Genomic DNA, 57671 nt, shown 5'->3' with positions numbered 1-57671 from the left:
AGGTCGCGCGCGCCGCGTTCGGCGACGAGGTGGTCGAGCACTATCTCAACAACGCCCGAGTCGAGCTGGCCGCGTTCAACTCCGCCGTCACGGACTGGGAAAGGATGCGTGGCTTTGAGCGGCTCTAGTCTCTCGGCGAGCAGTCGTAAACCTGACCAAAATGACGGCGAAATGGGCAGTTTTGCGCCTGTTCCCAGTTGGCGCGGGGGCTCACGCGAGGAAAAAGTTCGGGAGGAAAAACGACGGCCCGTGCTCGGGTTGACCACCTACCTGCAGCAGGCGCAGACCGGCGTGTGGGACGTGCGGGCGAGCTTCCTCCCCGCGATCTACTTCGAGGGCGTGGAACTGGCGGGCGGCATCTCGGTGCTGCTCCCGCCGCAAAAAGTCGACGATGCCATCGCCGACCGCGTCCTCGACGGCCTCGACGGCGTCATCATCACCGGCGGGCGCGACGTCGTGCCCGCGCACTACGGCCGGGAGCCGCATCCGGCCACCGACCAGGGCACCGAGGACAACCGGCGACGCGACCGGTTCGAGTTCGCGTTGGTGCGCGGTGCGATGCGGCGCGGCATGCCGGTTCTGGGCATCTGCCGCGGCGCACAGGTGCTCAACGTCGCGCTCGGCGGCACGCTGCACCAGCACCTGCCCGACGTCATCGGGCACAACCGCCATCAGCAGGGCAACGCGGTGTTCACCACGTCGACGGTGCGTACGGTGCCGGGTACGCGGTTGGCCGGGCTCATCGGCGAGTCCTCGGACGCGCAGTGCTACCACCACCAGGCGATCGACGAACTCGGCGACGGCCTGGTGATCAGCGCGCAGGACGACGACGGCGTCATCGAGGCGGTCGAGCTGCCCGGCGAGCCCTTCGTGCTCGCGGTGCAGTGGCATCCCGAGGAGCGCCTCGACGATCTGCGGCTGTTCGCCGCGGTGGTCGAGGCGGCGAACGCATATGCAAAGGAAAGGGCGAACGCTTGAGCACATCCGACGTGATCAACCCGGCTACCGAAGAGCTGCTGCGCACCGTCGAGCAGACCGACGAGGCCGGCGTCGACGATGCGGTGGCGCGAGCCAAAGCGGCACAACGGGACTGGGCCCGGCGCGCACCCGCCGAACGGGCTGCCGCGCTGCGCGCCTTCGCTGCGACGGTCGATGCACACGTCGACGAGCTGGCCGCGCTGGAAGTGGCCAACTCCGGGCATCCGATCGGCAACGCCGAATGGGAGGCCGGCCATGTCCGCGATGTGCTGCAGTTCTACTCCGCCACGCCGGAACGCCTCTCCGGCAAGCAAATTCCGGTGACCGGCGGCATCGACGTCACGTTCAACGAACCGCTGGGCGTGGTCGGCGTCATCACGCCGTGGAACTTCCCGATGACGATCGCGTCGTGGGGCTTCGCGCCCGCGCTCGCGGCGGGCAACGCGGTGCTGATCAAACCCGCGGAGTGGACACCGCTGACCACGATCCGGCTGGGGGAGTTGGCCGTCGAGGCGGGCATCCCCGCCGATCTCTTCTGTGTGTTGCCCGGCAAGGGGTCGGTGGTCGGCGAGCGCTTCGTCTCGCACCCCGACGTGCGCAAGGTCGTGTTCACCGGTTCGACCGAGGTCGGCACCCGGGTGATGGCCGGCGCCGCCAAACAGGTCAAGCGCGTCACCCTCGAGCTGGGCGGTAAGAGCGCCAACATCGTCTTCGACGACTGCGATCTCGAGCAGGCGGCGGCCACCGCCCCGTACGGCGTGTTCGATAACGCCGGCCAGGACTGCTGTGCGCGAAGCCGAATTCTGGTGCAGCGCAACGTCTACGACCGGTTCATGGAGTTGTTCGAACCGGCCGTCAAGGGCGTTGTGGTCGGCGACCCGGGCGCCAAGGACACCGAGATGGGTCCGCTGGTGTCCAAGGCGCACTGGAACACCGTCGCCTCGTTCGTACCCGACGACGCACCCGTGGCCTTCCGCGGATCTGCGCCGTCGGGACCCGGGTACTGGTTTCCGCCGACGGTGCTGACGCCGCAGCGCACCGATCGTGCTGTGCGCGAGGAGATCTTCGGCCCGGTGGTCACCGTCCTGCCGTTCGAGGACGAGGCCGACGCGATCGCGCTCGCCAACGACACCCCCTACGGGCTGTCCGGGTCGATCTGGACCGAGAACCTGTCGCGCGCCATGCGTGTCTCGCGGGCCGTGGAATCGGGCAACCTGTCGGTCAACTCGCATTCCTCGGTGCGCTACAACACGCCGTTCGGCGGCTTCAAACAGTCCGGCCTCGGCCGCGAGCTCGGACCGGACGCGCCGCTGTCGTTCACCGAAACCAAGAACGTGTTCTTCGCAGTGCAGGAGGCCTAGATGGATCTCACCCAACGGTTGGCGGGAAAGGTCGCCGTCGTCACCGGCGGCGCCAGCGGCATCGGCCTGGCCAGCGCCAAGCGGATGAAGGCCGAGGGCGCGACCGTCGTCATCGGTGACATCGACCCGGCGGCGGGAAAGACCGTCGCCGACGACCTCAACGGCACCTTCGTCCAGGTCGACGTATCCGACCAGGTTGCGGTGGACACGCTGTTCGACACCGCCGCCGACACCTACGGCTCGGTCGACATCGCGTTCAACAACGCCGGCATCAGCCCACCCGAGGACGATCTGATCGAGGACACCGGCATCGACGCGTGGCAGCGGGTGCAGGACGTCAACCTCAAGTCGGTGTTCTTCTGCTGCAAGGCGGCGCTGCGCCACATGGTGCCGCAGCAGAAGGGCTCGATCGTCAACACCGCTTCCTTTGTGGCGGTGATGGGTTCGGCCACCTCGCAGATCTCTTACACCGCGTCCAAGGGTGGTGTGCTGGCGATGTCCCGTGAACTCGGCGTGCAGTACGCGCGGCAGGGCATCCGGGTCAACGCGTTGTGCCCGGGACCGGTCAACACCCCGCTGCTGCAGGAGTTGTTCGCCAAGGATCCCGAGCGGGCCGCGCGGCGGCTGGTGCACATCCCGGTGGGCCGCTTCGCCGAACCCGACGAACTGGCCGCCGCGGTGGCGTTCCTCGCCAGCGACGACGCCTCGTTCATCACTGCTTCGTCTTTCCTCGTCGACGGCGGCATCAGCGGCCACTACGTCACTCCGCTGTAAACCATGTCGGCCGACCCGGACGGACCGGAGGCGCCCGCGGGGCTCACCGCGGAGGCGGCCGGGGCGCTGCTGCGCCCCGTGCGTGGCGGCAACGCCTTCGAGGACACCGTCGGTCGGCTGCTGCAGACCATCCGGCTCGGGGTGCTGCAACCGGGTGAATGCCTGCCGCCCGAACGGGAACTCGCCTCGCGGCTCGGCGTCAGCCGCGACACCGTGCGCGAGGCCATCAAATCGCTGTCCGACGCGGGTTATCTGGTGTCCCGGCGGGGCCGCTACGGCGGGACGTTCCTCGCCGACGAACTGCCCACGCCCATCACCGGAAACGACGATCTGACGCGCGCGGACATCGACGACGCGCTACGCCTGCGCGAGATCCTCGAAGTCGGTGCCGCGCACATGTCCGCCAGCCGAACGCTGACCGCCGCCGAGCGCGAACAACTGTGGCTGCGGATGGGCGACGTTCGCGGCGCCGCCCCGGATGACTACCGGCGGCTCGACTCGCGTCTACATCTGGCGATCGCCGAGGCCGCCGGGTCACCGTCGCTGGTGCCGCTGCTGGCGGAGAACAGGATGCGGCTCAATGCGCTGCTCGACCAGATCCCGTTGCTGCCCCGAAACATCGCCCACTCCGACGAGCAGCACGAGGCGATCGTCATCGCGATTCTCGCCGGCGACGCGGACGGCGCGGCGTCGGCGATGCGCGCACATGTCGAGGGCTCGGCCGCGCTGCTGCACGGCTTCCTCGACTAAGCCCCGCCTTTTTCACGGCGAGCGTGCGTGTTTGCTGACGACACGCCGCCGATTTTCCGACATTTGCGCACGGTCAAGCACCCTCGAGCGTGCACATCAGCGTTACATTGAGTCCCGTGAACGAGCCCGTTGGTCAGGTGGACGTCGAACGCGCGGCGTCAGCGCTGGCCGACGTCGACACCGCCAGCTGGACTCAGCGATTCGACCTGCTGTCAGACCCGCACCGGCTGGAAATCCTGCTCACGCTGCACCGCGTCCCGGGAATCCGCGTCGGAGACCTGGCCACCGCGCTCGGCCGCTCAGAAAACGCCGTCTCGCAGGCGCTTCGCGTATTACGCCAGCAGGGCTGGGTCAGCGCGACCCGCGTGGGACGCGGGGTCAGCTATCGCCTCGACGACGAGATCGTCCACGACCTCCTGCACTGGATCGGCGCCCGGCACGGCTGACGCCGTTTCCGCCCCACACGTGCTGACCTGGTGAAAGCTGTATGTCGTGGCTGTGCAGTTCCGTTTGCTCGGCGACGTCGAGGCCCACGTGGACGGCGTGCGGGTCGAGATCGGCCCGTCCCGCCAACGCTGCGTTCTGGCGACGCTGCTGCTCGACGTCAACCGACCGGTGCCGTCCGACCAGCTGATCGACCGTGTGTGGGCGGACGACCCACCGCACCGCGCCCGAAACGCGTTGGCCGCATACGTTTCGCGCATCCGGCACCTCTTCGCCGGTAGTGTCGAAATCAACCGCAGCCCAGGCGGATACGTTCTCAGCGCGGACCCGTCGACGGTGGATGTGCACCTGTTCCGCGACCTCGTCGCACAGGCGCGGGCGACGACCGATCTAGCCAGCGCCGACGCCCTGTTCGCCGAAGCGCTCAAGCTGTGGCGCGGCGAACCGTTCGCGAGCCTCGAGACGCCGTGGCTGGACGACGTCCGGCGTGGATTGCAGTCCGAACGCTTAGCCGCCGCACTGGATCACAACGACATCCGGCTGCGCATCGGTCGGCATCCAGAGCTGATCCCGCTGCTGACGTCCATGCTCCGCGACCATCCGCTCGACGAGAGGCTGGCGAGCCAACTGATGCTCGCGCAATACCGGTGTGGGCGGCAGGTCGATGCGCTCGACACCTTCCGGACGATGCGAACCCGCCTGGTCGACGAACTGGGTGTGGAGCCGGGACCGGCGCTGCGGCGGGTGCATCAGCAGATACTGGAGGGCGATCAGGTGCAGCCACCGGTCCGCATCGCCTCCGAAAAGCCCAACAGTGTCCCCAGGCGCGCCACCAGCCTCATTGGCCGCGACGACGAGTTGCGCCGGGTCGTCGATGCGCTGAACACCGGACCGCTGATCACGCTGATCGGCGTCGGCGGCGTCGGCAAGACGCGGTTGGCACTCGAAGCGGCGTCTCGATCCGCGGAGGGCTTTCCCGACGGGGCGTGGGTATGTGAGCTCGCACCCGTCGAGGATGCGACGGCCGTCGCGCACGCCGTTGCGGTGGCGCTGCGCGTACAGCAGCAGCAGGGGCTCGACATCGAAACCACCGTGATCGAGTATCTGCGAGCCCGCAAACTGCTTCTGCTGCTGGACAACTGCGAGCACGTGCTCGACATCGCCGCGCGGTTGGCCGACCGGGTCGTGCGCCACTGCCCGGAGGTGGTGGTGCTGGCGACGAGTCGCGAAGCGCTCGGTGTCGAGGGCGAGAGGCTTCTGCCTGTGCCACCGCTTCCCATCGACGACGGCGTTCGCCTGTTCGCCGAACGCGCGCGCTCGGGCAGACCGGACTTCGACCTCGATAGCGAGCCAGCGGGTGCGGTCACCGAGATCTGTCGTCGGCTCGACGGTCTGCCGTTGGCGATCGAACTCGCTGCCGCGAGGATGCGGGCGATGAGCAGTCTCGATGTCGCGCGCAGGCTGGACAGCCTGCGGCTGCTCAGCGGTGGTGCCCGCGACGCGTCTCCTCGGCAACAGAGCCTCACCGCCACGATCGACTGGTCGTATCAGTTGCTCACCGAAGCCGAACAGGATCTGTTCATCCGATTGTCGGTTTTCGCCGGCGGTTTCGATCTGGCTGCGGCGCACGGCGTTTGCGGGACGGGTGATGAGGACGACACCCTCGATGTGCTCGCCGGACTTCTCGACAAGTCGATGGTGACGCGTCGCCCGGGGGCCGGACACACGCGCTACGCGTTGCTGGAGACACTGCGGGCCTATGGCCGAAACCGTATGCAGGAAACGGGTTTCGATGCCGACGTGACAAGGCGGCATGCCCGCTACTACACCGAGTTGGCGCTGCACGCGGCTGTCGGCATGCACGGACCGGACGAGGCCGAATGGGTCGACCGGATGCTGCCCGACTACGACAACATCCGAACCGCATTCGAACGCTCCGTCGCCGCCGGAGATATCGACACCGCGTTGCGGCTGGTCACCTCGTTGTCCGAAATCATGCACCTGCGAATCGGATACGAGTCCGCAGGTTGGGCGGAGCGGATCATCCAGCGGGCCGATCCCCAGCATCCCTTGTACGCGGCCGCCATCGGCTTCGCGGCACGGGGCGCGTGGAACCGGGGCGAATCCGAAAACGCCCGCGCGCTCGCTGAAATGGCCGTCGGGCGCAGACCCGGTCGGGCCAACGGCCGCATCGCCTACCCGGGTGACGTGCTGGCAGACCTCGCGCTCTACGACGGGGACCCAGGTACCGCGCTCGCGCATTACGAGACGGAGATGGGGCGTGCGCGCGCCGAGGATGACCCGATCCGGTTGGTGTGGACGCTGTTCTACGTGGCCATCTGTCATGCCGCGTTGCGACGACCGGAGGACGGAATCGCCGTGGCGCAGGAAGCGGTCTGTGTCGCGGACGGCACCTCGAATCCCACCGCCCGGTCGATGGGGCGCTACGCGCTCGGGCTGGTGCTGAAGAAATCCGAACCGGAGCGCGCGCTGGAACTGTTCGACGAGGCTGCGGCGCTGGCGGCATCGGTCAAGAACTTCTGGTGGCATGGCATCGCCCTGATGGAGGCGGCCTCCACCCGCGCCGTCCACGGAGAACCGCCCACCGCGGCCGCGGCCCTCATCGACGTCCTCGACCATTGGGACCGGGTGGGTGACTGGAGCCAACAGTGGCTCAATCTGCGCTACATCGCCCGCTTTCTGGCGCGGATCGGCGCCGACGATGCGGCGCTGACTGTGCACGACGCCCTGGTCGGTGCCGGAAAGCCCTCGCCGCTGCCGGCCGACCGTCACCCGCAGGGACAGCGCATCGTCAGTGGCGTCGAGGCCGTCCGTCTGGCGCGGGCCACACTGGCGGTGCTCAGTGTCGACCAGACCGTCACGGCAACCGGGGGGACGGCGCCCTCGTAACGCCTCCCCACCTGACCGCTCACAACACCACGTGAGCTGCGGATTTCACGATCGTTCAATGATCTCCGAAGCCTTCTCTCAGAGACTTCATCCGTCAAAACCCAACGGTCAGGCCACCCACGGCCGACCATCAAGAGAGAAGAGAAAACGATGAAGCATCCGCTGTTCAAACGTGTTGCGGCCGTCTCCGCGTTGTCGGCTTCGCTCGCGATGCCCGCAATCGCCGGACTTGTCGCGCCGAGCGCCCACGCAAAGCCGATCAACGAGAACACGATCAAGACCGAGTGCAAGGCGGCAGGTGGCAAGTACGAAACGGCCGTCGCGGTCGACATCAGGAGCTCGGCGTGCACCTACAAGGCCAGTGACGGCGTCACCTACACCGATCACTACGCCAACGGCAATTACGTCGGGACGACCGGCCCCGGCGGGCGGCCGGCCTGAGGCTGAGCGCCGCCGAACCGGCGGCGACGGCGGGACACAACTACGAGGAGGATGACATGACAACCACTGAACAGAACACGACGACGGGCGATGGCGATCGGCAGCTCAAGGCCAAACATCGCGCGTTGTGGGCCTCGGGTGATTACCCCGCCGTCGCCGCCGAACTCATTCCCACACTCGGTCCCGAACTGGTCCGGGCCTGCGGGGTGCGCACGGGCGATCGTGTACTCGACGTCGCCGCCGGCTCGGGCAATGCGGCGATTCCGGCCGCGGAGCTCGGCGCGGCCGTCACCGCGAGCGACCTCACGCCGGAGCTGTTCGACGCGGGGCGCCGCATCGCCGCCGAGCGGGGTGTGACCCTGGAGTGGGCGGAAGCCGACGCGGAGGCGTTGCCGTTCGCCGACAACGGTTTCGACGTGGTGATGTCCTGTGTCGGTGCGATGTTCGCGCCGCACCATCAGGAAACCGCCGACGAACTGATCAGGGTGACCCGTCCCGGCGGAACGATCGGGATGATCAACTGGACGCCCGAAGGCTTCATCGGAAAGCTGTTCGCGACCATGAAGCCCTACGCGCCGCCGCCGCCCCCGGGGGCGACCCCGCCGCCGCTGTGGGGAAGTGAGGAGCACGTCCGCGCGCTCTTCGGCGACCGGGTCACCGACCTCAGGCTGCGCCGCCAGACGGTGCGCATGGATCAATGCGCCACCCCGCTCGAGTTCCGCGAGTACTGGAAACGCAACTACGGACCCACGATCGCGGCGTACAAGTTCAACGCGGACGACGCCGAACGCACCGAAGCCCTGGACCGCGACTTCCTGGCCTTCCTCACCGAAGCGAATCAGGCCGACGTGGCGGGCCGGACCGCGTATGACGCCGAATACCTGGTCATCACTGCGACAAAGCGCACGACATGATCGGCGGTCGGTTGAGGCCGCCAGATGAACATGTGTTCAGCTAGACAGGCAACGGCGCATCGGCCTAGGGTCGCAACATGGCCGTCGTCGAGCAGGTGCAGACATCTCCTCCCACCCGATTCGACCGCACCGACTGGACGACCATCGCCGGCATGGTCGGCTTCGTCTTCGCGCTGCACGTGTTCGGTTGGGGGGTACTCGTCTTCGGCGTAGCGCCCCAGCACATCACCCTGGGTTCGGCCGGTGTGTTCGGCGTGGGTCTCGGGGTGACCGCGTACCTGCTCGGCGTGCGGCACGCGTTCGACGCGGACCACATCGCGGTGATCGACAACACCACCCGCAAGCTGGTGGGCGAGGGGACCCGCTCCCTGTCGACGGGATTCTGGTTCTCGCTCGGCCACTCCACCGTCGTCTTCGGGCTGGCCTTCCTACTGGCGGTCGGCGTGCGGGCAGTGGTCGGGCCGGTCCAGGACGAGAACTCGCCGCTGCTGCAGACGCTCGGTCTGGTCGGCTCGCTGGTGGCGGGGACCTTCCTCATCCTGATCGGTCTCTCGAACCTGTTCGCAGCCGTGGGGATCGCCAAGATCTTTCGGCGGATGCGCAGCGGCGACTTCGACGAAGCGGAGTTGGAGCGTCAGCTCGAACAGCGGGGCTTTCTCGCGCGGATGTTCGCCACGCTGATGCGGCGGGTGAACAAGCCGTGGCACCTCTACCCGGTCGGGCTCCTCATGGGGCTGGGATTCGACACCGCCACCCAGGTGGCGCTTCTGGTGCTGGCCGCGGGGACGGCCGCGTTCACCCTGCCCTGGTACGCGATCCTCGTTCTCCCTGTGCTTTTCGCCGCAGGGATGAGCCTGTTCGACGCGGCCGACGGTGTCCTCATGACCAGGGCATACGGCTGGGCGTTCCTGCAGCCGATCCGCAAGGTTTACTACAACCTGACCGTAACCATGCTGTCGGTGGTCGTCGCTTTGTTCATCGGGGTCATCGTGCTCGCGGGGCTCATCGTCGATCGCCTCGGCATCGAGTCGGGTCCGCTCGCCGCAATCGGGTCACTCAACCTGGAGTCCGTCGGGTTCATGATCGTCGGACTGTTCGTGGCCGCATGGTTGATCGCCGTCGCCGTCTGGCGCTTCGGTCGAGTCGGAACGCGTTTGGCGCAAGCGTCTTGATGCCTTTGCGCGTTTTAATGTCTTCGCGACGGCGGCCACGGTGGCTCGCCGCACAGCGCCAGCAGCGCGTTCTCGATGACCTCCGGCAGCGCGGGGTGAATCCAGTACTGACCGCGCGCCATCTCCTGTGCGGGTAGGTCGAACGCCATCGCCTGGATGACGGGCTGGATCAGCGACGACGCCTGATGGCCCATGATGTGTGCGCCGAGCAGCAGGCCGGTCTCGTCGTCGACGATGAGTTTGGCGATGCCGGAGGTGTCCTCCATGGCCCACCCGTATGCGACGTCGGCGTAATCCTGAATCTTGACCTTGATTCTGAATCCCTGTGCGCGCGCTTCGTTTTCGGTCAACCCGACGCTGGCGATCTGCGGGTCGGTGAAGACCGCCGACGGCACGTAACGGTGGTTGGCGGGCATGAGCGCCTCGGTGTCATCCCAGTCCTGCAGCAGGTTGTGCTTGACCACACGCGCTTCGTGGTTGGCCACATGCTTGAGCTGGAAGTCCGAGGACACGTCGCCGAGCGCGAAAATGCCGCGGGCGGTGGTGCGTTGGTATTCGTCGACGACGACCTGCCCGCTCGCGGTCACCTTCACACCGGCGTGCTCGGCATCGAGCATGTCGCCGTTGGGGACGCGACCAGTTGCCACCAACAAGGCGTCGCCGCGCAGCGTCGAGCCGTCCTGACACGTGATCTCGACGCCTCCGTCGACCTCGCGCGCATCGACGAGTTCGTGATGGTTGCGCACCTCCCATTTCTTTGACGCGATGTCGGTGAAGCGCATCGCGATGTCGTCGTCGTGACCGCGCAGCAGCGTGCTGCCCCGGATCAGCAGCGTGATCTGGCTGCCGAGCGACGAGAAGATATGGGCGAATTCGCAAGCGACATAACCGCCACCGACGATGATGAGATGTTCGGGAAGCTCGGTGATGCGCATGATCGTGTCGCTCGTGTGGTAGGGCGCACCACAGTCCGTGACCGCGTCGGGCACCACCACCCGGGAACCGGCCGCGATCACCACCTGGTCGGCGGTGAACTCGTCGCCGTCGTCGGTGCGCAGCGCATAACGGCCGTCGGGAAGGGTCGGCCGAAACCTGGTGTGACTGCGGAAAACCTGCACGTTCGGTGACGACCGTCGGTAGTTCTCTCCGGCGAGGGCCAGCGGATCGATCCGTCCGAAGATTCGCGAGACGATATCGGGCCATCGCACTGCGTCGATGTGCGCGTCGACCCCGTATCGCGCCGCCTCCCTGACGTTGTCGGCGATACCGGCCGCGTAGACGAACATCTTCGTCGGGATGCAGCCGACGTTCAGACAGGTCCCGCCGAACACGCTTTTCTCGCAGATCGCGACCTTCTTGTCGATATAGCGCTCGTCGAGGATCGAGTTACCCGAACCGGTACCGATGATCGCGATGTCGAAGTGCGTCACGGTGACCCGCTTCCTGTAGAACGGCTGACGGCCTCGGAGCCGTGGACTACCCGGTGGGCTAGATACCAGTCCAGCCACTTGTCGAGTTCGTCGTAGGCGGCCTGCCGCGCGTCGGGCACCGACAGGAACACGTCGTGCTTGGCGTCGACGATCGGCACGATCGTGGTGCGGTTCCCGATGCATCCCGCCCATCGGGCGATCTGCCCGACGTCGAGCACCGCGTCGCCGCGTTGGATCGCCTCAGGATCCGTCACCTCACGCACGCTGCGGTCCGAGCGCAGGATCAGGTTGGGCACACCGACGTCGAGACCGCGGTGCAGTCTCGCGTGGCCCCGACGGATCGCCGCGATCCAGCCCGTCGTGACGGGGAAGCCGCCGACCGGTTTCCACTTGAGGTCGTAATCGAAGTCGCCGTGATAGTCGCGGTGCAACGACGTGCCGTATCCGCCCTCACTCGGCGGCCGCAACACCAGCCGCTTGTTCACCCGCGACACCGCGCCCAGCGCGGCCCGGGTCGGCGCGGCCCGCAGAATCGACGGTCCCTGCAGATCCAGCCACGGACTGTTGAGCACGAGACCGCCGACCCGCTTGCGGTAGGTCAGCCCGCCGCTCCGCAGCCGGTCCAGCCACAACGAGACGATGAGCCCGCCCGCCGAGTGCCCGTAGACCAGCACGTCGGCGGGGGACACCGAGGCGATGATGTCGAGCGCGCGCTCGAGCTCGGCGTCGTAGCGGGCCAGGTCGGTGGTGAAGTGCGGTGTCTGGCCCTCGCGCCATGAACGGCCGCATTTGTGCAGGTCGATCGCGTAGAACGCGAATCCGCGGGCGGCGAAGTGATCGGCGAGCTCGGTGTTGAAGAAGTAGTCGGTGAACCCGTGCACCAACAGCACCGCACGCGTGGCCGAGGGATCGGATTCACCGCGGCGCACCAGGGTGGCGACGAGGTCGCCCTCGCCGTCCGGGTCTGCGCCGAGGGCCATGGTGTGTTGCCAGTAGCCCGGCAGCACATCTGCCTTCCAGTCGGCCACGACAGCAACGATAGTCGGCGCGGGCGGTGCCGCCGGGGTATGCGCTGAACGGCGCTGCGCGCGGGGATTGAGAACGCCCTCTGCGGGCTAACCTGATGACCGACCATGCCGCGGCCACCAGGGACAGTCGGGGGGAGTTGAGAGTGTCTGACGAACCGAGGAAGACAGACGTCGTGCTCATCGGGGCCGGCATCATGAGCGCAACCCTGGGCACGCTGCTGCGGCTCTTGGAGCCGGATTGGTCGATCACGCTCATCGAGCGCCTCGACGCGGCGGCCGCGGAGAGCAGCGACGCATGGAACAACGCGGGCACCGGCCATTCGGCGCTGTGCGAGCTCAACTACACCCCGCAGAAGCCCGACGGGTCGATCGACATCTCGAAGGCAGTGCGCATCAACGAGCAGTTCCAGGTGACGCGCCAGTTCTGGGCGTATGCGGTGGAGAACGGGGTGATCACCGACCCGCGCAGCTTCCTCAACCCGATTCCGCATGTGAGCTTCGTGCGCGGCGCCGAAGGGGTGAAGTACCTGCGGCGCCGCTATGACGCGCTCGTGACCAACCCGCTGTTCGCGCGCATGGAGTACATCGACGACGAGCACGAGTTCGCCCGGCGACTGCCGCTGATGGCGCAGAACCGTGATTTCTCCGATCCGGTGGCGCTGAACTGGACGCAGCAGGGCACCGACGTCGATTTCGGCGCCTTGTCGCGCCAGCTGCTCGGCTACGTCGCCCAGCGCGGTATGACCACGCAGTTCGGACACGAGGTGCGCGATCTGCGCAAGGACTCCGACGGCTCGTGGACCCTGAAGGTGGTGAACCTGCGCACCGGGCGCACCAGCAAGCTCAAGAGTCGGTTCGTGTTCGTCGGCGCGGGCGGCGGAGCGCTGAACCTGCTGCAGAAGGCGGGCATGAAGGAGGCCAAGGACTTCGGCGGCTTCCCGGTCAGCGGCAAGTTCCTGCGCACCGACGTCTCCAGCCTGACCGCCGCGCATCGGGCCAAGGTGTACGGCCAGCCACCGGTGGGTGCGCCGCCGATGTCGGTCCCGCACCTTGACGCGCGCGTCATCAACGGCCGGTCCTGGCTGCTGTTCGGACCGTTCGCGGGATGGTCGCCGAAATTCCTCAAGCAGGGCGATGTCTTCGACCTCCCCGAGTCCATCACGCTCAACAACGTCGCGTCGATGGTCAACGTGGCGCTCACCCAGTTCGGCCTGCTGAAGTACTTGGTCGGCCAGTTGATGCTGTCGGACGCCGAGCGGATCGATGCGCTACGCGAATTCGCGCCCAGTGCAAGGGAATCCGACTGGGAACTCAATGTCGCGGGGCAGCGCGTCCAGGTCATCTGCGGTAAAAGCGGCAAGGGCGTGCTGGACTTCGGCACCACCGTGCTGACATCCGGGGACGGCACCATCGCGGGTCTGCTGGGCGCATCGCCGGGAGCGTCGACCGCCGTGCCCGCCATGCTCGACGTGCTGCAACGCTGCTTCGCCGAGCGTTATTCGTCGTGGGAGGCCAAAATCAAGGACATGGTGCCGTCCCTGGGGCACGAATTGTCATCCGAGCCAGCGCTGTTCGACGAGGTGTGGTCGCACGGCAACCGGATCCTGCGACTCGACGAGTCCTCGGCGGTGGCCACGGGATGACGGTTGCGCTGCGCCGCAGTTGGTCTCGCGACCTGGACGCCGCGACGCTGTACGAACTGCTGAAGCTGCGAGTCGAGGTGTTCGTGGTGGAGCAGGCCATTCCGTACCCGGAACTCGACGGCCGCGACCTCCTCGGTGAGACACGGCACTTCTGGCTGGAAACCTCCACCGGTGAGGTCATTTCGACGCTGCGCCTGATGGAGGAGCATCCCGGTGGCCACAAGGGCTTCCGGATCGGGCGGGTGTGCACCAAGCGCGAGGCGCGCGGGCACGGGCACAGCACCCGGCTTCTGCAGGCAGCGCTGGCCGAGGTCGGCGACTTTCCGTGTCGCATCGACGCGCAGACGTACCTGGCAGATATGTATGCCCGTCTCGGCTTCGTCCGCGACGGTGAGGAGTTCATGCAGGACGGCATTCCGCACGTCCCTATGCTGAAGCCGTGACCTATCCCTTCAGCGCGATCGTCGGGCATGACCGCCTACGGTTGGCGCTGCTGTTGTGCGCGATCCGTCCCGACATCGGCGGGGTCCTGATCCGCGGCGAGAAGGGCACCGCGAAGTCGACCGCGGTGCGGGGATTGGCCAAGGTGCTCGAGGCGGCGGCGGACGGTGCTCCGGGGCCATCGGGACAGCTGGTCGAACTGCCGATTGGCGCCACCGAGGACCGGGTGGTCGGCTCGCTGGACCTGCAGAAGGTGCTGCGCGACGGCGAGCACGCGTTCTCGCCCGGGCTGCTGGCCCGCGCGCACGGCGGCGTGCTCTACGTCGACGAGGTGAACCTGCTGCACGACCATCTGGTCGACGTGTTGCTCGACGCCGCGGCGATGGGGCGGGTGCACGTCGAGCGTGACGGGGTGTCGCACAGTCACGACGCCCGGTTCGTGCTGATCGGCACGATGAATCCCGAAGAGGGCGAACTGCGTCCGCAGCTGCTCGACCGGTTCGGGCTGACCGTCGACGTGCGGGCCTCGCGCGACGTCGAGGTCCGCGTCGAGGTGATCCGGCAGCGCATGGCGTACGAGGCAGACCCCGACGCGTTCGCGCAGCGCTACGCCGAGGCCGACGCTGATTTGGCGCGACGGGTCGCCACGGCGCGTGCTCTGGTCGGCTCGGTTTCGCTGCCGGACAGCGAATTACGACGCATCGCGGCGCTGTGCGCGGCGTTCGACGTAGACGGTATGCGCGCCGACCTCGTCGTCGCCAGGACCGCCGTCGCGCACGCCGCGTGGCGCGGGGCCGACACGGTGGCCGAGGAGGACGTCCGGGTGGCCGCCGAACTCGCGTTGCCGCACCGCCGTCGACGCGACCCGTTCGACGACCCGGGGCTCGATCCGGGACAACTCGACGACGCGATGGCGCAGGCCGACGATGCCGCCGACGAAAACCTCGATCCCGAGCCCGATCCGCCGGGTGGTGGCGTGTCGACACCCGACACCGATGGCGGCAATGGTCAACAGTCACAACGGAACTCGGGCGGCGCATCGCGACCGAACGCCACCCCGTCCGCCGTGTTCCGTACCCGGTCGCTGGTGGTGCCCGGTGTGGGGGAGGGTGCGCCAGGCCGCCGGTCGCGGGCGCGTAACCGCACCGGCAAGACGATCGCAGCGACCCCCGACGGTCGGATCGGTCACGGTGTGCACGTGTTCGGCACGCTGTTGGCCGCGGTGGAGCGGCAGCGCGGTGCGGGCGCGCCCCGGCCGCGGCCGGACGATGTGCGGCGGTCGATCCGGGAAGGCCGCGAGGGCAACCTGGTGATCTTCGTCGTCGACGCATCGGGTTCGATGGCCGCGCGCGACCGGATGTCCGCGGTCGGCGGCGCGACGCTGTCGCTGCTGCGCGATGCGTATCAGCGGCGCGACAAGGTTGCCGTCATCACGTTCCGCCAGCGCGACGCGCAGGTGCTGCTTCCGCCGACGTCGTCGGTGCACATCGCGAGCCGTCGCCTGGCCCGCTTTGACACCGGAGGCAAGACGCCTCTGGCGGAGGGCTTGCTTGCGGCGCGCGACCTGGTGGTGAGGGAGAAGGCCCGCGACCGTGCCCGGCGCAGCCTGGTGGTGGTGCTGACCGACGGGCGAGCCACCGGCGGCGTCGACCCGTTGGGCCGCGCGCGGACGGCCGCCGCCCGGTTGGTCGCCGAAGGCGCCGCCGCGGTCGTCGTGGACTGCGAAACGTCGTATGTGCGGCTGGGCTTGGCCGAAGAACTCGCCGAACAACTGGGCGGCCCGGCGGTGCGGCTCGCCCAGCTCCGGGCGGACAGCCTGACCGACGTGGTCCGCACCGCCGCCTGAAAGGGAGGTTCGTATGCCTCAGGGGCAGCCGCTGGCGGTTCCCGACGACGGGTTGACCACCCGGGCGCGACGCAACGCGCCGCTGTTCGCGGTACACACCGGGCCGGGCAAAGGTAAGTCGACTGCGGCGTTCGGGATGGCGTTGCGGGCGTGGAACCAAGGGTTCGACATCGCGGTGTTCCAATTCGTCAAGAGCGCCAAGTGGAAGGTCGGCGAGGAGGCGGCGTTCCGCGAGCTCGGGAAGCTGCACGACGAGCACGGCGTCGGGGGACCGGTGCAGTGGCACAAGATGGGCTCGGGCTGGTCGTGGTCGCGTAAGCGGGGCGACGAGGTCGACCACGCGGCCGCGGCGGCCGACGGCTGGGCCGAGATCACGCGGCGGCTCGCCGACGAGCGCCACGACTTCTATGTGCTCGACGAGTTCACCTACCCGCTGAAGTGGGGCTGGATCGACGTCGACGAGGTTGTCGAGACTCTGCGTTCGCGGCCCGGCACCCAGCACGTCGTCATCACCGGCCGCGACGCTCCGCAGCGACTGCTGGACGCTGCGGACCTTGTCACCGAGATGACCAAGGTGAAGCATCCGATGGACGTCGGCCGCAAGGGCCAGAAGGGCATCGAGTGGTGACCCCACTTCTTGCTGACGGTTGCGCGAGCGTGCGTGTTTGCACACGACACGCCGCGCAGACGCAGCTGTTTGTGCACGCTCGTGTCGGCGCGACCGTGCGCGAAGTGTCGAGATTTCCCTGCGTGTCGTGTGCAAACACGCACGTTCGCGAGGACAAAGAGACGAGGTGGCGGGCGTGAGCAGGTCGACGCCTGCCGTCGTGATCGCCGCACCATCGTCGGGTAGCGGAAAGACAACCGTCGCAACGGGTTTGATGGGAGCGCTGCGGCGGGCGGGACGAGCGGTGGCGCCGTTCAAGGTCGGCCCCGACTACATCGACCCCGGCTACCACGCGCTGGCCACGCTGCGGCCCGGCCGCAACCTCGACCCCGTCCTGATGGGTGAACACCTGATCGGCCCGCTGTACCGACACGGCAGCACCCGCGCCGACATCGCGGTCATCGAAGGCGTCATGGGCCTGTTCGACGGGCGTATCACCGAAGAAGCACGCAGCAGCGCGTTCGGTTCCACCGCCCACGTCGCGGGCCTGCTCGGCGCGCCGATCGTCCTCGTCGTCGACGCCCGAGGACAGAGCCACAGCATCGCCGCACTGCTCCACGGCTTTTCGACGTTCGACTCGTCGGTGCGCGTCGCCGGGGTGATCCTCAACCGGGTCGGCTCGCTGCGTCACGAGGAGGTGTTGCGACAGGCGTGCGAGCACGCCGGCGTGCCGGTGTTCGGGGCGATTCCGCGCAGCGACGAATTGACCGTTCCCTCAAGGCATCTGGGTCTGGTCACCGCGGTCGAACACGGCGACAGGGCTCGATTGGCGGTCGAGGCGATGACCGCGCTGGTCGGGCGTTATGTGGACCTGGTGGGTATCGGCGCGCTGGCCGAGAGCCGGGTCATCGACGACCCCTGGGACGCCGAGGAGGTGACGCCGGTCGGCGGTGATGCGACGGTCGCGCTCGCGTCGGGTAAGGCCTTCAGTTTCGGCTACGCCGAGCATCGCGAAGTGCTCGCCGCTGCGGGTGCCGAGGTCGTCGAGTTCGACCCGCTGACCGACCCTTTGCCGCAGGGCACGGACGCGCTCGTGTTGCCCGGCGGCTTTCCGGAGGAGTTCGTCGCCGAACTGTCGGCCAACGAGGTCGCGCGGACGCAGATCCGGCGACTGGCGACGTCGGGGGCGCCCGTGCACGCCGAGTGCGCGGGGTTGACCTATCTCGTCGACGACCTCGACGGCCATCCGATGTGTGGCGTGATCGCCGGTTCGGCGACGTTCACCGACCGGCTCACACTCGGCTATCGCGAGGCGGTCGTGGTGGCGGATTCGCCCTTGCACTCGATAGGTGACCGCACCATGGGGCACGAATTCCACCGCACCGCAGTCACTTTCAAGGACGATTACGCGCCCGCATGGATCTTCGCCGGTCACGACATCGCGCGCAGGCGCGACGGCGTCGTGGACGGCGCCGTGCACGCCGGTTATCTGCACACTCACCCCGCCGCGCACTCGCGGGCGATCAGCCGGTTCGTCGCCGTCGCTGCAACCTCTAAGCTCGCGCCGATGAGCCGCTCGCGAGAAGAGGATCCAAGCCAGTGACCGAGAACGCCTACCTCGTCGGTCTACGCCTGACCGGCAGGAAGGTTGTCGTCGTCGGCGGCGGCAGTGTGGCGCAGCGCCGACTACCGCTTCTGGTGGCCAACGGCGCCGACGTCGTCGTCATCGCCCGCGAGGCCACCCCCGTGGTCGAGGCCATGACCGGAATCACACTGCAGCTACGTGAGTTTCGTCCCGGCGACCTCGAGGGTGCGTGGTACGTGATCGCGGCGACCGACGACCCGGCAGTCAACGCGGCCGTCGTCGCCGAGGCCGAGGATCGCCACATCTTCTGCGTCCGCGCCGACGTGGCCATCGAAGGCACCGCGGTCACCCCCGCATCCTTCGGGTACGAGGGCTTGTCGGTCGGGGTGCTCGCCGGGGGTGAGCACCGGCGGTCGGCGGCCATCCGGTCGGCGATCCACGAAGCCATGCAGCAGGGGCTGATCGCACCGGACGAGTCGGCGACCACCGACGTCGTGCGTGGCGGCGTGGCGCTCGTCGGCGGGGGACCGGGCGATCCCGAGCTGATCACCGTCCGGGGACGTCGGCTGCTGGCGCACGCCGACGTCGTCGTCGCCGACCGGCTCGCGCCGCAGGAGCTTCTCGCCGAGATGCCCCCGCACGTCGAGGTCATCGACGCGTCGAAGATCCCCTACGGCCGGGCCATGGCCCAGGACGCGATCAACGGCCTGCTGATCGACCGCGCGAAAGAGGGCAAGTTCGTCGTGCGTCTCAAGGGCGGTGACCCGTTCGTGTTCGCGCGCGGCTACGAAGAGGTGATCGCGTGCGCCGAAGCGGGGATCCCGGTGACCGTCGTACCGGGTGTGACCAGCGCCATAGGCGTTCCCGCACTGGCGGGCGTGCCCGTCACGCACCGCCATGTGACGCATGAGTTCGTGGTGGTCAGCGGGCATGTTGCGCCGGGGCACCCCGAATCGTTAGTGAATTGGAATGCCCTGGCCGCCCTCTCGGGCACGATCGTGTTGCTGATGGCTGTCGAGCGCATCGAACTTTTCGCCAAGGCTCTGCTGGAGGGCGGGCGACCTGCGGATACGCCGGTGCTGGTGGTCCAGCACGGTACGACGGCCGCACAGCGGACTTTGCGCGCGACGCTCGCCGATGCCGCGGAACGCATCCGCGAAGACGGAATTCGGCCCCCCGCGATCATCGTGATCGGGCCCGTGGCCGCCTTCGGCGGTTAAAGGATTCTTAAGATTACTGTAAGGTAACCCGCATGACGGCTCTCAATGACGCAGAGCGTGCTGCCATGCGCCGTGACGCCGAGGGTGGGGCAAACCGAGCCTTTTCGACGCGTTCCCAGAAGAGCGCTGTTCAGTCCGCGCGGGAGCAAATCGGCAGGTCCTCGACGTGGCTGCCGTCGCGGAGGTTCATCGCGGCGGTCATCGCGATCGGTGGCATGCAGTTGCTCGCGACCATGGACAGCACGGTTGCGATCGTCGCGCTTCCTAAGATTCAGGACGAGCTGAGCCTCTCCGACGCCGGCCGTAGCTGGGTCATCACCGCCTATGTGCTGACCTTCGGCGGACTGATGCTGCTCGGCGGTCGGCTCGGCGACACGATCGGGCGTAAGCGCACCTTCATCGTCGGCGTCGCGCTGTTCACCATCGCTTCGGTGCTGTGCGGCCTCGCGTGGAACGAGGCGACGCTGGTCACCGCCCGGCTGCTCCAGGGCGTCGGCGCGGCCATCGCGTCACCCACCGCCTTGGCGCTGATCGCGACCACGTTCCCGAAGGGCCCGGCCCGCAACGCGGCCACCGCGATCTTCGCCGCGATGACCGGTATCGGCTCGGTCATGGGTCTGATCGTCGGTGGCGCGCTCACCGAGGTGTCGTGGCGATGGGCGTTCCTGATCAACGTGCCGATCGGCCTGTTGATGATCCACCTGGCCCGCAAGACGCTGCGCGAGACGAGCCGCGAGCGGCTCAAGCTGGACGCCGCGGGCGCGATCCTGGCGACGCTCGGCTGCACCGCAGCGGTGTTCGGCTTCTCGATGGGTCCCGAGCAGGGCTGGCTGTCGCCGGTCGCGCTGGGCTCCGGCCTGGCCGCGGGTGTCGCGCTGCTCGCGTTCCTCTACGTCGAGCGCACCGCCGCCAACCCCGTCATGCCGTTCGACCTGTTCAAAGACCGCAACCGGGTGGCGACGTTCGCCGCGGTGTTCCTCGCCGGCGGCGTGATGTTCACGCTGACCGTTCTGATCGGCCTGTATGTGCAGGACATCATGGGTTACAGCCCGCTGCGGGCAGGTATCGGGTTCATTCCGTTCGTGATCGCGCTCGGGATCGGGCTGGGGCTGTCGTCGCAGCTGGTGCAGATGTTCCCGCCGCGGTTGCTGGTGATCGCCGGCGGCGTGCTGGTGCTGGGCGCGATGATCTACGGCTCCACGCTCGACGCGAACATCCCGTACTTCCCGAACCTGGTCCTGCCGATCACGATCGGCGGCCTGGGCATCGGAATGATCGTGGTGCCACTGATGCTGTCGGCCATCGCCGGCGTCGGCTTCGACCAGATCGGCCCGGTGTCGGCCATCGCGCTGATGCTGCAGAACCTCGGCGGGCCCGTTGTGTTGGCGGTGATCCAGGCCGTGATCACGTCGCGCACGCTGTATCTGGGCGGCACCACCGGACCGGTCAACGACATGAACGCCGCGCAGCTGCACGCGCTGGACCAGGGCTACACCTACGGGCTGCTGTGGGTCGCGGCCGTCGCGGTGATCGTGGGCGCTGCGGCGTTGTTCATCGGCTACACCGCGTCGCAGGTTGCGCATGCGCAGGAAGTCAAGGACGCGATCGATTCCGGAGAGCTTTAGCTCGACATCGAAGTGGGGAGAGCTTTAGCTCTGAACCGCACTCGGTAGGGTGGCTGTCCATGTCTGCCGTCGGTGGTTCCTCCGAGTCGACGGACCGCCCCGTTCCGCCCGCGGCGCTGCCGCTCGCGAAGTCGGTTCTGGGCCCGGCGATCATCGCGATCACCGGCATGCAGCTCATGTCGACGCTCGACGGCACGATCGTGATCGTCGCGCTGCCTCGCATGCAGGCCGACCTCGGCCTCGCCGACGCCACCAAGAGCTGGGTCATCACCGCCTACGTCCTCGCGTTCGGCGGGCTGCTGCTGCTCGGTGGACGCGTCGGCGACGCGATCGGCCACAAGCGCGCCTTCTTGTCCGGCGTCGGGGTCTTCACCATCGCCTCGCTCGTGTGCGGCCTGGCCACCGACCCGGCCACGCTGATCGTGGCGAGGGCGGTGCAGGGCACCGGGGCAGCCGTCGCGGCACCGACCGGGCTGGCGCTGATCGCGACGACGTACGCGGTTGGCCAAGCGCGGAACCGCGCGCTGGCCATCTCTGCGGCCATGCAGGGCATCGGTTCGGTGCTCGGCCTGGTGCTCGGCGGCGCGCTGACCGTGATCTCATGGCGGTTGGCGTTCCTGATCAACGTGCCGATCGGCATCGCCATCATCGCGATCGCGGTGTTCAAGCTCGCCGAAACCCACCACGAGCGGCTGAAACTCGACATCACCGGCGCGCTGCTGGCGACGCTGGGCTGTACCTCGGCGGTGCTGGTGTTCACGCAGGGCCCGCCGCGGGGCTGGGTCGACCCGTTGGTCATCGGTGCCGCAGTCGCGTCGGCGATCTTCTTCATCGGCTTCCTGCTCGTCGAACGCACCGCACAGCACCCGATCGTGCCGTTCTCGGTGTTCGACAACCGCAACCGCGTGATGACGTTCGTCGCGCTGTTCCTCGCCGGCGGGGTGCTGTTGACGCTGACCGTGATGATCGGGCTGCTGGTGCAGGACGTCCTGGGCTACTCGGCGCTGCGGGCCGGAATCTGCTTCATCCCGTTCGCGCTGGCCTTCGGGGTGGGCACGGCGGTCGCGGCCCGGCTCGCCCCGCACGTCGCGCCGCGCTGGCTGATCCTCGGCGGCGGTCTTTTCGTCCTGGGGGCGATGCTCTACGGCTCGACGCTGGACCGCAGCATCCCGTACTTCCCCGACCTGTTCGCGCCGATCGTCGTGGGCGGCTTCGGTATCGGGGCCATCGCGGTAATCCTGCCGCTGTGTGCGATCGCGGGCGTCGGGCCCGGTGAGATCGGACCGGTCTCGTCGATCACGCTGATGGTGCAGAACCTCGGCGGCCCTTTGGTTCTGGTCGTGATCCAGGCCGTGCAGACGTCGCGCACGCTGTATCTCGGCGGCACCACGGGTCCAGTGAAGGACATGACGCCCGCCCAGCTCGACGCCCTCGGATACGGCTACACCTACTCGCTGCTGTGGGTGGCCGGTGTCGCGGTGATGGTCGGGATCGCCGCGTTCTTCATCGGATTCTCGTCCCGCGAGATCGCCGCCGCGCAGCACACGAAGGAGGCGGTGGAGGCCGGCGAGCTGTAGCCCGCGCGGTCAGTAAGGTTGTCGGCTGTGATCACCCGCATGTCGGAGCTGTTTCTGCGCACCCTGCGCGACGACCCCGCCGACGCCGAAGTGCCCAGCCACAAACTGCTGATCCGCGCCGGTTACATCCGGCCCGTCGGACCCGGGCTCTACAGCTGGCTGCCGCTGGGGCTGCGGGTGCTGCGCAAGATCGAGGGCGTCGTCCGGTCCGAGATGACCGCGATCGGCGGCCAGGAGATCCTGTTCCCGGCGCTGCTGCCCAAGGCGCCCTACGAGACGACCAACCGCTGGACCGAGTACGGCGACGGCGTCTTCCGGCTGCAGGACCGTCGCCGCAACGACTACATGCTGGGCCCCACCCACGAAGAGTTCTTCACGCTGACGGTGAAGGGGGAGTACAGCAGCTACAAGGACTTCCCGCTGCTGCTGTTCCAGATCCAGAGCAAGTACCGCGACGAGGCGCGACCGCGGGCCGGAATCCTGCGCGGCCGGGAATTCGTCATGAAGGACTCGTACTCGTTCGACGTCGACGACGAGGGCCTGCGCGCGCAGTACCTGGCGCACCGCGAGGCCTACCAGCGGATCTTCGATCGTCTGGGCGTGCGCTACGTGATCGTTTCGGCGGTGTCCGGGGCGATGGGCGGCAGCGCATCGGAGGAGTTCCTGGCCGAAAGCGAAATCGGCGAGGACACGTTCGTGCGCTGTCTGGAGTCCGGCTACGCCGCCAACGTCGAAGCGGTGACCACCGCGGTTCCGGAAGCCCTGCCGGTCGACGGCCAGCCCGAGGCCAAGGTCTACGACACCCCCGGCACCCCGACGATCGCCACGCTCGTCGAGTGGGCCAACGCCGCGCTGGACCGCACCGTCACCGCGGCCGACACCCTCAAGAACGTGATGCTCAAGGTCCGCCTGCCCGGCGGAGAGTGGGAGCTGCTGGGCGTCGGTGTGCCCGGTGACCGCGAGGTCGACGACAAACGGCTGGGCGCCGCGCTCGAACCGGCCGAGTACGCGTTGCTCGACGACGCCGACTTCGCCAGGTATCCGTTCCTGGCCAAGGGGTACATCGGCCCGAAAGCGTTGCTTGCCAACGGTGTTCGGTATCTAGTGGATCCGCGGGTGTCCGACGGCACGTCGTGGATCACCGGCGCGGACGAACCCGGCAAGCACGTCGTGGGCCTGGTCGCCGGGCGTGATTTCGTCGCCGACGGCACGATCGAGGCCGCCGAGGTGCGCGACGGCGATCCGTCGCCGGACGGGGCCGGGCCGCTGGTGAGCGCGCGCGGCATCGAGATCGGCCACATCTTCCAGCTTGGCCGCAAGTACACCGAAGCGTTCGAGGTCGACGTGCTCGGCGAGAACGGCAAACCGGTCCGGTTGACCATGGGGTCCTACGGCATCGGGGTGTCGCGGCTGGTCGCCGTCATCGCCGAACAACACCACGACGACATCGGCCTGTGCTGGCCATCGGAGGTCTCCCCGTTCGACGTCCACCTCGTCATCGCGAACAAGGACGCCGCCGCGCGCACCGGGGCCGAGGAGGTGGCCGCCGAGCTCGATCGGATCGGTGTCGACGTGCTGCTCGACGACCGCACCGCCTCACCCGGGGTGAAGTTCAAGGACGCCGAACTACTCGGGGTGCCGTGGATCGTGGTGGTCGGTCGCGGCTGGGGCAACGGCGTCGTCGAGTTGCGCAACCGCTTCAGCGGCGAGAAGCGCGAGGTCGCCGCCGACGGCGCGGCCGACGCGATCGTCGCCGCCCTGCAGTCCTAGCGCGAACGCGGGTCACCCGCACGCCTGAGGCGGCCGAAGGGTGACATGAGCCCACACTCGGCGGAAAGGGGCTACGGCGCGGGGGCCTACTCGCTGCCGCCGGGAAACGGCACCGTGACCGGCGTCGTGCCGAGCACCTGGCTCCACCGCGCCGCCGCCACCGCAGCCTGCGTCAGCGCCGTCACGCCGAAGGCGCGCTCGTGTTCGGAGGTGGCCTGCTCGACGACGGCGCGCCACGCGACGGCCGCGTCCTCCTCCATGCGGACCGCGAGTTTGGCGGCGTCGGAGGGGGTCTCCACCTTCATCGGCAGCTGGTATCCCGCTGCGGGCAGCGGACCGGCGATCGACCGGTCGCTCAGCATCTTCAGCCCGGCCTCGCGGCGTTCGCGGTGCTCGGCCATGGAGTCCGACACCAGCTTGTTGTCCTCGGGTGTGGAATGTGCCGAGACGATGCCGTACCCGTAGATGGTCGCGTGCTCGGTGGCGATCGCGTCGTACAGCGCGCCGTCCGCGGGGCCCGACGGCCGGGTGGGGGTCGGTTCGGCCGACGTCATCGCGTCTGCTCCGGTTCGGCGAGCGCGACGGTGTACGCGGCGGTGCAGGCCGCGGCGATCGACGCGAGCAGCCCGGCGCGATAGCCGCTGAGTTTGGCCGCGAGTTCGGTGGCGCTCGACGCCGACGCGCGCAGCGCATTGCGGGCGTCCTTGACCGTCGGCGGCTTTGCGGGTTCGGCGGTGGTGCTGGTCGGCGTCGAGGTGGGCGCCTCCTCCCCACGCAGGCGGACCAGTTCGTCGGACAACGCCTGGGCGTGGGCTGTGCGTTCGGCCGCCACCGCCGTCAGTGCCTGGGCGACATTGCCCCGCTCGCTGGCGGCGGCATCGGTGGCCAGCTGGCTGTCGGCGCGCGCCCGGTCGAGCTGCGCGGCGAGTTCGTCGACTTCCGGCGGCGGGGGCTGGGAGCCGCAGGCCGCCGCGGTCGCGCCCACCAGCGCCAATGCCGCGGCCGAGGCCAAAAGACGTCTCCTGCTGATGGTCGGCGGGGGGCTCGGCACGAGCAACATCTTGCCATTGCGCCGTATCCGCATCGGCGTTCGTTTGGCGTTTACCGCGACGGTGCTGGCGTATCGTGGAGTGTCGGTTCCAAGGTGTGCCGCTGGGGATCGTGTCCGGACAACTCAAGACGAGGAGCTCGCCGTGACGGAGCATTCTGCGGGATTGCCGTCGCAGAAAGAGGTGATCGAGCTACTCGACGGCGAGTTCGCGCGCGCCGGTTACGAAATCGAGGACGTGATCGTCGAACCGGCCGCGCGTCCGCCGCGCATCACGGTGGTGGCCGACGGGGACGACGGCCTCGACCTCGAATCGATCGCCCAGCTGTCCCGAACCGCCTCCACGCTGCTCGACGAACTCGACGCCCGGTCGGCGCCCTACGTACTCGAGGTCACCTCGCCCGGCGTGGACCGGCCGCTGACCACCGAGAAGCACTTCCGGCGAGCGCACGGCCGCAAGGTCGAACTGACGCTGTCCGACGGCACTCAACTGATGGGCCGAATCGGCGAAACCCGGGACGGCGTCGTGCGTTTGGTGGTGCGGGCCGGCCGGCAGGCCAACTTCTCCGTACGTGAGCTGCCGCTGGAAGGCATCTCGAAAGCTGTTGTGCAAGTTGAATTCTCGCCTCCCAATCCGCGAGAGCTGGAGCTGGTCGGCCAATCTGGGAAGGAGGCTTCGGCGTGAACATCGACATGGCCGCGCTGCATGCCATCGAGGTCGACCGCGGAATTCCGGTGGGCGAACTCGTCGAGACCATCAAATCCGCACTGCTGACCGCCTATCGCCACACCGAGGGGCACGCCGCCGAGGCACGCATCGAGATCGACCGCAAGACCGGTGAGGTCAAGGTCATCGCATCCGAGCTCGACGAAGACGGCAACACGATCAGCGAATGGGACGACACCCCAGAGGGTTTCGGCCGCGTCGCCGCGACGACGGCGCGCCAGGTGATGCTGCAGAGGTTCCGCGACGCCGAGAACGAGAAAACCTACGGCGAGTTCTCCGCTCGCGAGGGTGACATCGTCGGCGGGGTGATCCAGCGCGACGCGCGGGCCAACGCCCGCGGTCTGGTCGTCGTCCGGATGGGCAGCGAGACCAAGGGTTCCGAAGGCGTCATCCCGGCGGCCGAGCAGGTGCCCGGCGAACGCTACGAACACGGCGACCGGCTGCGCTGCTACGTCGTCGGCGTCAGCCGCGGTGCGCGCGAACCGCTGATCACGCTGTCTCGCACGCACCCGAACCTGGTGCGCAAGCTGTTCTCGCTGGAGGTTCCCGAGATCGCCGAGGGCTCCGTCGAGATCGTGGCGGTCGCCAGGGAGGCCGGTCACCGCTCGAAGATCGCGGTCACCTCGCGGGTGCCGGGCCTCAACGCCAAGGGTGCGTGCATCGGGCCGATGGGTCAGCGGGTGCGCAACGTGATGAGTGAGCTGTCGGGCGAGAAGATCGACATCATCGACTACGACCCCGACCCGGCGAAGTTCGTCGCCAATGCGCTCTCACCGGCCAAGGTGGTTTCGGTGACGGTCATCGACGAGGCGGCGCGCGCGGCCCGCGTCGTCGTACCCGACTTCCAGCTGTCGCTGGCCATCGGCAAGGAGGGGCAGAACGCCCGGCTGGCGGCCCGGCTCACCGGCTGGCGCATCGACATCCGCAGCGACGCGCCGCCCGCGGGTGCCGCCGAGCCCGATCAGGACGCGGCCCGCGGCGCCGTGGGGGACCGGTAAGCGCCGACGGCGCAACGCGTCCACGCCGACCAGCGCAGCCATTTCAAATACCAGCGGCAGTGACGGTAGACTCACCTGTGATCCAGCGCGAGACTTCGGCTTCGGCGCAACGACGCAGCCCCGACGATCCTGTCGGACCGGTGCGGACCTGCGTAGGGTGCCGGAAACGAGAGCTGGCCGTCGAACTGCTTCGAGTGGTCGCTGTCGGCAACGTCGATGGGGCTGGGAATTCTCTCAGCACCCTGACCGTTGACCCGGCGAGAAAGCTGTCGGGGCGGGGTGCGTGGCTGCATCCCACTCCACAGTGCCTCGACGCAGCAATTCGGCGGCGAGCGTTCGGTCGAGCGCTGCGCATCACCGGTTCACCGGACGTATCCGCGGTGATCGAGTATGTCGGCACTGTGAGCAGTGCGGACCCGCCCGACCTCCCGGCAACAGAACAGGTAGCGAAGAACATGAGCACACCGTGAAGTCCCGATGACCATGCGTCATAGCTAACCCGAGGCGCGGCGCCTACCACCGCTGACGCCTCTAGAGATGGAGATGTAGTGGCAGGTAAGGCCCGTGTACACGAGTTGGCCAAGGAACTCGGTGTCACCAGCAAGGAAGTACTCGCTCGTCTGAGCGAACAAGGCGAATTCGTCAAATCCGCGTCCTCCACGGTGGAGGCCCCGGTCGCGCGCCGGCTGCGCGAATCCTTCGGCGGCGGGAAACCGGCCGCTGAGAAGGTCAAAGCCGACGGAAACGGGTCGGCGGCGAAACCCGGTACGACGGCGGCCACACCGGCCGCGCCCGCCAAGGCCCCCATCCCCCAGGAGCCCGCGAAGGCTCCCGCACCCAAGCCTGCGGCGCCCGCCGCCGAGGCTCCGCCCGTCGCGCCTCCCGCGGCGGCCGCGCCTCCGGCCGCGCCCGCTGCGCCTGCGGCACGTCCCGGCCCCCGGCCTGGCCCGTCGCCGAGCGCACCCAAGCCCGCTCCGCGCGTCCCGCGCGTCGGCAACAACCCGTTCTCGACCCAGCAGCCGGTGGATCGTCCGATCCCACGGCCGCAAGGTCCTCGGCCTGGCCCCGGTGGACCGCGGCCCGGCACCCCGCGTCCGGGGATGTCCCCGAGCAACATGCCGCAGCGTCCCGCCGGCCCACGGCCCCCGCGTCCCGGTGGCGGTCCGCGCCCCGGCCCCGGCGGCGGTCCCCGTCCCGGTGCGGGTCAGGGCGGCCGTCCCGGTGGCGGCGGTGGCGGCGGCGGCAACTACCGCGGCGGTGGCGGCGGTGGTCCCGCCGGCGGTGGCTTCCGTGGTCGTGGCGGCGGTCGGCCCGGCCAGCGCGGCGGTGCGGCCGGTGCGTTCGGTCGTCCCGGTGGTGCGCCCAAGCGCGGTCGCAAGTCGAAGAGGGCGAAACGCGCCGAGTACGAGAACATGCAGGCGCCCGTCGTCGGTGGTGTTCGCCTGCCGCACGGCAACGGCGAGACCATCCGGCTCGCCCGCGGCGCCTCGCTGAGCGACTTCGCCGAGAAGATCGACGCCAACCCGGCCGCGCTGGTGCAGGCGTTGTTCAACCTCGGTGAGATGGTCACCGCGACGCAGTCCGTCGGCGACGACACCCTCGAACTGCTCGGCAGCGAGATGAACTACAAGGTCCAGGTCGTCTCGCCGGAGGACGAGGACCGCGAGCTGCTGGAGTCGTTCGACCTCACCTACGGCGAGGACGAAGGCGGCGAAGAAGACCTCGAGCAGCGGCCGCCGGTCGTCACAGTCATGGGCCACGTCGACCACGGCAAGACGCGACTGCTGGACACGATCCGTCAGGCCAACGTCCGCGAGGCCGAGGCCGGCGGCATCACCCAGCACATCGGCGCGTACCAGGTCGAGGTCGACCTCGAGGGCACCGTCCGGCCGATCACCTTCATCGACACCCCGGGTCACGAGGCGTTCACCGCCATGCGTGCCCGCGGCGCGAAGGCCACCGACATCGCGATCCTGGTGGTCGCCGCCGATGACGGCGTGATGCCGCAGACGGTCGAGGCGCTCAACCACGCGCAGGCGGCCGAGGTGCCGATCGTCGTGGCGGTCAACAAGATCGACAAGGAAGGCGCGGACCCGGCCAAGATCCGCGGTCAGCTCACCGAGTACGGGCTGATCCCCGAGGAGTACGGCGGCGACACGATGTTCGTCGACATCTCAGCCAAGGCCGGTACCAACATCGATGCGCTTCTCGAAGCGGTGGTTCTGACTGCCGATGCGTCGCTGGATCTGCGGGCCAACCCCGACATGGAGGCCCAGGGTGTGGCGATCGAGGCGCACCTGGACCGCGGTCGCGGCCCGGTGGCCACCGTGCTGGTTCAGCGCGGCACGTTGCGGGTCGGCGACTCGGTGGTGGCCGGCGACGCGTACGGACGTGTCCGGCGCATGGTCGACGAGCACGGCGACGACGTCGCCGAGGCGCTGCCGTCGCGGCCCGTCCAGGTCATCGGCTTCACGTCGGTGCCCGGCGCTGGTGACAACTTCCTCGTCGTCGACGAAGACCGCATCGCACGGCAGATCGCGGACCGGCGCAGCGCCCGCAAGCGCAACGCCTTGGCCGCCCGCAGCCGCAAGCGGATCAGCCTCGAGGACCTGGATTCGGCGCTGAAGGAAACCAGCCAGCTGAACCTGATCCTCAAGGGCGACAACGCCGGTACCGTCGAGGCGCTCGAAGAGGCCCTGCTGGGCATCCAGGTCGACGACGAGGTCGAGCTGCGGGTCATCGACCGCGGCGTCGGTGGCGTCACCGAGACCAACGTCAACCTGGCGTCGGCCTCGGACGCGATCATCATCGGCTTCAACGTCCGCGCCGAGGGCAAGGCCACCGAGCTGGCCAACCGCGAAGGTGTGGAGATCCGCTACTACTCGGTGATCTACCAGGCCATCGATGAGATCGAGAGTGCGCTCAAGGGCATGCTCAAGCCGATCTACGAGGAGAAGGAGCTCGGCCGCGCCGAGATCCGTGCGATCTTCCGGTCGTCGAAGGTCGGCAACATCGCCGGCTGCCTCGTCCAGTCGGGGATCATGCGGCGCAACGCGAAGGCCCGGCTGCTACGCGACAACGTCGTGGTGGCCGAGAACCTCACCGTGTCGTCGCTGCGCCGGGAGAAGGACGACGTCACCGAGGTCCGCGAGGGCTACGAATGCGGTCTGACACTGACGTACTCCGACATCAAGGAAGGCGACGTCATCGAGACGTACGAGCTCGTCGAGAAGGAGCGCACCTAGCGTGGCGGACCCCGCACGGGCGAAGCGACTGGCCAAACGCATTTCCACCATCGTCGCCTCGGCGATCGAATACGAGATCAAGGATCCTCGGCTGGCCGGGGTGACGATCACCGACGCCAAGGTCACCAACGACCTGCACGACGCGACGCTGTTCTACACGGTGCTCGGCGCGTCGCTCTCCGAGGAGCCGGACTTCGGTGGGGCGGCCGCCGCCCTGGAGAGCGCGAAGGGCGTGCTGCGCTCGAAGGTGGGCGCGAGCCTGGGCGTGCGCTTCACGCCCACCCTTGCGTTCGAGCGCGACACCGTGCCCGACGCGGCGGTGAAGATGGAGGAGTTGCTGGCCCGCGCCCGCGCCGCGGATGAGGAATTGGCGAGAGTTCGGGAAGGTGCCAAGCACGCAGGCGATGCGGACCCGTACCGTGTCACTGAGATGGAGGGCGACGCAGCAGCCGGGGGGCCTGACGACTCTGAGGACATCGGTGACCGCGATCGACAAGACGACTGACGCTCCGGAAGTGGGAGATCGGGTCAACGCCCGGCGCGCAGCTGAACTTCTCTCGGCGGCCGGTTCGATCGGGGTCGTCTGCCACGTCTATCCCGACGCCGACACCATCGGCGCCGGTCTGGCGTTGGCTCTGGTGCTCGACCAGGTCGGCAAGAACGTTCAGGTGAGCTTCGCGGCGCCGGACAAACTGCCCGAATCGCTGCAGTCGCTGCCCGGCGGTCACCTGCTCGTCGGTCCGGACGAGATGCGGCGCGACCCCGACCTGGTGGTCACCGTCGACATCCCCAGCGTCAACCGGCTCGGTGTGCTGCGCGGTCTCGTCGACCACGGCCGCGAGGTGCTGGTGATCGACCACCACGCCTCCAACCGGCTGTTCGGCACCGCGAACTACGTCGACGCGTCGGCCGACTCCACCACAATGCTGGTGGCTGACCTGCTCGACGCGTGGGACCAGCCGATCGACATCGGCGTTGCGCACTGCCTGTACGCGGGGCTGGCCACCGACACTGGTTCGTTTCGATGGGCCACCCCGCGCGCGCATCGGTTGGCGGCGCGCCTCGTCGAACTCGGCGTGGACAACGCCGGCGTCAGCCGGACCCTGCTCGACACCCACCCGTTCGCGTGGCTGCCGATGCTGTCGCGGGTGTTGTCCTCGGCGCAGCTGCTGCCGGAAGCTGCCGACGGCAGGGGTCTGGTGTACGCGGTCGTCGACCATCAGGAGTGGGTCAACGCCCGGCCCGAGGAGGTCGAGAGCATCGTCGACATCGTGCGCACCACTCAGGAGGCCGAGGTCGCCGCGGTGTTCAAGGAGATCGAGCCGGGCCACTGGTCGGTGTCAATGCGGGCCAAGTCCTATGACCTGTCGCCGGTCGCGAGTGGATTCGGCGGTGGCGGTCACCGCTTGGCAGCCGGATATTCGGTCTCGGGGCCGATCGATGACGTCGTCGCGACGTTGCTGAGCGCAGTCGGCTAGCAAACTTAGAGCCTCTGAGCGCAATCTCGACAGTTGTGTCCCGTCGCAGGGCAAGTATGCCCATAACTGGGAGTCTCCTGTGAGTTTTCGGAAAACCCTGAATCGGCGCCGACTGTGCGTTGACAATCGCGGCAGCAGCGGGCCACGCCCCCTCATGAGTCGAGATGCGCCATGGCGAACAGAACTGCCGCTCACTCCCGCGGGAGGCACGGCCTAGAGCGCACGACCGTCAACGGCGAGCGGCCCCCTTCCACGATCGCGACTGACCCGCTCGCCAAGAGCAGACGGCGTCTACGGGCAGGCCGACCTGCCACACCGCTAACTCAACGGCGTCAGCCCTCCCCGACAGCGGTGCTTTTGGTGGCGGCGTTTGGCGCCTTCCTCGCATTCCTCGATTCCACGATCGTCAATATCGCCTTCCCGGCCATCCAACGTTATTTCCAGGGCAGCGACATCAGCAGCCTGTCGTGGGTGCTCAACGCCTACAACATAGCCTTCGCCGCCTTCCTGGTGGCCGGAGGCAGGCTTGCCGACCTCCTCGGCCGCAAGCGGATGTTCATCTACGGCGTCGTGCTGTTCACCGTCGCCTCCGCACTGTGCGCAGCCGCCGACACCGTTGCAGAACTCGTTGCATCCCGGGCGGTGCAGGGCATAGGCGCGGCGGTTCTGGTGCCGGCATCGCTTGCCCTCGTTGTCGAGAGTTTCGATGCCGGACATCGGGCTCACGGCGTAGGCCTGTGGGGCGCCGCCGCGGCAATCGCGTCGGGCCTCGGTCCGCCCATTGGTGGTGCTCTTGTGGACGCGTCGAGTTGGCGCTGGGTGTTCTTGGTGAACCTGCCGCTGGGCGCTGTGGCCGTGTTCGTGGCGCGGCGGATGCTGGTCGAAAGTCGCGCCTCGGGACGGAGGCGCGTTCCAGACTTGAGGGGAGTGGCGTTGCTGGCCATTTCCCTCGGGTGCTTGACACTCGGGTTGGTCAAGGGCGAGGACTGGGGTTGGGCCAGCCTAGAAATCATCGGGTCGTTCTTCGCCGGCGCGATCGCGATGCTCGGGTTTGTACTGAGTTCGCAGAATCATCCGACACCGCTGATCGAGCCCGCGTTTTTGCGCCTCCGGTCTTTCACGACCGGCAACATGCTGACGCTCGTGGCAAGTGCCGGCTTCTACGCCTACCTGTTGACCCACGTGCTGTTCCTGAACTACGTGTGGGGTTACGACTTGTTGCGCGCAGGCTTGGCGGTCGCACCTGCTGCGTTCGTCGCGGCGGTTGTGGCCGCGGCACTCGGCCGCTTCGCCGATCGGCGTGGTTACCGCCTTATCATCGTCGTGGGTGCACTGATCTGGGCTGCAAGCCTGATGTGGTATATCGAACGTGTCGGTGCCACACCCGATTTCGTCGGGGACTGGCTGCCCGGCCAAATACTGCAGGGCATCGGGGTCGGAGCGACACTGCCGATGCTGGGCAGCGCGGCACTGGCCGGGTTGGCTGCGGGTGGCAGCTACGCCACCGCTTCGGCGGTGGTCAGCAGCACCCGCCAGCTGGGCGCCGTGATCGGCATTGCGGTGCTGGTGATTCTCATTGGAACGCCCGCTCCGGGAGCCGCGGAAGAGGCACTGCGGAAAGGTTGGGTCCTTGCCGCAGTCTGCTTTGTGATGGTCGCGATCGGCGCGGTGTTGCTGGGACGCACCAGCAACTGCGCCTCAGAAGCAGACCAGGTCGACGCTCCGCTGCGAATCGATCCAAACCGACGGCGATCGGCACTTGGGCTTGCCTCCCGGCACGCCGAGATTCGGCCAGCCGCGGACGGCGAGGTCGACCCGCTCGGAGCTCTGCCGCTGTTCGCTGGGTTGGACCAGGAGACGCTGAGAGCGCTGAGAGGCCACGCCGAACAGATTGAACTGGAGGCGGGAAAGTACCTCTTCCGGGAAGGCGAGGCGTCCGATTCGCTCTACGTGGTTCGGAACGGCCGCTTGCAGGTGCTCCAAAACGATGTCGTCGTAACGGAATTGGGCCGCGGCGAAGTCGTCGGCGAGCTTGGGTTGCTGATCGCCGCGCCCCGTTCCGCGTCGGTCCGCGCCGTGCGCGACTCCACGCTGGTGCGACTCACCACGGCCCAATTCGATGGCATTGCGAACGCGGGCGTGCTTCGGACGCTGGTCGGAGTCTTGGCGACGAGGCTGCATGAGGCTCCGCCGGCTGCGTTCCCGCGCACACCGACGCCACAGGTGGTCGTCGCGGTTGTCGGCATCCACGCCGGAGCGCCGGTGCAGATGGTGGCCACCGAACTGGTCAGCGCACTATCGGACCGCCTGCAAGTCGCGAACCCGGGTCGCGTGGACCGTGACGGATTGGAACGCGCCGAACGGGTGGCGGACAAGGTGGTGCTGCACGCCGACGTCGACGAGTCCGGGTTCCGTGACTTCTGCCTGCGGTCGGCCGATCGCGTTGTGCTGGTGACGGCTGACCCGGAACCGCCGTCGACCCCGCTGCCGACACGAGCGGTGGGTGCTGACCTCGTTCTGACGGGACCGCCCGCCAACCGCGAACAGCGGCGCGCATGGGAGGAATTGCTAACGCCGCGCTCGGCGCATACCGTTCGTGCCGCGCACGCCACAGCGGACCTACGCCCGCTCGCTGCGCGCGTCGCGGGCCGCTCGATCGGGCTCGTCCTCAGCGGCGGGGCCGCGCGGGCATTCGCTCACCTCGGGGTGCTGGAGGAATTGGAGGCGGCCGGGGTCACGGTTGACCGTTTCGCTGGAACCAGTATGGGAGCGATTATCGCGGCGGCCGCAGCCACCGGAATGGACGCCGCTGCTGTCGACGCGCACGTCTACGAGTACTTCATTCGCAACAACCCGACGAGCGACTACACCTTGCCGAGCAAGGGGCTCATCCGCGGGCGGCGCACGTTGGGTGCCCTCGAAAGCGTTTTCGGAGGGACGCTTATCGAGGAACTTCCGAATGAATTCCGTTGCGTCAGTGTCGATCTGCTCGCCCGACGGCCCATCGTGCACCGTCGAGGACCGCTCGCTGAGGCAGTCGGCTGTTCCCTGCGGGTGCCGGGTTTGTACGCACCGATCATCCACGACGGCACCCTGCACGTCGACGGCGGCGTGCTCGACAATCTGCCCGTCACCGCGCTGTCCGGCCAGGAGGGCCCGTTGATTGCGTCGAGCATCGGCACCGGCCACGCCTCCGCGGCGACGTCCGAGCGCGTCCCGCGGGTGCCGAGCGTTGTCGACACGCTGATGCGCACCATGACGATCGGCAGCGCGATGGCAACATCCGCGGTCTTGGCGCACGCCGATGTGGCGATCCACGTCGATACGAGCACCATCGGATTCCTGGAATGGCACCAGATCGACCGCGCCCGCGAAGCGGGTCGAATCGCGACTCGTGAAGCCTTGCCGCAGATCATCGACGTGATAGACGGTGTGCACACACATGCCTGACGTCGCAGTGGTCACCGACAGCACCTCCGCGTTGCCGACCACACTCTGCGAGAGTCTCGGCATCACGGTGGTGTCGATGTATTACGACATCGATGGCAGCGCGTCGCCCGAAGGCGGCCACGAGGTGCCCGGTCGTGGGATGCGCGAGGCGGAGTTCGACGGTGATTTCGGACGGTTCTTTGCCGAACTCGACGCGTCGAAGAGCGTCGCGACGACGTCGCCTCCCACCCTCGAGGACCTCATCACCGTTTTCGAACGGTTGCTGCAAGACCACAGCGCCGTGTTCTCCGTCATTCTCGGCTCGAACTTCTCCCCGGCCTGCTCGCTCGCCCGGGAAGCGGCCGCACAGATCGAATCGGAGCGCGGCGGCGGCTCGCGGCTGGGGGTGATGGACTCGGCTGGCACGGCAGGTTTCCTGGGGGTTCAGGCAATTGCCGCGGCCCGCGCCGCGGCGGCGGGAGCCGACCTCGAGGGCGTGATAGAGCAGGCGCGCCAGGCCCGCCAAGAGGTTCGGATGTGGTTCATTCTCGACACGCTTGAGTACATCCGGCGCGGCGGCCGGATCGGCACCGCGGCAGCATGGATCGGCTCGGCGCTTGACCTCAAACCGATAATGGCCGTCGAATCTGAGATGAAGGCTGTCGAGCGTGTGCGCACGCGCAGGCGGGCTGTCGAGCGGCTATTCGAACTGATGCGCCAGCGTCGGGCGGTCGGCGCCGATCGCTGGTTCATCAACCATGCGTCCGCTTACGAGGACGCAATGCAGCTGGCCGACCATCTTCGTGAACTGTTCGGCTCAGAGCCGGAATTCGTCTGCGAGGTCGGCCCGGTACTCGCAACGCACGCCGGTCCTGGGATGTTGGGGGTCGGAAGTCTTCCCGGCACGGCGATGGGGTACGCACTTGGCTGACGTCGCTGTGGTTACCGACAGCACCAGCTGCCTGCCGGGTGCGCTCGTAGAGCGCCTCGGCATCACGGTGGTGTCGCTGTATTACAACGTCGGTGGTGGTTGGTTGCGCGAGTCGGATTTCGACGGTGATTTCGCACAATTCTATGAGGCACTCGACGCATCGAGAAGTGTCGCGGCGACGTCGCCGCCCACCGCCGATGATTTTGTCGCGGTATTTGACTCGCTGCTGCGGCAGCACAGCGCTGTCGTCGCGGTGCTGATCTCCTCAGGGCTTTCCGAGACCTGCTCGCTGGCTCGCCACGCCGCCGCCACGTTCGGCGACGACGGCGAGCGCGTGGAAGTCATCGACTCGGCAGGAACCGCCGGTCACCTGGGTGTTCAGGCGATGGCGGCGGCACACGCGGCCGCCGAAGGGCAAGACAAATCGGGAGTGACCGTGGCGACACGCCGCGCGCGCCACGAGGTCAGGCAGTGGTTCGTTGTCGACACGCTCGAGTATCTGAGGCGCGGTGGTCGAATCGGGGGCGCGGCGGCATGGCTCGGCTCGGCGCTCGATCTCAAGCCGATCTTAATGGTCGGATCAGAGTTCAGGGCGATCGAGCGCGTGCGTACGCGCAGGCGCGCTGTCGAGCGATTGGTGGAGCTGATGCACCAGCGCCGGGCGGTGGGTGCGGAACGGTATTTCATCAATCACGCGGACGCTTACGAGGACGCGATGCGGCTGGCCCAGCGCCTGCGTGAGCTGTTTGGCTCAGAGCCCGAATTCATCTCCGAGCTCGGACCCGTAGTCGCAACAAACGGCGGCCCAGGAGTGCTGGCCGTCGGCAGTGTTCCCGGCGCGGCGATGGGATACGCGCTTGGCTGACATTGCCGTTGTTACCGACACCACCAGCTACCTACCGGAGCCGCTTGTCGAGCGGCTCGGTATCACAGTTGTGTCGCATTACTACGACCTCGGCGCTGGTTGGCTGCACGAGTCCGAATTCGACGGTGACTTCGGACGGTTCTATGCCAGATTGGACGCGTCGAAAAGCGTTGCGACGACGTCATCGCCCACCGTTGATGATTTCGTCACGGTTTTTGCCAGGCTCTTGAAGCTGCACAGCGCCGTCGTGGCGGTGTTGGTTTCCTCAGCCCTCTCTGAGACCTGCTCGGTGGCTCGGCAGGCGGCCGCGCGGCTGGAGGCTGACGGCCGTGGTGGCGAACGGGTGGAAGTGATCGACTCGGCGGGCGCCGGGGGCCAGGAAGGTGTACAGGCGATGGTGGCGGCTCGGGTGGCCGCCGCAGGGGAAGACGCCCCGGGGGTTGCGGCGGCGACGCGCCGAGTGCGGCAGGAGGTCAAACAGTGGTTTCTCGTCGACACGCTTGAGTATCTAAGACGCGGGGGACGAATCGGCGGCGCGGCCGCATGGCTGGGCTCGGCACTCGATCTCAAACCGATATTGACCTTCGAGTCGGAGCTCCGGGCCGTCGAACGCGTGCGCACGCGCGAACGCGCTGTCGAGAGGTTGGTGGAGCTGATGCGCCAACGCCATGCGCTCGGCGCCGATCGGTGGTTTGTCCAGCACACCGACGTGCACGAGGATGCGCGGCAGCTCGCAGGGCGCCTGAGCGAGCTCTTCCGCACGGAGCCGGAGTTCATCTGCGAGATGGGACCGGTATGCGCAACTCTGCTCGGCCCCGGTGTGCTGGTGGCCGGCGGTTTTCCGGGGAGTACGTATGGCTGACGTCGCTGTGGTTACCGACAGCACCGGCTACCTGCCAGGCGAGCTCGTCGACAGTTTCGGCATCACGGTGGTGCCGCAGTACTACGACTTGGGAAAGGGCGCGCTGCGCGAATCGGAGTTCGACGGTGATTTCGATCGGTTCTATGCGGCGCTCGACTCGTCGAAGACTGTTGCCAGGACGTCGCCGCCGACCGTCGAGGATTTCGGCGTGGTTTTCGATCGGCTGCTGGAGCAGCACAGTGCCGTGGTTGCGGTCTTGATCTCCTCAGGCATTTCCGAGACGTGCTCGATGGCTCGGCGCGCAGCCGAACAGTTCGGCACTCAGGACCACCCCGAGCGGTTGGTGGTGATCGATTCAGCCGGCGCCGGCGGCCATCTTGGGCTCCAGGTGCTGGCGGCGGCGCGTGCCGCGGCGGAGTCAGCCGAGCTGGGTCGGGTGATCGAGCGGATCCATCAAGCCCGCAGAGATGTTAGGGGCTGGGCACTGGTGGAAACCCTCGAGTACCTCCGGCGGAGCGACCGGATAAGCAGTGTGGCCGCGTGGATTGGCTCTGCGCTCGATCTCAAACCGATCCTGGCGTTCGAATCCGAGCTCAGAGCCGTTGATCGGGTACGCACGCGCAGACGCGGGGTCGAGCGATTAGTCGAGCTGATGCGTCAGCGCCGCGCGGTGGGTGCCGACCGTTGGTTCGTCCAGCATGTGCACGCTGCCGAGGATGCGCAGCTGCTCGCGAAGCGTTTGCACGCCATGTTTGGTACGGAACCAGAATTCATCTCTGAGGTCGGCCCGGTGGTCGCAACGCACGTCGGTCCGGGAACGCTTTTCGTCGGCGGGCTACCCACCGCGGCGTTGAGGTGACAGGCCGATGAGCACCGCAGCAAGCGCCGAATGCAGTAAGTGCGGGTCCCTGAACCGGCCCGAGGCCAGATTCTGCGGTAGTTGTGGCGCCGCGATCGTGGCCGACGTCGAATGCGCGGGCTGCGGAGCGCGCAAGCCACGTTCGCAGCGCTTCTGTGACGAGTGTGGCACCGCACTGGGCACCCACCACGAACCGGTGCAGCGCGCCGAAGCGCCGGTGCCCAAGACACTTTCGGACGGGCGTTACACGCTTGGGCAGCTGCTCGGCGAAGGTGCCGGCAAGCGGGTTTATCTGGCCATCGACACGCGTCTGCAGCGGGAGGTGGCGGCCGCGGTGTTGAAGGCCAGTGGGTCGGATGAGACCGCAATGCGCCGTGCACGTCGGGAAGCCGCAGCGATGGCCAAGCTCGGCGAGCATCCCAATGTCGTGAACGTGTATGACTTCGGCGAAGAGGCGGGCCAGCTCTACTTGATCAGCCAATATATGTCGGGCGGTGACCTTTACCGCCTGCTGTCGGAGGCGCCAGATCACCGGCTCGCCATCACGGAGGTGGTGCGGCTCGGGAGCGAAATCGCCAGTGGCCTCGCACACGCTCATGCCCACGGTGTTGTGCACCGTGATGTCAAGCCTCAGAACGTGTGGCTTTCGCCCGACGGCACTGCGAAGATCGGCGATTTCGGTCTCGCGGTCGCGGAAGGCGGCACGCGCATGACGGCCGAGGGAACCATGATCGGAACAGTCGCATACATGGCACCCGAGCAGGGCCTCGGTCGCGGTTCCGACGCGCGTTCGGACATCTACTCCCTGGGTGCGCTGCTGTACGAATTACTATGCGGGATACCTCCCTTCGTGGGCGAGTCAGCGGCTGCGGTTGTTTCCCAACATGTTTCGGCTACACCTGTCGCACCAAGCGGGCATCGCAACGGTGTTCCGGCGGCGCTCGACCAGTTACTGCTGAGAATGTTGGCGAAGTCGCCCGACGGCCGACCCCAACACGCAGCCGAGGTCTGCGATGCGCTGGGAGTGATCGCCGCTGTGGTTTCCGGTGGTGATACCGGGAGCCAGGACGTCGCGGCCCTCGATCGGATCACGGACAGCGGCTTTGTGGGACGCCAGCGGGAGAGTCAAGCAGTGCGGGCGGCGATCGACGACGTAATTGGCCGTCGCGGGCGCACAGTGCTGGTCACCGGCGAGCCGGGAATCGGAAAGACCCGGCTCGCGTCGGAGGCGGCGGCATATGCCGCCATGCGGGGCATGCAGGTTCTCTGGGGCCGCTGCTATGCGTCAGTGGGTGCGCCTCCCTATTGGCCCTGGGTGCAAGTGATCCGGGACTACACGCGTGACCACGACGCCGAGACAGTAGCTTCTGATCTGGGATCTGGTGCATTCGAGATCGCACAGATCGTCTCCGAGGTGCGCGACCGGGTGCCGGAGATCACGGAATCGCCGCCGCTCGACGCGGAGCAGGCACGATTTAGGCTGTTCGATTCGATATCGAGATTTCTGCTCGGCGCTTCCGAACGCGAGCCGATCGCGATCTTCCTCGAAGATCTGCACCAGGCCGACCGTCCGTCGCTGATGTTGCTTTCGTTCGTCGCGCGCGAGCTGGCTCGCTCTCGTGTGTTTCTGCTGGGCACCTACCGCGATGACGAGCTGCCCGCCGACCATTACCTGAACGACGCTGTCACCGCACTCAGCAAAGAGCGCGGCTCCACACACATCAGGCTGCGTGGGCTATCCGATCACCACGTCAAGGCGATGCTCGAAGCGGTCCTGCAACAACCGCTCGAGCAACGAAGCGAACTCGCGCTTGCAGACGCGGTTTGCCGAGAATCGGAGGGTAACCCGTACTTCGTCGAAGAGATCATCCGTCATCTGATCGACTCGGAAGTCCTCGACTGGCGCGACGGTCGCTGGGTCACCAACATCCGTGACGGCGAAGAGTTCGGGATTCCTCGGGGTGTCCACGAGGCGGTCTCCCGCCGGTTGGGGAAACTGCCTGCCGAGGCGCTCGAGTTGTTGTCAACGGCGGCGGTGATCGGCCGCGAGTTTGATTTGCAGATCCTGACGCATGTGAGTGGGCTGGAGGCAGACGCCGTGCTGATGTGCATGCAGCCGGCACTCGACGGGGCCATTGTTCGCCAGGCCACAGGCGAACCGGGAAGGTACGTCTTCGCGCACGGCGCAACTCGCGACGCGCTGTACGACGACCTCTCTCCGCTGCGCCGCTCCCAGCTTCACATCGCCACCGGCGAGGCGCTCGAGGAGATTCATGAGGATCGGATCGAGTCTCATTTGTCTGCGATCGCATACCACTTCGCGAAGGCGGCTCCACAAGGCGATGTCGCGAAGGCAGCCGACTATGCGTGGTGGGCGGGCGAACGCGCGGCAGCAACGTATGCCTATGAAGACGCCGTCAACCTCTATGCGACGGCGCTTCGGCTTTTTGACACGCTGCCCGAGGAGCCGCAGCGCCGGTGCGATCTGCTGCTGGCGCTCGGGGATGCGCGCTGGCGGGCCGGCGAAGCCAAAGGTGCGCGAGAAACGTTCGGTGAGGCGGCGTCGATCGCACGTGAGCTCGCGTTGAATAACCATTTCGCCCGAGCCGCGCTCGGCTACGGCGGTGGGCCGGGAGGCTTCTCGATTACCGATCGTGCCGATGAACAGCTGGTGGCGCTGTTGGATGAGGCCCTCGAGATGCTGCCCGCCCGGGACAGCGCGCTGCGGGTAACAGTCCTTGCCCGGCTGGCCCTCGAGCTCCGCTGCAAGGGAGCCCTCGAGGACGCCGACCGGGCAAGCGCACAGGCAATAGAGATGGCTGAGCGTGTCGGCGACACAAAGATCCTGCTACTGGCCATGCACAGTCGCCAGTGGTCGACGCTGGGGCCCGACCGGATCGACCAAGCGATTGCATCGGGTGAAGAGATGGTGCGGCTTGCCCGGATCGTCGGCGACCGCGACATGGAATTCGAGGGTCACCAACTACGGCTGATCGCGCTTGCACAGCTGGGCGACTTCCGCGCTGTCGACGAGGCGATCGCGGCGTGTGACCGACTGGCCGGGGAACTACGCCAGCCGCGCTACCAGTGGCAGACGGCGGTGTTCCGCACGATGCGAGCGCTGATGCAGGGTCGATATAAGGAGTCGGAACGTCTCGCGAAGACGGCGCTGTCGATCGGCCAGCGTGCCGAACCAGAGATCGCGACCGTTGTGTTCGGCGCGCACTCGTTCCTGACCCGGCTCGCGGATGGCACCCTCGAACTGCTGCGCGACGCCGCTCGCGAGGCCGCCGCACGCTACGGTCAGGCGTGGCCGGCGTCGTACGTGTGGCTGCTGACCGAGATCGGCCAGCTCGATGAGGCGTGCGCCGGATTCGCTGAGCTTGCGGCGGACGGCTTCCAAGCGCTCCGGCGCACCACGGACTGGTTGACATCGGTCTGCGTGCTTTCAATGGCGTCGATCCCGATCGGTGATCGCAAAGCCGCAAACGCGCTCTACGAACTGCTCGAACCCTATGCAGACCGCTGCACGTTATTCCTCGCCGGAGCCGGGTGCCTCGGGTCCAACCACACCTTCCTCGGATTCGCCGCCTCGGCCGCGGACCGGCATCGGGACGCGGCAGAACACTTCGAACTCGCTCTCGCACGTAATGCCGAGATCGGCAGCGAATACGTGACACCCAGGGTCTGCTACGAGTACGCCCGCACGTTACTGCGCAGATCTGTGCCGGGCGATCGGGAAAAAGCAATGAGTCTGATCGACCGGGGGCATGCCATGGCACGGCGCAACGGCATGCCCGTCGAGGTGGAACGACTCGCCCGTCTGCGGGAGGAGCACCGAGAGACGACGCCGACGCTGGGATGGTCGGCACTCGAGAGCGTTGCGCAGTCCGTCGAGTTGACACGGCCCGATCTCCGGGGCGTAGCCGCGCCCGACGGGACGGTCACGATCATGTTCTCGGATATCGAAGGTTCCACCGCCCTCACCGAGGAGCTCGGTGACGAGCGGTGGCTCAAGCTCCTGCACCGCCATAACGCGCTGATCCGTCGCCATCTCGCAGGGAACCGCGGTTTCGAGGTCAAATCACAGGGGGATGGATTCATGGTCGCGTTCGACAGCGCCGGCAATGCGCTGCGTTGTGCGATCGCGATCCAGCGAGATTTGGCGGCGCGTCGCGATGAGTCCGGCAATCAGCTACTGCGCGTCCGGATCGGACTGCACACCGGAGAGGTGATCAAGGAGCGGGAGGACTTCTTCGGACACACCGTGATCCTCGCGGCACGGATTGGAGCGAAGGCGAAGGGCGGCGAGATCCTCGTGTCTGCGGTACTGCGCGGACTGGTCGCCGGCAGCCACGAATTCCAGTTCGGCGCAAACCGGGACGAGCAACTCAAGGGACTGCGCGATCCCGAGCGGGTCTATGAGGTGTGCTGGGAATAGCCGATACGGATGTGCGGCCGGGACCCGACCGTGCTGCCATAGGTATCGTGACGCCACCCGGTCACTCGACAGCGAGCACTCGGCAGATCGCCGCACTCGCGATACCCGCGCTCGGAGTGCTGGCCGCAGAACCGATCTACCTGCTGTTTGATCTCGCGGTGGTCGGCCGCCTGGGCGCGCTGGCGTTGGCCGGGTTGGCGATCGGCGCGCTGATCCTTTCCACGCTGAGCTCGCAGATGACGTTCCTGGCCTACGGCACCACCGCGCGCTCGGCCCGGTTCTTCGGCGCCGGCGACCGCGCGGCCGCGGTGGGGGAGGGCGTGCAGGCGACCTGGCTCGCGCTGGGGTTGGGTGCGGTGATCGTCGCCGCCGTACAGGTGTTCGCGGTGCCGCTGGTGTCGGTGTTGGCGGGGGCGTCCGACGGGGGAGAGATCGCCGAAGAGGCGTTGTCGTGGGTGCGCATCGCGATCGTCGGCGTGCCCGCGATTTTGGTGTCGGCGGCGGGCAACGGGTGGATGCGCGGAGTCCAGGACACGGCGCGGCCGTTGCGGTTCGTCGTGTTCGGGTTCGCGGTGTCGGCGGTGCTGTGTCCGCTGCTGGTGTACGGCTGGCTCGGCATGCCGCGGCTCGGGTTGCCGGGTTCGGCCGTCGCGAACCTGGTGGGACAGTGGCTGGCCGCGATGCTGTTCTGTCGCGCGCTGCTGATCGAACGGGTCCCGCTGCGGCTGCATCCCGAGGTGTTGCGCGCGCAGGTGGTCATGGGTCGCGATCTGGTGTTGCGGACGCTGGCGTTCCAGGCCTGCTTCGTCTCCGCGGGCGCCGTCGCCGCCCGGTTCGGGGCGGCCGCCGTCGCCGCGCACCAGGTCGTGCTGCAGTTGTGGAATTTCTTAGCGCTGGTGCTGGATTCGTTGGCGATCGCGGCTCAGTCGCTGGTCGGCGCGGCGCTGGGTGCGGGGCAGTTGGCGCACGCGAAGTCGGTGGCGTGGCGGGTCACGATCTTCTCCGCGTTGGCCTCGGCGGTGCTCTCCATCGTGTTCGCGGTCGGTGCGTCGGTGTTCCCGAACGTGTTCACCGACGACCGCTCGGTGCTCGATGCCATCGGGGTGCCGTGGTGGTTCATGGTGGCCCAATTGCCGGTCGCCGGAATCGTTTTCGCGCTCGACGGCGTACTCTTGGGCGCCGGCGACGCGAAGTTCATGCGCAACGCGACGCTGACCAGCGCGCTGGTCGGCTTCCTGCCGTTGATCTGGCTGTCGCTGGCGTTCGGCTGGGGACTGCTGGGGATCTGGGCCGGGCTGTCGACGTTCATGGTGCTGCGGCTGGCGTTCGTCGGCTGGCGCGCGTTCTCGGGCCGTTGGCTGGTGCCCGGCACGGCGTGATCCCCGCGAGCATTGCGTATCTGCAGAGGACAGGCCGCCCCGCGATATCTGAGCACTTTGCGCACGCTCGCCGCGGTGTAAGCGTGCGCTACGCGCGGGCCCGCGCGATCGCGGCCCAGCCGAACTCTGTCGTCTTTACCCGCACATCGCCGAACCCGGCCGCTGCCAACCGATCCGGCAGCGTATCGGGGTCGACGGGGTTGTAGGTGTCGCCCTCATGCGCGACGGCCAACTCGTCGCTGCCGAGGCTGTCGCTGGCGACCAGCGCCGCCCCGGGCCGCAGCACACGGGCGACCTCGGCGAACAGCTTGTCCTGGAGTTCGGCGGTCGGGACGTGGTGCAGCATCGTGAAACACGCTGCGCCGGTGAAGCGGTCGTCGTCGTAGGACAGCGCCGTCGCGTCACCGCGCACGATCTCGACGGTCGGGACATCGGCGAAGCGGTCGGTCAGCATCGCTGCGAGTTCGTCGTCGATCTCCACCGACGTCAGCCGGCCCACCGATTCGCTCAGCACGTCGGTGGTGGCGCCGTAGCCGGGGCCCACCTCGATGACGTCGTCGCCGAGGTCGACCTCGCCCAACGCCCACGGCAGAATCACCTCGCGAATCAGCTGCCGCCATTCGTCGCTGCCGCAGTACTCATGCGCTTCGTTCACGCTCGCAGCTTATGAGGGTGCGCAAACTGCTGTAAATGGGCGGCGTGTCGTGTGCAGACACGCACTTTCGCGCCACAGGGGAGAGCCTCAGCGGACTTGGGAGCGGCCTCGCTGCAGGACCGCGTCGCGGTTGGCGGCGATGTCGTCGCCGCTGGCCGTGCGCATCCACTCGCGCGCCGACGCCGCCTCGATCCACAACCCCTCGTTGGTCTGCGCCTCGTCGATGCGGTGGTACGACGCGAGCAGCGCACGCACGGCCCGCTGATTGTTGCCCACGATCGAGGCCGCGATCTGTCGGGCCGTCGGCATCAGCTCGTCGTGCGACACCACCTGGGTGACCAGCCCGGTCCGCAGCGCCTCCTCGGCCGACAGGTAATCCCCGGTCAGGCTCATACGACGCGCCATCCCGATGCCGACCTTCTGGGGCAGCCGCACCGACAGGCCCCACGTCGGCAACAGCCCCACCCGCGCGTGGGTATCGGCGAACCGCGCCTGCTCGGAGGCGATCAGCACGTCGCAGTACAGGGCGATCTCGAGGCCACCCGTGACCGCCGCGCCGTTGATCGCGCCGATCACCGGCTTGGACATCGGCGGCCACTTCGGCGAGATGTCGGGCAGCTCGGTGGTGTCGCCGAGCTCTTTGAGGTCCAGGCCTGCGCAGAACACCGGGTCGGCGCCGGTGACGATCACGACGTCGACATCGTCGTCGGCCTGCGCCTCGCCCAGAGCCCGGTAGAACCGCCTGCGCAGTTCGGCCGACAGCGCGTTGCGCGACTGCGGGCGGTTGAGGGTCAGCGTGCGCACGCGATCTTGGGTCTCGATGAGCAGGATGTCGTCAGTCACCCGACGAACCTATCGTGGAGCCATGTGCCGAAACATCACCGAGCTGCGCGGGCTCGAACCAGCGGCGACCGACGAAGAGATCGAGGCCGCCGCGCGGCAGTACATCCGCAAGGTCAGCGGCATCACGCGGCCGACCGCGGCCAACGCCGACGCTTTCGAGGCCGCCGTCGCCGAGGTCACCGCCACCACTGACCGGCTGCTGTCGTCGCTGCCGCCCCGGCGCCAGCCACCCAAGACGGTTCCGCCGCTGCGTCGGCCCGAGGTGCGGGCGCGCATCGAGGCGGCGGCCAAGACGTAGCCCGATGACGACAACGTTGACGCAGCCCACGCTCAAGGAGTGGAGCGCCGCGGTGCACGCGCTGCTGAACGGCAGGCAGACCGTGCTGCTGCGCAAGGGCGGCATTCACGAGAAGCGGTTCGCGGTCACCGCCTCACGATTCCTGCTGTTCCCGACCGTCGCGCACAGCCACGCCGAACGCGTGCGCACCGAGCACCGCGACCTGCTCGACGCGGCGGCCGCCGACAGCACCGACGACGCTGTCGTGATCCGTGCCGGCGCCCGCGTCGTCGCCGCGATCGAGGTCAACCGTCCGGAGGCACTCGAACAGATTGCGCCACTGCATATCTGGACCGACGAGTCGGTGCGCGCCGACCGCCTCGACTTCCGGCCGAAGCACCGACTCACCGCGCTCGTCGTGCAGGCCAGCCCGCTGGTGCGACCGCTGCGACTCGAACGCACCCCCGAGTACGCGGGCTGTTCCAGCTGGGTGCAGCTGCCGGTCGACCCGGAATGGGCAACGCCGGTGCACGACGACAACACGCTGCGCGAGATCGCCTCGCGCGTCAGTGCTTCGGTAGGGTGACCGCTCAGCCGGCTGGCGGCTGCGGTCCGGCCGGCAGGATCAGCCGCGACGCGCCGCCACCGAGGTGCACCGTATGGGTGGCCGATGCGAGCTTGGTACCCGTCCCGAGTGATTCGCCGGTACCGAGGTTGCGGGCGAAGCGGGGATGCGACCCGCCCGCCACGAGCACCCGGATCCGCGAACCGGCGCGGAACCGGTGGGCGATCGGATCGAGTTCGATGCGCACCTGGCCGAAATCCGGTGCCGCACAAACGTAACCGTCGCTCACATTCCGTGAGCGTCCCTTCGCGTCGACCTCGCTTATGCGTACAAACAGGTCGTTGTACGGGTTGTCGCACGTGTGCGACAGTTCCACGACCGGAACGCCGACCACGTACTTGTCCGCGGGCAGGCGGTCGCCGGTGAAGCTCAACACGTCGGCCCGCTGGGCAAGGCTGGTGTCCTTGCGGTACCCGCCCTCCGGTGACAGCAGGCGACCGCCGACGGTCGGTGTCGGATTCGCCGGGTTGTAGGTGAAGGTCGACGGCGCGGCGGTCTCCGGCGGAACGGCGTCGCCGAGGCGGCCGCCCGGTTGCAGGTATCGCACCACCTCGGGCATCGCGGGTGGCCAGTCGGGCAGGTCGATCCAGCCCCGCCCGTTGATGAAGATGCGGACCGCCTGAGGCCGGGCGCTCTCAGCTCCCGTTAGGTGGGTGCTCAGCCAATCCAGTGTTTCGCGGATACATGTGGGGGCTGCCTTCCTCATCATGTCGACGTGCATCCACGGGCCGATAGTCAACCCCACGTCCACCCCGCGTTCGTGAAGCCGGTGATATTGGGCGATCGTCTGTTCGACGAACGTGTCCTGCCAGCCCCCGATCAGCAGAACGGCGATGTCGGTGAGATCCAACGCGTGCCCAATGTTCAGCGCTGTCCAGTGTGGGTCGTCGGCGTCGGGGTGCTCGAGCCACGATTCCCACCACGGTGCGCCGTCACCGAGTAAAGCCCGACCAGCCTCACCCGTGGGCAGACGGCTCGTAGCGCGGCCGAGGAGGCGCCGCGCCCGCGCTGCACGAACCGCCGCCCGCAACATCCTTGTGTCTTCCTGGTTCGCGACCCCGTGGCTCCAGCCGAGGAAGTCGCTCAGCGCGAAGGAGCCAGTGCCCCAGCGCGGACCGCTGAGGTCGTGAGGTCCAACCGTGACGACGGCGGCCTTCATCTCCGGGGGAGGGTCAGTGAGCAACGCCCATTGGGCGAAGCCCAGGTAGGACAGGCCGATCGTGGCGAAAGATCCGGTGAACCAGTCTTGGTTGCGAAGCCACTCGACGGTGTCGGCACCATCAGCGATCTCGTTCACCATCGGGTCGAACTCGCCGTCCGAGCCGAACGTGCCGCGCACGCTCTGGAGGACGACGTGATACCCGCGAGACGCGTAGGCGCGGGCATAGAGCGCATTGAATGGGAAGGCCCGGCCGTAGGGGCAACGAACCAGCAGGGTTCCCGCGGGACTGGACGTCACCGGCGCGTAATGGTCGGCCCTCAACTCGGCACCGTCGCGCATCGGTACACGGAAGTGATCGACCCTGAAGTCAGTGGTTCGCGGTGGCAGCCGCAGCAGGCGGGAAACGGTGCGTCCGGTGAGCTGCTTGACCTTCGAACGGGATGCCGGCCGGGCGGCGACGGAGGATGCGTTCACGACACGAGGCTACGCAGAACCGATGCTGCGATGGCCGACCGCCCGCGTGACCTCGGCCATCAGCCAGTCGATCGCGGCGGTGGCGGCCTCGACGGCTGAGCCGAGCCCCTAGAACACGTAGTACGGGATCAGGTCGTGGGCGCGCTGCAGGTTGGTCTGCATGCAGTCGGGGGCCGGGTTCGAGTAGATCGGGGAATAGAACAACGACTGCTGCAGCACTCCGTAGCTGGTGTCGTAGGCGATCATGCAGGTGATCCACCACCGGTTGTTCCAGTCGGTCGGCTTCATCACCCAGTACTGCGCGGCGCGGTGGCCGTCGATGTCGAGCTGGACCGCGTCGGCGGGCAGCGTCTGCTCATAGGTGCGCCAGACGATCGCCTCGACGGCCAACTGGTAGTTGCCCGCGTCGTATCGGCAGCGCAGCTGGTCCTCCGGCGTCGGCGGAGTGAACGCCAGGCCCATACCCTGAATCGCGTCGAGCGGAATCTGCTTGCACGGATTGAACGGTGCGGGGTCGGTCGTCTCGATGACGGGCCACTTGATCGACGTCGTGACATTCGTCATCGGAATGTCGTCGGCATCCACCCGCGGGGCGCCCGCCGGATTGGCCTGCCACACCACCATCACCGCAGCGATCAGTGCGCACAGTGCCGAGACCAAGCGCAGCTTGGCGAGCATCTCACCCCTTTGTTCGTCGGTCCGACCCTGCGGGGAGTGTAGCGGGCCGCTCGCGGCGGCCGAAGAGGAAACGAGAACCTGTTCTAGTTGGCCGGGCGAGCCGCGGGCATGCGGTTAAGTACCCTGGTCAGTTGTGACACGCGACGGCCGACGACCCACCCTTTGGGCGATCAGCGACCTGCACACGGGTCACACCGGCAACAAACCCGTGACCGAGTCGCTGCATCCGGCCTCTCCGGACGACTGGCTCATCGTCGCCGGCGACGTCGCCGAGCGCACCGACGAGATCCGGTGGGCGCTGGATCTGCTGCGCAAGCGGTTCGCCAAGGTGATCTGGATCCCGGGCAACCACGAGCTGTGGACCACGAACCGAGACCCGATGCAGATCTTCGGCAAGGCCCGCTACGACTACTTGGTCAACATGTGCGACGAGATGGGCATCATCACGCCCGAGCACCCGTTTCCGGTGTGGACCGAGGAGGGCGGCCCGGCCACGATCGTGCCGATGTTCCTGCTGTACGACTACACCTTCCTGCCCGAGGGCGCGGCCACCAAGGCAGAGGGGCTGGCCATCGCGCGGGAACGCAACGTCGTCGGCACCGACGAATTCCTGCTGTCGGCCGAGCCGTACGCCACCCGCGACGCATGGTGCCGCGACCGGGTGGCCTACACCCGCAAGCGGCTCGAGGACCTGGACTGGATGACGCCGACGGTGCTCGTCAACCACTTCCCGATGGTGCGCGAACCCTGCGACGCGATGTTCTATCCGGAGTTCTCGCTGTGGTGCGGTACCACCGCCACCGCCGACTGGCACACCCGCTACAACGCGGTGTGCTCGGTGTACGGGCACCTGCACATTCCGCGCACCACGTGGTACGACGGCGTGCGGTTCGAGGAGGTGTCGGTCGGATATCCGCGAGAGTGGCGGCGCCGCAAGCCGTATCGCTGGATGCGGCAGATTCTGCCCGACCCGCAGTATCCGCCCGGGTACCTCAACGAGTTCGGTGGACACTTCCAGATCACCCAGGAGATGCGGGAGAACGCGCAGAAGATGCAGCAGCGGATCCGCGACAGGCAGTTCTCGCGATGACGGTGGCCGCTTCGCTGCTGTCGGGTGTGCTTCCGGCGACGACGTCCGGGTTGGCCGCCGCCGAGGTGTACCGCGATCCGCCCGGCCTCGCGCCGCTGCCCGAAGAGGAGCCGTTGATCGCCAAGTCGGTGGCGAAACGCCGCAACGAGTTCATCACCGTGCGGTATTGCGCGCGGCAGGCGCTCTCCGAGATCGGCGTCGGACCGGTGCCGATCCTGAAGGGGGAGAAGGGCGAGCCGTGCTGGCCCGACGGCATCGTCGGTTCCCTGACGCACTGTGAGGGGTACCGGGGCGCGGTCGTCGGCCGACAGGCCGAAGTCCGATCGGTCGGCATCGACGCCGAACCGCACGGTGTGCTGCCCGACGGTGTGCTCGACGCGATCAGCCTGCCCGTCGAACGGACCGAGCTCGAACAGCTGCCCGCGGTCCTGCACTGGGACCGAATCCTGTTCTGCGCCAAGGAGGCGACGTACAAAGCGTGGTTTCCGCTGACCCACCGCTGGCTGGGTTTCGAGGACGCGCACATCGCCTTCGACGTCGACGACAGCGGCACCTCAGGCCGGTTCGTCTCGCGCATCCTGATCGATCCGGCCGCGATGCACGGACCTCCACTGGAAACCCTGACCGGCCGGTGGTCGGTCCGCGACGGGTTGGCGCTGACCGCGATCGTGCTATGACCGAGGCGGGTCTGGTCATCGTCGACAAACCCGCGGGCATGACGAGCCACGACGTCGTCGGCCGTTGTCGCCGTTTCTTCGGCACCCGCAAGGTCGGGCACGCAGGGACCCTCGACCCGATGGCGACCGGCGTGCTGGTCGTCGGTATCGAACGCGCCACCAAGATCCTCGGACTGTTGACGGCGACGGACAAGGCGTACGCCGCGACCATCCGGCTCGGTCAGACCACATCCACCGAGGACGTCGAAGGCGAAGTCCTGCAGGAGGTTTCGGCTGACGCCGTCACCGACGCACAGATCGAGGCAGCGGTGGCCGCGTTGCGCGGCGAGATCGATCAGGTGCCGTCGGCGGTCAGCGCGATCAAGGTCGGCGGGCAGCGTGCCTACAAGCTCGCGCGCGAGGGGCAGGCAGTCGAGTTGGCGGCCCGCCGCGTCCGCATCGACCGCTTCACCGTGCTCGACGTCCGTCGCCATCCCGGCGTGGTCGACGTTGACGTCGAGGTGGAGTGCTCCAGCGGCACCTACATCCGCGCGCTGGCCCGCGATGTCGGCGCCGCACTCGGCGTCGGTGGGCACCTCACGGCGTTGCGCCGCACCAGGGTCGGCGGGTTCGGGTTGACCGAGGCTCGTACGCTCGACGAGCTTGCCGAAACGCCGCGCCTGTCCTACAGCCTCGACGCCGCATGTCTTTTGGCGTTCCCGCGCCGCGACCTGACCCTCGCCGAAGCGGAGGACGTGCGCCACGGGCGGCCGTTGAAACCGATTGGCATCGACGGCATCTACGCCGCGACCGCTCCCGACGGTCAGGTCATCGCGTTGCTCGAAGACCGGTCGGCGCGCACGAAGTCGGTCGTCGTGCTGCGTCCCGCGACGCTGTAAGCGATCGGGTCAGCTCGCGACCACCCAGATCGCCTCGGCTGCGGGGCTTCCCAGATCGACGGTCGTGTCGTCGCCGTCGGAGGATTCGATGGCCACCGAGATCATCCCCGCGAAGTCGCGACGCGCCACGACCCGCAGCCGCGAGTCGAGGTTGATGCCGACGCTGTCGAAGTACCGCAACATCTCCGGATCGGCGTCGGAGATCCGCGCGATCGTGCCCCGGTCACCGTCGTGGCAGGCCGACAACTGGCGAGCGTCGGGGGTGGGGACGCGGCCGTCGGCGGCCGGAATCGGATCGCCGTGCGGATCGCGGGTCGGGTGTCCGAGCTTGGCGTCGATGCGGTCGAGCATCCGGTCGGACACCGCGTGTTCGAGCACCTCGGCCTCGTCGTGCACCTCGTCCCAGCTGTAGCCCAGCTCGCGCACGAGGAACGTCTCCATCAGCCGGTGCCTGCGCACCATGGCCAGCGCGGCGGCGCTGCCGGCTTCGGTCAGCGTCACCGCGCCGTACTTCTCGTGGTTGACCAGGCCCTGGTCGGCCAGCTTGCGGATCGACTCCGAGGCCGTGCTGGCCGACACGCCGAGGCGTTCGGCGAGCAGCTTCGTGCTCACCTTCTCCTGCGACCACTCCTGGACGGTCCAGATGACTTTCAGGTAGTCCTGGGCAACCGTCGTCAGGTCACGTGCATCGCCGGCAGGATTCACAGTTAGAAAGTTTAGGCAATGGTCACCTCATCCGGGGGATCCAGCGAGGCGCGCGACCCCGGCCGCGCCGTAGGCTTGCCCTCGTGCAGCGCTGGCGGGGACAAGAAGAGATCCCGACGGACTGGGGCCGATGCGTGCTCACGATCGGGGTGTTCGACGGTGTCCATCGCGGACACCAGGAGCTGATCAACCACGCGGTCAAGGCGGGACGGTCGCGTGGTGTGCCGACCGTGCTGATGACGTTCGACCCCCATCCGATGGAGGTCGTGTTCCCGGGCAGCCATCCCGCCCAGCTGACCACGCTGACCCGGCGCGCCGAGTTGGTTGAGGAACTGGGCATCGATGTCTTTCTCGTCATGCCGTTCACGGCCGACTTCATGAAGCTCACCCCCGAGCGCTACGTCCACGAATTGCTGGTCGAACGCCTGCACGTGGTCGAGGTCGTGGTGGGGGAGAACTTCACGTTCGGGAAGAAGGCCGCCGGCAACGTCGACCTGTTGCGCCAGGCCGGTGAGCGGTTCGGCTTCGCCGTCGAGGCGATGTCGCTGGTGGCCGAGCACCACCGGGATGAGACCGTCACGTTCTCCTCGACCTACATCCGGTCCTGCGTCGACGCGGGCGACGTCGTCGCCGCCGCCGAGGCGCTGGGGCGACCGCACCGCGTCGAGGGTGTTGTGGTGCGCGGCGACGGACGCGGCAAGGTGCTCGGCTTTCCCACCGCGAACGTGGCCCCGCCGATGTACTCGGCGATTCCCGCCGACGGGGTCTACGCGGCGTGGTTCACCGTGCTCGGCCACGGCCCGATCGCGGGCAGCGTCGTCCCGGGCGAGCGCTACCAGGCCGCGGTGTCGGTCGGCACCAACCCGACGTTCTCCGGGCGCACCCGCACGGTGGAGGCGTTCGTGCTGGACACCGACGCCGACCTGTACGGCCAGCACGTTGCCGTCGACTTCGTGGCCAGGCTGCGGGGCCAGGAGAAGTTCGCCAACGTCGACGACCTGGTGGAGCAGATGGGCCGCGACACCGACCACGCGCGCACGATCCTGGCCCGCTGACGCCGCGCGTTCAATCGCGGACAAAACCCTCAGGGTGGCGTCCCGACAGGCGTACGTCGGTGCGCGCTCGGCGAATTTCGTACTGCACCACCGCCGCTGTTAGACTCCCTGCCGACCGGGCGTGCGCTGCAGTTCGCGGCGGCCGCGCCTCACCGGGGCCACGCGCCCTTTCCCGCGGACTGAGATAGATGGAGTTGTTTTCGTGGCGCTTACCGCCGAACAGAAAAAGTCGATCCTGAGCGAGTACGGCCTGCATGACACCGATACCGGCTCGCCCGAGGCGCAGGTCGCACTGCTGACCAGGCGGATCGTCGACCTGACCGAGCACCTCAAGGTGCACAAGCACGATCACCACTCGCGGCGCGGCCTGCTGCTGCTCGTCGGCCGTCGGCGCCGGCTGCTCAAGTACGTGGCCCAGGTCGACGTCCAGCGCTACCGCACGCTGATCGAACGGCTCGGCCTTCGCCGCTGACGCCAGACCGGCGCGCAGATTGCGCGCCGGGATTTCGGCCGCGTACTCGCCGCAGAGTACGATGAGTCCGTTCGACTGCCGTTTCGGCCCGAACGACTTGGGTGCGATTTTCGCAGCTCCGCGAGCATCGTTCCCGCGCGTCATAACCAGGACCTGCTCGATCGCGCGGTCTTCGGTAGTGGCTGCCGGAAGAATCTCCGGCAGCTTCGATCGATGGCCGTAGCCGCATCGAGGCCCGTGGTTCATACGCTGTGACGACGCAAAAACAGCTAAACAGTGGAGACACTGAACCAGAGAGGCCATACGGACACCTATGTCTGTAGTTGAAATTGAAGACGGCGTGTACGAATCGACCGCCACGATCGACAACGGGAGCTTCGGCACCCGCACCATCCGCTTCGAAACCGGCCGGCTGGCCCAGCAGGCCGCCGGCGCCGTCGCCGCCTACCTCGACGACGAGACCATGCTGCTGAGCGCGACGTCCGCCAGCAAGAACCCCAAGGACCACTTCGACTTCTTCCCGTTGACCATCGACGTCGAAGAGCGCATGTACGCGGCCGGGCGCATCCCCGGCTCGTTCTTCCGCCGCGAGGGTCGTCCCTCGACCGACGCGATCCTGACGTGCCGCCTGATCGACCGTCCGCTGCGGCCGACGTTCGTCGACGGCCTGCGTAACGAGATCCAGGTCGTGGTCACCGTGCTCAGCCTCGATCCCAAGGATCTGTACGACGTGGTCGCGATCAACGCCGCCTCGGCGTCCACGCAGATCGCGGGCCTGCCGTTCTCGGGACCCGTCGGCGGCGTGCGTGTCGCGCTGATCCCCGATGCTGGAAACGCGGGGGCTACCTGGGTCGCGTTCCCGACCGTCGAGCAGCTCGAGCGCGCCGTGTTCGACATGGTTGTCGCCGGTCGTGCGCTCGAAGACGGTGACGTCGCGATCATGATGGTCGAGGCCGAGGCCACCGAGAACGTCGTCGAGCTGATCGCCGGCGGGGCGCAGGCGCCCACCGAGGCCGTCGTCGCCGAGGGCCTGGAGGCCGCCAAGCCGTTCATCAAGGTGCTGTGCGAGGCCCAGCAGGAGCTGTCCGATCGTGCGGCCAAGCCGACGGGCGAGTACCCGGTGTTCCCCGATTACGGCGACGACGTCTACTACTCGGTCGCCTCGGTGGCCACCGACGCGCTGTCGGAGGCGCTGACCATCGCCGGTAAGGCCGAGCGCAACGACCGCACCGACGAGATCAAGGCCGAGGTGCTCGAGCGGCTGGCCGAGCAGTACGCGGGCCGCGAGAAGGAGGTCGGCGCCGCGTTCCGCTCGCTGACCAAGAAGCTTGTGCGCCAACGCATCCTGGCCGACCACTTCCGCATCGACGGTCGCGGCATCACTGATATCCGCGCGCTGAGCGCCGAGGTCGCGGTGGTCCCCCGAGCCCACGGCAGCGCGCTGTTCGAGCGCGGCGAGACCCAAATCCTGGGCGTCACAACGCTCGACATGATGAAGTTGGCCCAGCAGATCGACTCGCTGGGGCCGGAGACCTCCAAGCGCTACATGCACCATTACAACTTCCCGCCGTATTCGACCGGTGAGACCGGCCGCGTCGGCTCGCCGAAGCGCCGCGAGATCGGCCACGGCGCGCTGGCCGAGCGTGCACTGATGCCGGTGCTGCCCAGCGTCGAAGAGTTCCCGTACGCGATCCGTCAGGTGTCGGAGGCGTTGAGTTCCAACGGTTCTACGTCGATGGGCTCGGTGTGCGCCTCGACGCTCGCCCTGCTCAACGCCGGTGTGCCGCTGAAGGCGCCGGTCGCGGGTATCGCGATGGGTCTGGTATCGGATGACGTGGAAGTTGAAGGGGCCGATGGCGGCACCGAGCGCCGGTTCGTCGCGCTGACCGACATCCTCGGCGCCGAGGATGCGTTCGGCGACATGGACTTCAAGGTCGCAGGCACCAAGGAGTTCGTCACCGCGCTGCAGCTGGACACCAAGCTCGACGGCATCCCCTCCCAGGTTCTGGCGGGTGCGCTGGCGCAGGCCAAGGACGCCCGGCTGACCATCCTCGAGGTGATGGCCGAAGCCATCGACGGTCCCGACGAGATGAGCCCGTACGCGCCGCGCATCACCACGATCAAGGTGCCGGTGGACAAGATCGGCGAGGTGATCGGCCCGAAAGGCAAGATCATCAACCAGATCACCGAGGAGACCGGCGCGCAGATCTCGATCGAGGACGACGGCACCGTGTTCGTCGGTGCGACCGACGGCCCGTCGGCGCAGGCGGCGATCGACAAGATCAACGCGATCGCCAACCCGCAGCTGCCCAAGGTCGGCGAGCGGTTCCTCGGAACCGTCGTCAAGACAACGGATTTCGGCGCCTTCGTGTCGCTGCTGCCGGGTCGCGACGGACTGGTCCACATCTCGAAGCTGGGACGTGGCAAGCGGATCGCCAAGGTCGAGGACGTCGTCAAGGTCGGCGACAAGCTGCGTGTGGAGATCGCCGACATCGACAACCGTGGAAAAATCTCGCTGATCCTGGTTGAGGAGGAAGCGGCCAACTCGGAGACCGCGCCGGCAGATGCCGCAGCGGCCAGCAGTTAGGGCTTTGCGCCACGGAGGACGTGGCGGCAGATCTTCGGAGGCGGTGCGGCGCACCGTGTTACCCGGTGGCCTGCGTGTGGTCACTGAGTACATCCCGTCGGTGCATTCGGCGTCGGTCGGGTTGTGGGTCAACGTCGGTTCGCGCGACGAAGGCCCGAGTGTCGCGGGTGCTGCGCACTTCCTCGAACATCTGCTGTTCAAGTCGACGCCGACCCGGTCGGCGGTCAGCATCGCGCAGGCCGTCGACGCGGTCGGCGGTGAGCTCAACGCCTTCACCGCCAGGGAGCACACCTGCTACTACGCGCATGTGCTCGACTCCGACCTGGAGCTCGCCGTCGACCTGGTCGCCGACGTGGTGTTGCGCGGCCAGTGCGCGGCCGAGGACGTCGAGGTCGAACGCGACGTGGTGCTCGAAGAGATCGCGATGCGTGACGACGATCCCGAGGACACCCTCGGCGACGTCTTCCTTTCGGCGATGTTCGGCTCGCATCCCGTCGGCCGTCCGGTGATCGGCAGTGCGGATTCGATCTCGTCGATGACGCGTGCCCAGTTGCACTCCTTCCACCTCCGTCGGTACACCCCCGAGCGGATGGTTCTGGCGGTAGCGGGCAATGTCGATCACGACGAAGTGGTTTCGCTGGCGCGCGAGTACTTCGGCGCCCGGCTGGTTCGTGGCCGGACCCCGGTGCCGCCCCGCAAGGGAACGGGCCGGGTG

At 67.7% G+C, this 57671-nt stretch carries 50 protein-coding genes (1 of these 50 running past the window's edge); 41 read left to right on the top strand and 9 right to left on the bottom strand.

Annotated elements, in window-relative coordinates; genetic code table 11:
- The 10 genes from A5650_RS09225 to nicT form a co-directional block, all read left to right on the top strand.
- Window positions 1–128 carry the 3' end of a glutamine synthetase family protein gene (locus A5650_RS09225; protein ID WP_067289380.1) on the top strand. The gene continues 1240 nt to the left of window position 1, outside the view, so 128 of the gene's 1368 nt are visible here — the last part of the coding sequence; the start codon falls outside the window, past its left edge; the stop codon is at window positions 126–128.
- Between the two features lie 43 nt (window positions 129–171).
- A complete protein-coding gene (locus A5650_RS09220) occupies window positions 172–978 on the top strand; it encodes a gamma-glutamyl-gamma-aminobutyrate hydrolase family protein (protein ID WP_082950681.1) in 807 nt (268 codons plus the stop codon).
- Window positions 975–2339 carry an aldehyde dehydrogenase family protein gene (locus A5650_RS09215; RefSeq protein ID WP_067289378.1) on the top strand — a complete coding sequence of 455 codons (1365 nt, stop codon included), beginning with the start codon at window positions 975–977 and terminating at the stop codon, window positions 2337–2339. The genes A5650_RS09220 and A5650_RS09215 overlap by 4 nt, the downstream gene beginning before the upstream one ends.
- Window positions 2340–3113 carry a 3-oxoacyl-ACP reductase gene (locus A5650_RS09210; RefSeq protein WP_067289374.1) on the top strand — a complete coding sequence of 258 codons (774 nt, stop codon included), beginning with the start codon at window positions 2340–2342 and terminating at the stop codon, window positions 3111–3113. It begins immediately after the preceding gene.
- 3 nt (window positions 3114–3116) lie between these two features.
- Window positions 3117–3863, top strand: a complete 747-nt coding sequence (locus A5650_RS09205) for a FadR/GntR family transcriptional regulator (protein ID WP_067289371.1) — start codon at window positions 3117–3119, stop codon at window positions 3861–3863.
- 116 nt (window positions 3864–3979) lie between these two features.
- A complete protein-coding gene (locus tag A5650_RS09200; RefSeq protein WP_156744060.1) occupies window positions 3980–4309 on the top strand; it encodes an ArsR/SmtB family transcription factor in 330 nt (109 codons plus the stop codon).
- Between the two features lie 46 nt (window positions 4310–4355).
- The gene (locus A5650_RS09195; protein WP_067289368.1) at window positions 4356–7217 is read left to right on the top strand and encodes an AfsR/SARP family transcriptional regulator; all 2862 of its coding nucleotides are present in this window, start codon (window positions 4356–4358) and stop codon (window positions 7215–7217) included.
- 150 nt (window positions 7218–7367) lie between these two features.
- Complete coding sequence (locus A5650_RS09190; protein WP_067289366.1) at window positions 7368–7658, top strand: hypothetical protein; 291 nt, start codon at window positions 7368–7370, stop codon at window positions 7656–7658.
- 56 nt (window positions 7659–7714) lie between these two features.
- Entirely contained in the window at window positions 7715–8572 is an 858-nt protein-coding gene (locus A5650_RS09185; RefSeq protein ID WP_067289363.1) for a class I SAM-dependent methyltransferase, read from the top strand.
- 77 nt (window positions 8573–8649) lie between these two features.
- On the top strand, window positions 8650–9744 hold the full coding sequence (nicT, locus tag A5650_RS09180; protein WP_067289360.1) for a Nickel transporter NicT: 1095 nt from the start codon (window positions 8650–8652) through the stop codon (window positions 9742–9744).
- Between the two features lie 14 nt (window positions 9745–9758).
- Here nicT and mtr read toward each other — a convergent pair whose 3' ends face one another.
- Both mtr and A5650_RS09170 read right to left on the bottom strand, forming a co-directional pair.
- Window positions 9759–11174, bottom strand: coding sequence for a mycothione reductase (gene mtr / locus A5650_RS09175; protein WP_067289358.1), 1416 nt, complete (start codon window positions 11172–11174; stop codon window positions 9759–9761).
- Complete coding sequence (locus A5650_RS09170) at window positions 11171–12154, bottom strand: alpha/beta hydrolase (protein ID WP_067289398.1); 984 nt, start codon at window positions 12152–12154, stop codon at window positions 11171–11173. Before A5650_RS09170 ends, mtr begins: the two co-directional genes overlap by 4 nt.
- 143 nt (window positions 12155–12297) lie before the next feature.
- Between A5650_RS09170 and mqo the strand changes: the two genes are divergently transcribed.
- From mqo to A5650_RS09125, 9 genes are all read left to right on the top strand, one after another.
- On the top strand, window positions 12298–13845 hold the full coding sequence (gene mqo, locus A5650_RS09165) for a malate dehydrogenase (quinone) (protein WP_082950680.1): 1548 nt from the start codon (window positions 12298–12300) through the stop codon (window positions 13843–13845).
- Complete coding sequence (locus A5650_RS09160; RefSeq protein ID WP_067289352.1) at window positions 13842–14288, top strand: GNAT family N-acetyltransferase; 447 nt, start codon at window positions 13842–13844, stop codon at window positions 14286–14288. The genes mqo and A5650_RS09160 overlap by 4 nt, the downstream gene beginning before the upstream one ends.
- Complete coding sequence (locus A5650_RS09155) at window positions 14285–16132, top strand: magnesium chelatase subunit D family protein (protein WP_067289349.1); 1848 nt, start codon at window positions 14285–14287, stop codon at window positions 16130–16132. The genes A5650_RS09160 and A5650_RS09155 overlap by 4 nt, the downstream gene beginning before the upstream one ends.
- Window positions 16133–16145: 13 nt before the next feature.
- Window positions 16146–16760 (top strand): cob(I)yrinic acid a,c-diamide adenosyltransferase, encoded by a 615-nt coding sequence (gene cobO / locus A5650_RS09150; RefSeq protein WP_067289346.1) that lies wholly within the window; start codon window positions 16146–16148, stop codon window positions 16758–16760.
- Between the two features lie 175 nt (window positions 16761–16935).
- The gene (locus A5650_RS09145; protein ID WP_067289396.1) at window positions 16936–18342 is read left to right on the top strand and encodes a cobyrinic acid a,c-diamide synthase CobB; all 1407 of its coding nucleotides are present in this window, start codon (window positions 16936–16938) and stop codon (window positions 18340–18342) included.
- Window positions 18339–19544 (top strand): uroporphyrinogen-III C-methyltransferase, encoded by a 1206-nt coding sequence (gene cobA / locus A5650_RS09140; RefSeq protein WP_067289344.1) that lies wholly within the window; start codon window positions 18339–18341, stop codon window positions 19542–19544. The genes A5650_RS09145 and cobA overlap by 4 nt, the downstream gene beginning before the upstream one ends.
- Before the next feature lie 32 nt (window positions 19545–19576).
- Window positions 19577–21169, top strand: a complete 1593-nt coding sequence (locus tag A5650_RS09135; protein WP_067289341.1) for an MFS transporter — start codon at window positions 19577–19579, stop codon at window positions 21167–21169.
- Between the two features lie 59 nt (window positions 21170–21228).
- On the top strand, window positions 21229–22746 hold the full coding sequence (locus A5650_RS09130) for an MFS transporter (RefSeq protein ID WP_067289339.1): 1518 nt from the start codon (window positions 21229–21231) through the stop codon (window positions 22744–22746).
- Window positions 22747–22773: 27 nt separating this feature from the next.
- The gene (locus A5650_RS09125) at window positions 22774–24516 is read left to right on the top strand and encodes a proline--tRNA ligase (RefSeq protein ID WP_067289336.1); all 1743 of its coding nucleotides are present in this window, start codon (window positions 22774–22776) and stop codon (window positions 24514–24516) included.
- 86 nt (window positions 24517–24602) lie between these two features.
- On the opposite strand, the gene A5650_RS09120 is transcribed toward A5650_RS09125, so the two are convergent.
- Window positions 24603–25070, bottom strand: coding sequence for a ferritin-like domain-containing protein (locus A5650_RS09120; protein ID WP_067289333.1), 468 nt, complete (start codon window positions 25068–25070; stop codon window positions 24603–24605).
- A complete protein-coding gene (locus A5650_RS09115; RefSeq protein WP_156744062.1) occupies window positions 25067–25576 on the bottom strand; it encodes a hypothetical protein in 510 nt (169 codons plus the stop codon). The genes A5650_RS09120 and A5650_RS09115 overlap by 4 nt, the downstream gene beginning before the upstream one ends.
- A gap of 133 nt (window positions 25577–25709) precedes the next feature.
- Between A5650_RS09115 and rimP the strand changes: the two genes are divergently transcribed.
- The 13 genes from rimP (at window position 25710) to A5650_RS09050 (ending at window position 44778) form a co-directional block, all read left to right on the top strand.
- Window positions 25710–26249 (top strand): ribosome maturation factor RimP, encoded by a 540-nt coding sequence (gene rimP / locus A5650_RS09110; protein WP_067289330.1) that lies wholly within the window; start codon window positions 25710–25712, stop codon window positions 26247–26249.
- Window positions 26246–27289: a transcription termination factor NusA gene (gene nusA, locus A5650_RS09105; protein WP_067289326.1), complete on the top strand. Its 1044-nt coding sequence runs from the start codon at window positions 26246–26248 to the stop codon at window positions 27287–27289. Before rimP ends, nusA begins: the two co-directional genes overlap by 4 nt.
- A 59-nt stretch (window positions 27290–27348) precedes the next feature.
- Window positions 27349–27759 carry a YlxR family protein gene (locus A5650_RS26350; protein ID WP_502687060.1) on the top strand — a complete coding sequence of 137 codons (411 nt, stop codon included), beginning with the start codon at window positions 27349–27351 and terminating at the stop codon, window positions 27757–27759.
- A gap of 78 nt (window positions 27760–27837) precedes the next feature.
- Window positions 27838–30534, top strand: a complete 2697-nt coding sequence (infB, locus tag A5650_RS09095) for a translation initiation factor IF-2 (RefSeq protein ID WP_082950679.1) — start codon at window positions 27838–27840, stop codon at window positions 30532–30534.
- A 1-nt stretch (window position 30535) separates the two neighbouring features.
- Window positions 30536–31039 (top strand): 30S ribosome-binding factor RbfA, encoded by a 504-nt coding sequence (rbfA, locus tag A5650_RS09090; RefSeq protein WP_067289319.1) that lies wholly within the window; start codon window positions 30536–30538, stop codon window positions 31037–31039.
- Window positions 31014–32012 (top strand): DHH family phosphoesterase, encoded by a 999-nt coding sequence (locus tag A5650_RS09085; RefSeq protein ID WP_067289317.1) that lies wholly within the window; start codon window positions 31014–31016, stop codon window positions 32010–32012. The genes rbfA and A5650_RS09085 overlap by 26 nt, the downstream gene beginning before the upstream one ends.
- Before the next feature lie 171 nt (window positions 32013–32183).
- Window positions 32184–35462: an MFS transporter gene (locus A5650_RS09080; RefSeq protein ID WP_082950678.1), complete on the top strand. Its 3279-nt coding sequence runs from the start codon at window positions 32184–32186 to the stop codon at window positions 35460–35462.
- Window positions 35455–36372 (top strand): DegV family protein, encoded by a 918-nt coding sequence (locus tag A5650_RS09075; RefSeq protein WP_067289316.1) that lies wholly within the window; start codon window positions 35455–35457, stop codon window positions 36370–36372. The genes A5650_RS09080 and A5650_RS09075 overlap by 8 nt, the downstream gene beginning before the upstream one ends.
- Window positions 36365–37237 carry a DegV family protein gene (locus A5650_RS09070; protein ID WP_067289313.1) on the top strand — a complete coding sequence of 291 codons (873 nt, stop codon included), beginning with the start codon at window positions 36365–36367 and terminating at the stop codon, window positions 37235–37237. The genes A5650_RS09075 and A5650_RS09070 overlap by 8 nt, the downstream gene beginning before the upstream one ends.
- Window positions 37230–38099, top strand: a complete 870-nt coding sequence (locus A5650_RS09065; protein WP_067289390.1) for a DegV family protein — start codon at window positions 37230–37232, stop codon at window positions 38097–38099. Before A5650_RS09070 ends, A5650_RS09065 begins: the two co-directional genes overlap by 8 nt.
- The gene (locus tag A5650_RS09060; RefSeq protein WP_067289310.1) at window positions 38092–38958 is read left to right on the top strand and encodes a DegV family protein; all 867 of its coding nucleotides are present in this window, start codon (window positions 38092–38094) and stop codon (window positions 38956–38958) included. Before A5650_RS09065 ends, A5650_RS09060 begins: the two co-directional genes overlap by 8 nt.
- Window positions 38959–38965: 7 nt before the next feature.
- The gene (locus tag A5650_RS09055; protein WP_082950675.1) at window positions 38966–43399 is read left to right on the top strand and encodes a protein kinase domain-containing protein; all 4434 of its coding nucleotides are present in this window, start codon (window positions 38966–38968) and stop codon (window positions 43397–43399) included.
- Between the two features lie 47 nt (window positions 43400–43446).
- On the top strand, window positions 43447–44778 hold the full coding sequence (locus tag A5650_RS09050; protein ID WP_231992576.1) for an MATE family efflux transporter: 1332 nt from the start codon (window positions 43447–43449) through the stop codon (window positions 44776–44778).
- A gap of 88 nt (window positions 44779–44866) precedes the next feature.
- Here A5650_RS09050 and A5650_RS09045 read toward each other — a convergent pair whose 3' ends face one another.
- Window positions 44867–45433: a class I SAM-dependent methyltransferase gene (locus tag A5650_RS09045; protein ID WP_067289306.1), complete on the bottom strand. Its 567-nt coding sequence runs from the start codon at window positions 45431–45433 to the stop codon at window positions 44867–44869.
- 87 nt (window positions 45434–45520) lie between these two features.
- Window positions 45521–46276, bottom strand: a complete 756-nt coding sequence (locus A5650_RS09040) for an enoyl-CoA hydratase (RefSeq protein ID WP_067289303.1) — start codon at window positions 46274–46276, stop codon at window positions 45521–45523.
- A gap of 22 nt (window positions 46277–46298) precedes the next feature.
- Here A5650_RS09040 and A5650_RS09035 point away from each other — a divergent pair, with 22 nt between their 5' ends.
- Window positions 46299–46574, top strand: a complete 276-nt coding sequence (locus tag A5650_RS09035; protein WP_067289300.1) for a DUF2277 domain-containing protein — start codon at window positions 46299–46301, stop codon at window positions 46572–46574.
- Window positions 46575–46578: 4 nt separating this feature from the next.
- A complete protein-coding gene (locus A5650_RS09030) occupies window positions 46579–47139 on the top strand; it encodes a DUF1802 family protein (RefSeq protein WP_067289298.1) in 561 nt (186 codons plus the stop codon).
- Window positions 47140–47143: 4 nt separating this feature from the next.
- On the opposite strand, the gene A5650_RS09025 is transcribed toward A5650_RS09030, so the two are convergent.
- Both A5650_RS09025 and A5650_RS09020 read right to left on the bottom strand, forming a co-directional pair.
- Window positions 47144–48814: a CocE/NonD family hydrolase gene (locus A5650_RS09025; RefSeq protein ID WP_067289296.1), complete on the bottom strand. Its 1671-nt coding sequence runs from the start codon at window positions 48812–48814 to the stop codon at window positions 47144–47146.
- A gap of 108 nt (window positions 48815–48922) precedes the next feature.
- The gene (locus A5650_RS09020) at window positions 48923–49492 is read right to left on the bottom strand and encodes a DUF3558 domain-containing protein (RefSeq protein WP_067289293.1); all 570 of its coding nucleotides are present in this window, start codon (window positions 49490–49492) and stop codon (window positions 48923–48925) included.
- Window positions 49493–49625: 133 nt separating this feature from the next.
- Here A5650_RS09020 and pptH point away from each other — a divergent pair, with 133 nt between their 5' ends.
- From pptH to truB, 3 genes are read left to right on the top strand one after another with little or no spacing between them, the layout of a single operon-like run.
- Window positions 49626–50582, top strand: a complete 957-nt coding sequence (pptH, locus tag A5650_RS09015; RefSeq protein ID WP_067289289.1) for an ACP phosphodiesterase PptH — start codon at window positions 49626–49628, stop codon at window positions 50580–50582.
- Window positions 50579–51259 (top strand): 4'-phosphopantetheinyl transferase PptT, encoded by a 681-nt coding sequence (gene pptT / locus A5650_RS09010; RefSeq protein WP_067289286.1) that lies wholly within the window; start codon window positions 50579–50581, stop codon window positions 51257–51259. Before pptH ends, pptT begins: the two co-directional genes overlap by 4 nt.
- Entirely contained in the window at window positions 51256–52137 is an 882-nt protein-coding gene (truB, locus tag A5650_RS09005) for a tRNA pseudouridine(55) synthase TruB (RefSeq protein ID WP_067289281.1), read from the top strand. Before pptT ends, truB begins: the two co-directional genes overlap by 4 nt.
- A 9-nt stretch (window positions 52138–52146) precedes the next feature.
- Here the strand turns inward: truB and mntR are convergent, their stop codons facing one another.
- Window positions 52147–52842, bottom strand: coding sequence for a manganese-binding transcriptional regulator MntR (gene mntR / locus A5650_RS09000; RefSeq protein ID WP_067289277.1), 696 nt, complete (start codon window positions 52840–52842; stop codon window positions 52147–52149).
- Window positions 52843–52925: 83 nt separating this feature from the next.
- Between mntR and A5650_RS08995 the strand changes: the two genes are divergently transcribed.
- From A5650_RS08995 to A5650_RS08980, 4 genes are all read left to right on the top strand, one after another.
- Window positions 52926–53897, top strand: a complete 972-nt coding sequence (locus A5650_RS08995; RefSeq protein ID WP_067289273.1) for a bifunctional riboflavin kinase/FAD synthetase — start codon at window positions 52926–52928, stop codon at window positions 53895–53897.
- Window positions 53898–54099: 202 nt separating this feature from the next.
- Complete coding sequence (rpsO, locus tag A5650_RS08990; RefSeq protein ID WP_067289270.1) at window positions 54100–54369, top strand: 30S ribosomal protein S15; 270 nt, start codon at window positions 54100–54102, stop codon at window positions 54367–54369.
- A 313-nt stretch (window positions 54370–54682) separates the two neighbouring features.
- Entirely contained in the window at window positions 54683–56956 is a 2274-nt protein-coding gene (locus A5650_RS08985; RefSeq protein ID WP_067289266.1) for a polyribonucleotide nucleotidyltransferase, read from the top strand.
- Window positions 56934–57671 (top strand): M16 family metallopeptidase (locus tag A5650_RS08980; RefSeq protein ID WP_197501826.1); only part of this gene is annotated, 738 nt, incomplete at its 3' end. The genes A5650_RS08985 and A5650_RS08980, both read left to right, overlap by 23 nt.

This window comes from Mycobacterium sp. 1164985.4, assembly GCF_001668575.1.
Classification (GTDB): Bacteria; Actinomycetota; Actinomycetes; order Mycobacteriales; family Mycobacteriaceae; genus Mycobacterium.
Note: the sequence above shows the minus strand (reverse complement) of the source record. Positions and strands in the feature narration are given on the sequence as shown.

Excerpts from the sequence above, each read along its gene's own strand:
- A5650_RS09220 (WP_082950681.1), top strand. The coding sequence starts at position 172 with ATGGGCAGTTTTGCGCCTGTTCCCAGTTGGCGCGGGGGCTCACGCGAG.
- A5650_RS09210 (WP_067289374.1), top strand. The coding sequence starts at position 2,340 with ATGGATCTCACCCAACGGTTGGCGGGAAAGGTCGCCGTCGTCACCGGC.
- A5650_RS09205 (WP_067289371.1), top strand. The coding sequence starts at position 3,117 with ATGTCGGCCGACCCGGACGGACCGGAGGCGCCCGCGGGGCTCACCGCG.
- A5650_RS09190 (WP_067289366.1), top strand. The coding sequence starts at position 7,368 with ATGAAGCATCCGCTGTTCAAACGTGTTGCGGCCGTCTCCGCGTTGTCG.
- A5650_RS09185 (WP_067289363.1), top strand. The coding sequence starts at position 7,715 with ATGACAACCACTGAACAGAACACGACGACGGGCGATGGCGATCGGCAG.
- nicT (WP_067289360.1), top strand. The coding sequence starts at position 8,650 with ATGGCCGTCGTCGAGCAGGTGCAGACATCTCCTCCCACCCGATTCGAC.
- A5650_RS09170 (WP_067289398.1), bottom strand. The coding sequence starts at position 12,154 with ATGGCCCTCGGCGCAGACCCGGACGGCGAGGGCGACCTCGTCGCCACC.
- mqo (WP_082950680.1), top strand. The coding sequence starts at position 12,298 with ATGACCGACCATGCCGCGGCCACCAGGGACAGTCGGGGGGAGTTGAGA.
- A5650_RS09160 (WP_067289352.1), top strand. The coding sequence starts at position 13,842 with ATGACGGTTGCGCTGCGCCGCAGTTGGTCTCGCGACCTGGACGCCGCG.
- cobO (WP_067289346.1), top strand. The coding sequence starts at position 16,146 with ATGCCTCAGGGGCAGCCGCTGGCGGTTCCCGACGACGGGTTGACCACC.
- A5650_RS09135 (WP_067289341.1), top strand. The coding sequence starts at position 19,577 with ATGACGGCTCTCAATGACGCAGAGCGTGCTGCCATGCGCCGTGACGCC.
- A5650_RS09130 (WP_067289339.1), top strand. The coding sequence starts at position 21,229 with ATGTCTGCCGTCGGTGGTTCCTCCGAGTCGACGGACCGCCCCGTTCCG.
- A5650_RS09120 (WP_067289333.1), bottom strand. The coding sequence starts at position 25,070 with ATGACGTCGGCCGAACCGACCCCCACCCGGCCGTCGGGCCCCGCGGAC.
- A5650_RS09115 (WP_156744062.1), bottom strand. The coding sequence starts at position 25,576 with ATGTTGCTCGTGCCGAGCCCCCCGCCGACCATCAGCAGGAGACGTCTT.
- A5650_RS09080 (WP_082950678.1), top strand. The coding sequence starts at position 32,184 with ATGGCGAACAGAACTGCCGCTCACTCCCGCGGGAGGCACGGCCTAGAG.
- A5650_RS09075 (WP_067289316.1), top strand. The coding sequence starts at position 35,455 with ATGCCTGACGTCGCAGTGGTCACCGACAGCACCTCCGCGTTGCCGACC.
- A5650_RS09060 (WP_067289310.1), top strand. The coding sequence starts at position 38,092 with ATGGCTGACGTCGCTGTGGTTACCGACAGCACCGGCTACCTGCCAGGC.
- A5650_RS09055 (WP_082950675.1), top strand. The coding sequence starts at position 38,966 with ATGAGCACCGCAGCAAGCGCCGAATGCAGTAAGTGCGGGTCCCTGAAC.
- A5650_RS09035 (WP_067289300.1), top strand. The coding sequence starts at position 46,299 with ATGTGCCGAAACATCACCGAGCTGCGCGGGCTCGAACCAGCGGCGACC.
- A5650_RS09030 (WP_067289298.1), top strand. The coding sequence starts at position 46,579 with ATGACGACAACGTTGACGCAGCCCACGCTCAAGGAGTGGAGCGCCGCG.
- A5650_RS09020 (WP_067289293.1), bottom strand. The coding sequence starts at position 49,492 with ATGCTCGCCAAGCTGCGCTTGGTCTCGGCACTGTGCGCACTGATCGCT.
- pptT (WP_067289286.1), top strand. The coding sequence starts at position 50,579 with ATGACGGTGGCCGCTTCGCTGCTGTCGGGTGTGCTTCCGGCGACGACG.
- truB (WP_067289281.1), top strand. The coding sequence starts at position 51,256 with ATGACCGAGGCGGGTCTGGTCATCGTCGACAAACCCGCGGGCATGACG.
- A5650_RS08985 (WP_067289266.1), top strand. The coding sequence starts at position 54,683 with ATGTCTGTAGTTGAAATTGAAGACGGCGTGTACGAATCGACCGCCACG.